Origin of the sequence: Klebsiella sp. MPUS7 (genome assembly GCF_009905335.1) — a bacterium.
In the GTDB taxonomy this organism is placed as follows: domain Bacteria; phylum Pseudomonadota; class Gammaproteobacteria; order Enterobacterales; family Enterobacteriaceae; genus Klebsiella; species Klebsiella grimontii.
The window spans coordinates 4,420,369-4,478,039 of the sequence record NZ_CP047604.1; the positions used below are offsets into that span (position 1 = coordinate 4,420,369).

Below are 57,671 nucleotides of genomic sequence, written 5' to 3' on the forward strand. Positions count from 1 at the left end.
CTGATGCCGGATTTTCATAATCCTACCGGCCGCTGTATGGATAGCGCCACGCGCCAGCGGGTAGCAGATATCGCCGCGCAAACCCGCACCACGCTGGTGGTAGACGAAACGATGGTGGATTTATGGTACGACGCCCCGCCGCCGCCGCCTTTAGCGGCGTTTAATCCCGATGCCCCGGTAATAACCATCGGATCGGCAGGAAAAAGCTTTTGGGGAGGCCTGCGCATAGGCTGGATCCGCGCCTCTTCACGAACCATTGCCTCGCTAGTTCAGGCGCGCGACTCTCTCGATCTCGGTTCCCCGCTGCTGGAACAGCTGGCCTGCTGCTGGTTGCTTGAGAATGAGAAAAGGCTGCTGCCGTCACGCCGCGCCATGCTGGCGACCCGCCGGGATATGTGCGGGGCGCTGATGGCGGAATATTTTCCCCACTGGCGCTTCACTCCGCCGGAAGGGGGGCTCTCTTTTTGGGTTGAATTACCCGGCATGCTGGCGACGCTCTTTTCCGTTCGCGCTGAAAGCCGCGGAATTCACATCGGGACGGGCACACGTTTTGGTCTGGCCGGCGCGTTTGATCGCTATTTGCGTTTGCCCTTTACCCTTTCGGATGAGGAACTACGCAGCGCGTTTACTACATTGCAGCCGCTATGGCATAGTCTTACGGAGCAGAAGGAGAGCTTTCGTCTGAGGAAAATCATCTAATAAAATATCGACGGGCTGGAGCCAGCCCGTCAAAAACCATCATCCGTGATGCATATGAGATGTTTTTATAAAATTGCCGTTCAATTTTGTCTTTCTGACGTGTCAGCCCGATGACAAAATTAAAATAGTTTCATTAATGCTGACGCGGGATCGGAAACCCTTTCAGAGAAATAATAAAGCCGTCTTCATCTTTTTTAATTTTTGCACCGGTGTCACACCAATCGGAGGCAATGCGAAAAAACTCATCGCTACCGATATTCCAGTTCAGGCGTACGTGCTTGACGTAGCCGGAACGCAGCATGTCGCAGGCTTCGCTATAGTTGCTGGCTGTAGAGAGTTGTTGTTTCATTTTCTCTTCTTCAGAATTTTACGTAATGCTTTGATTTCTTTAGGGGTTAATGGAGACGCTTCCTCTTCGGTATGCTGGCTATCGATATCTTCTTCCGAAACCCCCGCCTCGTCTGCTGATTCCACTACCTGAAAGGCCAGGAGTAGCAGTTTCTCCGTAGCTGTTCCTAAATTTTCGTTATTTTCTTCCGCATACTGACGCAGCTTTTCTTTTAACTCGCCATCAATTTTTACGTTCAGAACTACCGTGGTCATAGTCACGCTTCCCGTGAAATAAAATCATCATATAATTAATACACGAAGTTAACATGCTGATCCAGAGATATATTTTTAGCTTATATCTAACAACATTTTCCCATGAATAATCTGCACGTTATATATGACATAAAGATGACATTAATATTTCAGTTAAATTTCAATTTTATGACGTAGAGAATTTTTGGCATAAAAAAGATATGTTTTAGAAACGAGAAAAAATACACACTTTATTTGTGGATATTAAAAATGAGGGGATGAGCGAAGCCGCTTATTAGATGCACAGAGCGCTGGGGCACGCTGAAATGGGTGGGGGCCCTGCCAGCTACATCCCGGCACACACGTCGTCTGCTCTGGCTGCTTCCTTCCGGACCTGACCTGGTAAACAGAGTAGCGTTGCGGGAGAACCAACAGAGCCCCCATTGAGAGCGCTAGTTACCTAACGCGCTGGCGCATTATCCCTGCTGAACCCCTGAATTGCAAGCCGCCGCCGATTGGGTGCTGGTTTATTGCGCAAAGTCGCGTAATCAGAGCGATATCGCGGCTTTGTAGCGTAAAATTTCCGTCCCTGGCAGGAGATTGCGAGCGCACTCTCAGCACAAACGCCCCTCAACATCCATAATGTTCACTATGAATTGTATGTTTTTTATCATGGTATCTGAATGAGTGAATCACCGCGTTTAATCACTACCCTGGCGATGCCGCCAATCGATGAAGTCACCGTTCCCTTCCGCGGTTTAAACTTTCTGCGCCCGGAGCTGCTTCTTGATTTTGTGACCATTAGCCAAAATCCGCTACTCGCCGTCACCCCGGTCGCGCTGCTCTACTCTAGCGTCGGCGTCCTTCAGCACATTGAATTACGTAAACTCCCTATCGAAGTCAGCGGTCGGGTGGTCTATCCAATATCAACGCTTAAGCTTCCGGCCATGCGCGCAAAACTGGTGATTAACGCTCAGTCAAAACGCCTGAAGTTTCTTGAAACCCTGCTGACCAATATACCGAATGAGAATGTCCATGGCATGCAGGTGCTTGGCCTGGCGCTGGAATTTACCGTTGTTAAAACGGCTTAAGCCGCTATCTGTACAGCCCGTCGTACAACGATTATCCTGAGCCTTTCCCGGCAGCAGGACGTACCATGGATTCTCACGATACTTTTCCGCAGCGAGTCTGGCAGATAGTCGCCTCGATCCCAGAGGGGTACGTTGCTACCTACGGCGACGTTGCTCAGTTGGCCGGTTCACCGCGTGCGGCGCGTCAGGTCGGCGGGGTTTTAAAGCGTCTGCCTGAAGGGTCCCTGCTTCCCTGGCATCGGGTCGTCAACCGCCACGGCGATATCTCGCTTACCGGGCCAGATCTACAGCGCCAACGCCAGGCGCTCCTGGCGGAGGGAGTTCAGGTCTCAGGCAGCGGTCATATTGACCTGCAGCATTACCGCTGGATTTATTAAAGGCAAAAAAATGCCCCTGAAAGGGGCATTGTCGGGGTTATTGCGCGGCGGGAACGTTCGTATTTGCCACCGGCACCGCCGTTTGCTGGACCGGTACCAGCAGCAGATCGGCGCGATTGCCGCCCTGATTAATCACCGTCTGCACGGTATCGGTAATAAACATCAGCTGACCGTTAACGGTAATCGCCGAACTTAACAGGATGCGTGCATTAGGCTTAATGTCCGCCTGGTTGTAGGGCAGAACAAAGTTAAACGGCGCCTGCTTCCCTTCGGTCCTTACCGCTTTTTGCGACAGCACGTGCGCTGGCGCATCGGCCAGGGACGCATCCGACAGAGTTACGGTTAATACCGCATCCGGCGGTAACGCCACGCGCTGTCGAATATTGATGGTCCCGGAAACGTTAGGCTGCTGCTGCGAGGAGCTTAGTGAGGCAATGCCGTAAGGATCGGGCGCAGCCTGGTTCGCTGCATTACTGCTGTGGTTGTTCGCACAGGCAGACAACGTAGCCGCGACGGCTAAGGCACTTAACATATAGGCAAATTTCATTCTTTTCTCCTTTTCATCCCTTCTTTAACAGGAGTACATCCAGCCACAATCGGGGACAGGACATTAGTATCGTAAATAAGTGTGGCACAGATCTCAGTTCTCTTCCTGGAAAAGAGCCCATATTCAGATTATTGCACCCATCGGACCACTTGCGATTCCAGGTTATACTTTGCCTCAATAACGCGCTGCGCAAAGCAGTCATCATTGATTGAGGGTTACTATGAGTCAGGCATTAACCAATCTGCTGGCATTGTTAAATCTGGAAAAAATTGAAGAGGGATTGTTCCGCGGTCAGAGCGAGGATCTGGGCTTGCGTCAGGTTTTTGGTGGTCAAGTGGTTGGCCAGGCGCTATACGCAGCAAAAGAGACGGTCCCCGCAGAACGCCTGATTCACTCGTTTCACAGCTACTTCCTGCGTCCCGGCGACAGCCAGAAACCCATCATCTATGACGTTGAAGTCCTGCGCGACGGCAATAGCTTCAGCGCCCGCAGGGTGGCGGCGGTTCAAAACGGGAAGCCGATTTTCTATATGACCGCCTCTTTCCAGGCGCCAGAACCCGGCTATGAACATCAAAAAACCATGCCCGCGGCGCCCGCCCCGGACGCCCTCCCCTCCGAAACGGATATCGCCCGCAAGCTGGCCCATCTGCTGCCGCCGCAGGTTAAAGAAAAATTTCTCTGCGATAAACCGCTGGAGATTCGCCCGGTCGAATTTCATAACCCCCTGAAAGGCCACGTTGCAGAACCGACGCGTCAGGTGTGGATCCGCGCCAACGGCGCCGTTCCGGAAGATCTCCGCATCCATCAGTATCTGTTAGGCTACGCTTCGGATTTTAACTTCCTGCCCGTCGCCCTGCAGCCGCACGGCGTCGGTTTTCTGGAGCCCGGAATGCAGGTCGCCACCATCGATCACTCAATGTGGTTCCACCGTCCGTTCAACATCAACGACTGGCTGCTGTACAGCGTTGAGAGCACCTCCGCCTCCAGCGCGCGCGGTTTTGTGCGCGGCGAGTTCTATACTCAGGACGGCACGCTGGTAGCTTCCACGGTGCAGGAAGGCGTCATGCGCAACCGGAACCTCTTCCCGGGCAAATAGACGCTTCCGTTCGTTCAAAGATCGTCAGACCGTTGGGCTGCCACGCTTTGAGTCGCCCTGTGGTGCTGACGGTCGGTGAGCTCCCGGGTGTAGTTTATAAAATCGCGCAGGATGTTATTTTTAGTATGCCGCCGCCAGCACAGAGTGAGCGTGGTAGTGGCAAATGTTTCCTCCAGCAGGCAGTAGCTTACATCGGACATCAGCATCGAACTCTGCGTTTCTGGCACCAGAGCAACACCCATTCCCATTGAAACCAGGCCAATAGCCACCGATACATCACGGGTATACTGAATTTTCTGCGGGGTAAACCCGGCCTGCTGGCAGGCGTTAATTGCCGACCAGCCGAGGCCCACGCCGTAAGGGTCCTTTTGCATAAAAAATTGTTCTTTCGCCAGTAACGCCAGGGAGATTTTCCGCCGGTTACCCAGTTCATGGTTACGCGGCAGGACGGCAATAAGCGAACGCGTGGCAATATTCATATATTCCAGCTGTTCATATTGCGGTATTGGCGAACGAACAAAAGCCAGATCGATCCGTTTATCCAGTAACAATGTTAATAAATTATGAGCGTTATGTTCTTCTATTATCAAATCGGTCTCTGATTTCTTATGCCGATAGTTTTTTATTAACAATGTCAATGCCGGATCGAGAATAGATGACCCAACATAGCCGACTTTTAACTGTCCTTTATACCCCAGACGCAGGCTGTTTACATTTTCGAGGAACTTATCGCAGTGACCAAGAATAACTCGCGCCTCGTCAATCAAAAATAGCCCCTCTGTGGTCAATGAAACATTGCGCCGATCGCGAACAAACAGCATCAGGCCCAACGTATTCTCAAGGTTTTTAATCTGCTGCGTGAGCGCAGGCTGGGTAACGTTAAGCCTCTGCGCCGCCCGTCCGAAATGCAGCTCTTGCGCCAGTACCACAAAAGCATGTAATTGCCGATAATCCATAACGACCTCCAGGAAGACGCTAATAATAAATCCTTATTAAAATCCGGGGCAATGTTATTGGACTCTTATTTGTATTTATCGAAAATTAACCCCATCGCGATGATTAAAAATCAGGGTCGGCGCTATATGCCCATCGGGTCATCGTTTAATGAAATAAAAAGGAGAGTTCAATGCCCATGGAACAACCAAAAGTGACGGATCTGCGCTCCGCATTGGCTGTATTAAGCCATTACGATGATGAATTGATCTATACCGATGAACCTGTTGATCCTATTGCCGAATTATCTGGCGTATACCGCTACGTCGGGGCGCACGGCACCGTCCAGCGCCCTACTCGCGTGGGCCCAGCCATGATTTTTAACAAAATCAAAGGGTACGACGACGTAAAGGTGCTCATCGGTCTACTTTGCTCACGCAAGCGCGTCGCCCACCTGTTTGGCACCACGCCTGAAAACCTGGCGTTTATGCTAAAAGACTCCGTTGCCAACCCTATTGCGCCGATAGTCATCCCACGCGACAAGGCCGCGTGTCAGGAAGTCGTTCACCTGGCGACCGATCCTGATTTCGATATCCTGAAAATATTGCCTGCGCCCACCAATACTCCGGAAGATGCCGGCCCCTACTTTACTCTCGGTATGTGCTACGCCGCCGACCCGCAAACCGGTGAACGTGACGTCACCATTCATCGTTTATGCGTCCAGAGTAAAGATGAAATATCAATGTATTTTGTTCCAGGCCGCCACCTTGATACTTTCCGCCAGAAAGCCGAAGCCGCCGGAAAAGCGCTGCCTATCTCTATCAGTATTGGCGTCGATCCGGCAATTGAGATCGGCGCCTGCTTCGAGCCCCCGACAACGCCTTTAGGTTTTGACGAACTGTCAATTGCCGGTAGTTTGCGCAACCAGCCTGTAGAGCTTACCGAGTGCGTGAGCGTTAATGCGCTTGCTATCGCTAACGCTGAAGTCGTTATCGAAGGCGAACTCTTACCGAACGTGAGAGTGCGTGAAGATCAGAACACCGATACCGGTAAGGCTATGCCGGAGTTTCCAGGCTACACCGGCAGCGCTCAGGCTCAGGTTCCGGTAATCAAAGTTAAAGCTATTACTCACCGCCGCCATCCAATCCTGCAAACCTGTATTGGAGCAAGCGATGAGCACACCAATCTGGCCGGGATCCCAACAGAAGCCAGTATCTTGCAAATGGTTGAAAAGGCATTGCCTGGTTTCGTTCAGAACGTGCATTGCCCATCGCCGGGCACAGGCAAATATCTGGCCGTGCTACAGGTTAAAAAACGCACGCCAGCGGATGAGGGCAGGCAGCGCCAGGCCGCGCTTCTCGCGTTTTCGGCTTTCTCAGAATTGAAACATGTCATGTTGATTGATGAGGATGTTGATGTTTTTGATATTAACGATGTGATGTGGGCGATGACAACGCGCTACCAGGGGGATGTCAGTACTATCTTTATACCGGGTGTACGCTGCCATCCGCTCGATCCGTCATCCGATCCCGCATTCAGCCCATCAATACTCGGCCACGGGATTGCCTGTAAAACGATTTTTGACTGCACCGTTCCATGGAACCTGAAAGCGAATTTTCAGCGCAGCAAATTCCTTGAGGTGGATGTTAATCGTTTCATTCCGGGCTTCAAAAAATAGCCGTTCACTATCGGCAGGCTCATTATCCGCAGAGCCCGCCGAATAGCGGGTCCGTTCGTGGACTCATAACAAAAATAGATACTTTGAAAATATCAATAAGGTAAAACAATGATTGGGCCAATCATTAACTCCACTTCAACGCTTATCGGCGGGATCGTCGGCGGCTTAATTGGCGATCGCTTAAGTGAAAAATTCCGTACTGCGCTACCTCTGACTTTTGGTGCGGCCTCCATGGGAATGGGAATAACGGTCATCATTAAATTACACGCGCTGCCCGTAGTCGTCGCGTCATTACTCTTCGGCGCTATTATCGGTGAAATATTTTCTATCGAGAAAAATATTGGCCGCGGCGCATCTAAATTACGTTTTATTATCGATAAAATTGCCCCGCAAAAAAGCGGCAGCACATTATCACAAGAGGAGTATCTCGATAAATTCGTGGGGATTCTGGTGCTGTTCGTGGCCTCGGGAACGGGCATATTTGGCGCCATGCAGGAAGGGATAACCGGAGACATATCCATCCTGTTAACCAAATCATTCCTCGATATCCTGACCGCCGGTATTTTTGCCACCCTGCTTGGCCTTTCGGTCGCGACTATCGCGATCCCGCAATTTATCGTCCAGATGATTCTGCTATTCATCGGGCAATCAATCATGCCAATGCTAACGCCAGAAATGGTTGCTGATTTCTCCGGGCTTGGCGGTTTTATTATGTTTGTGACGGGATTGCGGATCTGCGGTATTAAATCCTTCCCGGTAGCGAATCTACTTCCGGGACTGATCATCGTCATGCCTCTCTCATGGCTGTGGGTCTCAACGCTATTGCCGTGGATCCAGTCGATTAGCTAACCATAGAAAAGCGGAGCCAGGCTCCGCTTTTTGTCGATTAAAGATAACGATTAATCAGGCGTTGTAGGCGTTTTCGCCGTGGCTGTTTACGTCCAGCCCTTCACGCTCTTGATCTTCCGGTACGCGCAGGCCAACGGTCATATCGGCAACTTTGTAACCAATGAAGGCGACGACGCCGGACCAGACGATGGTGATACCGATGCTTTCCAGCTGTACCAGAACCTGATGGCCCATGGTGACGCCTTCCGCGTAACCGACGCCGCCCAGAGACGTCGCGGCGAAGATACCGGTCAGGATGCAGCCTACGATACCGCAGACGCCGTGGACGCCAAACACATCGCATGGGTCATCAACGCGCAGCCAGCGTTTCAGTACGGTGACGCCCCACAGTCCCGCCAGGCCCGCAGCGATACCGACAATCAGAGAGCCGCCGACGCCGATGTAGCCGCACGCCGGAGTGATGCCGACCAGCCCGGCAATCGCACCTGAACAGGCGCCCAGCAGAGATGGTTTACCGCGGGTTGCCCACTCGCCGAAGGTCCACGCCAGAATAGCTGCCGCCGTTGCCACCACGGTATTAACGAACGCCAGACCGGCAATTTCGTTCGCCGCGCTGGCTGAACCGGCGTTAAAGCCGAACCAGCCAACGTAGAGGATCGCGGTGCCGGTGAATACCATCGGCAGGTTATGCGGTTTGAACGCTTCTTTACCAAAGCCAACGCGTTTGCCCATCATATAGGCACCCACCAGCCCCGCTACCGCGGCGTTGATGTGAACCACCGTACCGCCGGCGAAATCAAGCGCGCCGTGCGTGGCCAACAGACCGCCGCCCCATACCATGTGCGCAATCGGCACATAAGAGAGCGTCATCCATACCACGACGAAAATCAGTACCGCCGAGAAGCGAATGCGTTCCGCCAGCGCACCGACGATCAGACCAACGGTAATACAGGCGAAGGAGCCCTGGAAGGCAACGTGGATGTACTGATAGAAGCTTCCCATCAGCGCTTTCAGTTCAATGTTTTTCAGCAGTACCCAGTCGAAGTTGCCGAAGAAGCTGCCGCCAGCGCCGAAGGCCAGCGTGTAGCCATAAACCACCCACAGCACGCAGACCAACGCAAAAGTCACGATCACCTGAGTCAGCATGGAGAGAACGTTTTTACCGCGGATCAGCCCGCCGTAGAACAGCGCGATGCCAGGAATCGACATAAACAGCACCAGCGCGGTGCAAATCATCATAAAAGCGTTGTCGGCTTTATCCGCTACCGCCGGTGCGGCCATCGCCAGTCCCGGAAGAAGAGCCAACGCTCCCAGACCTGTTTTCATTGTTGCTATCTTCATTGTTTCGTTCCCCATCACTGTGTGGTCTGAAAGTTACAGTGCCGCTTCGTCAGATTCGCCGGTACGGATGCGAATCACGCGCTGCAGCTCGGCGACAAAGATTTTGCCGTCGCCAATCTTTCCGGTGTACGCCGCTTTACTGATGACATCGACGACTTCGTCCAGCTGATCGTCGGCAATCGCGACATCAATCTTCACTTTCGGTAGAAAATTGACGCTGTATTCGGCGCCGCGATAGAGCTCCGCGTGGCCTTTCTGACGGCCGAACCCTTTAACTTCAGTGACCGTCAGGCCCTGAATACCCATTGAAGATAATGCTTCACGCACATCTTCCAGTTTGAATGGTTTGATTACCACGGTAACCAGCTTCATAAGTCCCCTCCAGTCAGAATTCGGTAATGGCCGCAGCTAACACGTATCTACTAAAGCAAGGGCTATGCCAGAAATGAAAAAGGACCGCCAGGCGGCCCTTTTTGAGGGAGAAGGTGAAGAATTCGCCGGAAACGAAGCGGCAAACTGGCTCTTTCGGCTAAAACCGCACCATTTCAGTGCGCGATATGTGACTTTTTTGCACCACCTCAGGCCGCGGGATCGCGACTGCCTGATTATGGTGCATCAGGCGATCAGCGACTCTTCCTGCGTGCTGGCCGCCAGCTCTTCGCCAACCAGCTGCAGCTGATACATCTGCCAGTAGCGGCCTTTGGCCGCCAGCAGCTGCTGATGGTTTCCGCGCTCTACGGCCTGACCGCGGTGCAGCACCAGGATCGTATCGGCCTCGACGATGGTCGATAGGCGATGCGCAATCACCACCAGCGTCGTGTGCTCGCGCACCCGGGCCAGAGCCTGCTGAATCGCCTGCTCGGTACCGGAATCAATATTGGCCGTCGCCTCATCAAGAATCAGCACCTGCGGCGTATCGACCAGTACCCGCGCCAGCGCCAGCAGCTGTTTCTGGCCAACGGAGAGGTTATTCCCCTGCTCGCCCAGCTGCGTATAAATCCCGTTTTCCATTTCACGGGCCAGATCTGCCAGCTGGACCGCTTCCAGCGCCTCCCAGACCTGCTCTTCGCTGATGTCGCGACCGAGAGTAACGTTGGCATAGAAGGTATCAGCCAGCACCACCGGATCCTGCTGCACCATCGCAATCCCCTGACGCAGCGCGCTGTGGCTTAAGGAAGAAAGCGGACGACCATCGATGCGAATCTCTCCCTGAGTTAACGGGTAGTAGCCCATCATCAGGCTGGCCAGGGTGCTTTTACCGCTCCCGGTATGGCCAACCAGCGCCACAAAGCTGCGGGACGGGATATCGAGATTAATATCCTGCAACACCAGGCTATCGTCGCGGTAGGCAAAAGAGAGATGATCGATGCTAATTGCTCCGCTGCGCAGCGGCTCGCTATCTTCACCCCACGCCTGACGCGGTTTATCCATCAGCTCGAAGACGCGCTCGCCCGCGACGACCGCCTGCTGCAGCATTGACTGCTGGGTGGTCAGCTCGATCAGCGGCTCGTTCAGTCGCCCAAGGTAGCTAATAAAGGCGTAGAGCACCCCGACTTCGATCGTTCCGCTGCTGCTGAAACCAAACAGCATCAGCAGGCCGCAGAGAATTAATGAAGAGAACAGGCTCAGCAGCGGACGCAGCAGGAAGCCATCAAGACGCAGAGTTTGCATACGCGCCAGATAGTGGGCGTAGCTGGCCTCGCGCATCCGCTCGCCGAACCGCGCCTGCTGGCGGAACTGCTGGATAACGCCCATGCCGTTAATCACTTCATTAAAACCATCGTTGATATCCGCCAGCCAGGCGCGGACCCGCCTGACGATGGGCGTGCTGTAGCGCTGATAAATCATCATCACGATCAGCACCGCCGGGAAAATAGCGATAGCCACCAGCGCCATCCGCCAGTCAAGGCTGAACATCGCCACCAGCATCGCGCCAATCAAAGCGGCGCTACGCAGTACGGTGGCCACCACGGTCACGTACAGGTCACGAATGACTTCGGTATCGTTGGTCACCCGAGAGATGAGCTGCCCGACCGGCTGCGTATCAAACTCGCTGAGCGGCTGGCGCAGCGCGGCATCCATTACATCGCTGCGCAGCTGCTGCACCACGCCGACCGCCGCGCGATTAAACAGCAGCGCCTGGCAGTAATGCAGGCCAGCGGCAAGGAGTTGCAGGCCGATATAGGCCACGGCGAGGCCGCAGACCAGTTTCAACGGCAGCGAGTTCTTCGCCACCATATTGTCGATGAAATAGCTGATCAGCAGCGGGCCGCTGACTTCAGCCACCGCCGCAACCCACATGATGGCAACGGCAATCATCAGCGGTTTACGCCACGGGGAGCCGTAGGCCAGCAGGCGCTTTAACGTCGGCCAGAGTTCAGTGAAACTACGCACCGGCGACCTCCTCATCTTCCTGCGGGGCATCATCCAGCGCCGCTTCCAGCTGCTGATAACGGTACATGTCCCGATACCATCCCGGCTGCGCCGCCAGAGCCTCATGGCGACCGCGCTGGGCAATGTGCCCGTGCTGCATCACCAGAATTTCGCTGGCCTCGGTCAACGCCGACAGGCGATGGGCGCTAATGATCACCGTCCGCCCTTCTCCCCACTGCCGCAGGTTATGCAAAATCTGGTGCTCCGTTCTGCCATCTACCGCCGACAGGGCATCATCAAGGATCAGAATCTCCGCCTCCAGCAGCAGCGCGCGGGCGATGGAAATTCGCTGCTTTTGCCCGCCGGAAAGCATCACGCCGCGCTCGCCGACTTCGGTGTTATATCCCTGCGGCAGGCGCAGGATATCCTCATGAACGCTGGCAAGCCGCGCAACGTGTTCGATTTGCTCCTGCGTAGCATCCGGTTTACCAAGGGCGATGTTGCTGGCGACGGTATCGGAGAACAGGAACGGTGTCTGATTAACCACCGCCAGACGGGCGCGCCAGCTATCGAGCTGTAGCCGGGTCAGGGGAACGTCATGGAAGCGGATATCGCCTTCAGTCACGTCAAAGTGGCGCTGAATCAGCGCCAGAATGGTGCTCTTGCCGGAGCCGGTCGGCCCGCAAATCCCCAGCATCTGCCCGGGCTGTAGCGTAAAATTGACCTTTTCCAGCGAAGCCTTATTCGCCTGCGGATAGATAAACTCGCGCACGGCGACGCTGAGCGTACCGCGGCCTTCCGGCGTCGGCTCGCTGCCGTCGTTCACCACCGGCGCCTCTTCCAGCATGGTGCGAATGCGCGCATAGGCCGCGCTACCGCGCTCAACGATGTTAAACATCCACGCCAGCGCCAGCATCGGCCAAATCATCAGGCCGAGGTACATCACAAAGCTGGTGAGCTGCCCCAGGGTCAGACTGCCCTGGATCACCATCCAGCTGCCGCCGCCGATGGCCAGCAGGTTAGCAGTACCGATGGCGATATAAATCGTCGGGTCGAAGCGCGCGTCGATGCGCGCCACGCGCATATTTTTTGCGCCGGTATCCGCGGCATCGGCGGCAAAAAGCGCCGACTGTCGATCTTCGAGACCAAAGGCTTTGATCATGCGGATGCTGGTGAGGCTCTCCTGGGTGCGGTCGTTGAGGCTGGAGAACGCCGCCTGAGCGACGCGAAAACGCTCATGTAATGCATCGCCGTTACGCTTGATCGCCAGCGCCATCAGCGGCATCGGCAGCAGCGCCAGCAGGGTTAACTGCCAGCTGATTTGCGTCGACATAACAATCAGCACCGCGCAGCCCATCACCAGGGAGTCCACCAGCGTTAACACCCCTTCGCCAGCGGCGAACACCACCCGATCCACGTCGTTGGTCGCCCGCGCGATCAGATCGCCGGTACGGTGGCGCAGGTAAAAGGCCGGATGCTGGCGGCTGAGCTGGCGATAGAAATCCTCACGCAGTTCGACGGCTAGCTGATAAGAGGCGCCGAAAAGCAGCACGCGCCAGACATAGCGCAGCAGATAGACCATCACCGCAATAACGACCAGCAGGCCAATCCACATCCACACCTTTTCCGCGGTGTAATGTTGTTTTGTGACGCCATCAACCACGATGCCCACCACCTTTGGCGGCACCAGTTGCAGGATGGCAATGACAATCAGCAGAGCAATAGCGCCGAGGTAACGGCGCCACTCCCGGCGGAAATACCAGCTAAGTTGAGCAAATAATCGCAAGCAGTTAAATCCTGAGTGTGTAATTCGTAGCGGCTGATGCCGTTAATCAATCGGCAAGGCTGTCGTGTATTTTATCTGTTCCATGGCAAAACTCGAAGTGACATCCGAGAGCCCCGGTACGCTGTTTACCAGGCGTTTATAAAAATCATCGTAGTTTTTCATATCCGCAACCTGGACCCGCAGCAGGTAGTCATACTCCCCCGCCATACGCCAGAAACCGAGAACCTCCGCCATCTGGGTGACCTCGCTGACGAAGCGGCAATACCAGTCGCTACTGTGGTGCTGAGTCTTAATCAGCACAAACGCCGTCAGCCCAAGTCCGACCTTTTCCGCATCCAGCAGAGCGACTCGCCCGCGCAGGATACCTTCGTCTTCCAGACGCTTCAGGCGCTTCCAGCAGGGCGTGGTGGTCAGATTAACGGCATCAGCCAGCGCCTGCAAAGAGAGGGTACAGTCGGTTTGCAGTAAAGAAAGCAGCTTACGGTCAATTTTATCTAACATTACTCACCTCAGGAGAAAAATTTACTCCATTCATTGTAATTGAAAGGCTAAATGGCAACAATTTTTCCTTCGAATTCCGCTAAGCTGGGCACAAAATGACAAACAGGAAACAGAGATGAACAGCGCCTGGATAAAACACGCGATTAGTGAAATTAATGCCGATTATCAGCGTTCCGCCGATACGCACCTGATTCGTCTGGCGCTGCCGGAGTTCCCTGGGATCCAGCTCTATCTGAAAGATGAAAGCACCCATCCAACCGGTAGCCTGAAGCATCGCCTGGCCCGCTCGCTGTTCCTCTATGGTCTGTGCAACGGCTGGATTAAAGAAGGGACGACGATTATTGAATCTTCTTCGGGTTCAACCGCCGTCTCTGAAGCCTACTTCGCCCGTCTGTTAGGTCTGCCGTTTATCGCCGTGATGCCTTCCTGTACGGCAAAACGTAAAATTGAACAAATTGAGTTCTACGGCGGCCGCTGTCATTTTGTCGATAGCGCCTGCGAAATCTATGCCGCCTCCGAAACCCTGGCGCGCGAGCTGAACGGGCATTATATGGATCAGTTTACCTTTGCCGAACGGGCGACCGACTGGCGGGGAAACAATAATATCGCCGACAGTATCTTCCGCCAGATGAGCCATGAGCCGCACCCGCAGCCGTCGCATATCGTGATGAGCGCGGGCACCGGCGGTACCTCAGCAACCATCGGCCGCTATATTCGCAGTCAGGGTTACGATACGCAGCTGCTGGTGGTTGACCCACAAAACTCAGTATTTTTGGACTACTGGCAAAGCCGCGACGCCAGCCTGCGCAGCCCGGTCGGTAGCAAAATTGAGGGCATTGGCCGCCCGCGCGTCGAACCTTCATTTATTCCCGATGTGGTCGATGAGATGCTGCGGGTACCGGATGCCGCCAGCGTCGCCACCGCCCTATGGCTGGAAACGCTGCTCGGGCGTAAGGTCGGCGCATCAACCGGCACCAATATGTGGGGCGTACTGCAGCTGGCCGTGCGGATGCGCGAAGAGGGGCGCTCCGGCTCTATTGTCACGCTGCTGTGCGACAGCGGTGAACGTTATCTGGAGACCTACTACAACCCGCAGTGGGTTGCGGCCAATATCGGCGATATTTCCCCGTGGCAGGCGCAGATCGCCGAAATGCTGCGCGCAAAATAAAAAAAGCCAGAATATCACGGGATATCTGGCTTGCTGGCAGGGTCTCTTTATTCGGGGGAATAAGGAAGATCAGGATTATCCAGCCAATGAGTCAAAAAGTGGGAAACGGCCTGATGACGGCAGTCGCCAATAACCGGTAGATGCGGAAGTTCAATTTTCAGCTGAGGCATCGCATTGCCCATAATCACCCCACGGCCAACGCTGCCGAGCATTTCCCGGTCGTTCATGGCGTCACCGAACGCCATGCAATCCTGTAACGTCAGGCCAAGATGCTGGCTTAGTACCGCCAGCGCCGCGCCTTTGTTACAGCCGCCGGGCAAAACTTCGAGACAATCCATCGCTGAAAAACAGAGATCCGCCCGGCCGCCGAGCGCTTCATTCAGCTGGATCCGCAGCCGCCGCAGATCGTCATGATCGCCGCAGAAGCAGATTTTCGTAACCTGATGCGCCGGCATCCGCTTAGGATCGTACAACTGGTAGCGAAAACCGCTAAAAACGTGCGCTTTCAATATTTCGGGAATCTCCTGCCCGGTGTACCAGCCGCCGTCGTTGAAAAAATGCATACTGGCTGAGGTTTCCCAGGCGCTGTGCAGCACCTCTTCCGCCACATCGGGGGCCAGATCGCGGCGATACAGCTCTTCGCCTTCCAGAGAGTGAATGCGCGTCCCGTTGCCGGTAATTAAAAACGCGTCCAGAGAAAACTCGCCAATAACGTGGCGCATCTCCAGAGCATGGCGACCGGTGGCGAAAGTCAGGGTGATATCGCGATCGCGCAGACGTTTTAGCGTCGACAGCGTTTTTTCTCCCAGACGATGGTCCGGCATCAGTAGCGTACCGTCCATATCAAATGCAGCCAGTCTTGCCATCTCCTGCTCCCCAGTGGTGGTGGATTTTGCTTGTGTTGCAGTATTGCCTGAGATATACGGAAGTAATAGTGAATAGATGAATTTTATTGTTCCGGGTTTACGGATATAGCGCAGGATTAAACAGATATGAGGCTATTAAACCGTCTCCATCAGTACCAGCGGCTCTGGGAACCCTCCTCGGGCGAGCCGCAGCAGGTTACCGTCGGCGAGCTGGCGGAGCGCTGCTTTTGCAGCGAACGCCATATCCGTACCCTGCTGCGCCAGGCGCAAGAATCCGGCTGGCTACGCTGGCAGGCCAGCTCCGGTCGCGGAAAGCGCGGGCTACTCCAGTTTTACAAAGCACCGGAAACGCTGCGCAATGAAATGATGGAGCAGGCGCTAAGTAAAGGACAGCAGCAGAACGCCCTCGAACTGGCGCAGCTGGCGCCTGTAGAGCTTAAAGCGCTGCTTTCCCCCTTTCTCGGCGGCCAATGGCAGAACGATACGCCTACCCTGCGTATTCCTTACTACCGTCCGCTGGAGCCGCTGCGCCCGGGTTTTATGCCGGGACGCGCGGAGCAGCACCTGGCCGGGGAGATATTTTCCGGCCTGACCCGATTCGATGCGCACAGTACCTGTCCGATAGGCGATTTAGCCCATCACTGGGAAGTATCGCCGGACGGTCTGCGCTGGCATTTTTATATTCGTTCAACCCTGTTCTGGCATAACGGCGATCCAATTAAGACCTCACAGCTGCAGCAGCGGCTTTTGATGCTGCTGCAGCTACCCGCGCTGCGTACGCTGTTCGCCAGTATTAGCGAGATTAACGTCACCCACTCGCAATGTCTGACCATCACCCTGCACCGCGCGGATTACTGGCTACCGTTCCGCCTTGCCAGCTACTGCAGCGTGCTGGCGCATCCGGACGATCCGGCGATCGGTAGCGGACCCTTTCGGCTAAAGTTATTTACCCCGGAACTGGTGCGGCTGGAAAACCATCAGCGCTATCATCTCACTCACCCGCTGCTGCAGGCCGTGGAATACTGGATAACGCCGCAGCTGTTCGAGCAGGATCTGGGCACCAGCTGTCGTCATCCGGTACAGATAACCATTGGCGATCCTGACGAGCTGACCAGGCTACGTCAGGTCAGCAACAGTATTAGCCTCGGTTTTTGCTATCTGACGCTGCGCCAGAGCCCTCGTCTTAACAAAGCGCAGGCGCAAAGGCTGGTCTCGCTGATTCATCGCTCCACCCTGTTAGAAACCCTGCCGCTGGATGAGGATCTGATCGCGCCAAGCAATGAAATATTGCCGGGCTGGTCTATTCCGCAGGGGCCTGAAAATTATGATACCCCTCTGCCTGAACGGCTTACCCTGCTCTATCACCTTCCCGTAGAGCTACACGCCATGGCGGAGCAGCTTCGGCAACGGCTGGCAGAGCTGGGCTGCGAGCTGACGATTATTTTTCATGATGCAAAAAACTGGGATGGCTGCGGGCACTTTGCGAAGGCAGACCTGATGATGGGTGACCGCCTGATCGGCGAAGCGCCGGTCTATGCTCTGGAGCAGTGGCTACGCTGCGACGCACTGTGGCCTAATTTGTTGACCGGGGCGCAATATGCGCATCTTCAGGCGACGCTGGATGCCGTTCAGGCCCTACCGGACGAACGCAGCCGCAGCGAAGCTTTGCGCAACGTCTTTAACAGACTGATGGATGATGCCATCATGACGCCGCTGTTCAATTATAATTATCGCATCAGCGCGCCGCCGGGGGTTAACGGGCTACGCCTCAACGCTCGAGGCTGGTTTGACTTCGCCAGCGCCTGGCTACCGGCCTCAGCGCCGTGACAGAGCTGGTGGTCGCGCCCATCAGGCGCTACCATATGCGCTTCACTTCGATTGTCAGGAATTATCATGAAACGCGCCGTAGTTGTCTTCAGCGGAGGACAAGATTCGACGACCTGCCTGGTGCAGGCTCTGCAACAGTATGATGAAGTGCATTGCGTCACTTTTGATTATGGCCAACGCCACCGCGCGGAGATTGACGTTGCTCGCGAACTGGCGCTGAAGCTGGGGGCCGTCGCCCATAAGGTCCTTGATGTCACGCTGCTTAACGAACTGGCGGTCAGCAGCCTGACCCGCGATAGCATTCCGGTTCCGGATTACGAGCCAGACGCCAGCGGTATCCCCAATACTTTTGTCCCCGGCCGCAACATTCTGTTTTTAACCCTGACGGCGATTTACGCGTATCAGGTTAAGGCGGAAGCGATTATCACCGGCGTTTGCGAGACCGATTTTTCGGGCTACCCGGACTGCCGCGACGAGTTCGTGCAAGCGCTGCACCATGCCGTCAGCCTCGGAATGGCGAAAGATATTCGCTTCGAGACGCCGCTGATGTGGCTTAACAAAGCCGAGACCTGGGCCTTAGCCGATTACTGGGGCCAGTTAGCGCTGGTGCGCCATGAAACCCTGACCTGCTATAACGGCATTAAAGGCGACGGCTGCGGGCAGTGCGCCGCCTGTAATCTACGCGCCAACGGCCTGAACCACTATCTTGGCGATAAGGTTGGCGTGATGACGGTGATGAAGCAGAAAACCGGGCTCCAGTAAGCGGTTATTTCCCGGCATCGCGGGCGGCAGAAGGCGCTTAGCCCGGTCAGATACGCAGCAGCGCCTTCGGGGAAATTGTGCAACTTTCTGCGCCCTCGCCCCGGGGGCGGCGCGATGCGCCTGCCCGGGCTACCGGAGCGCAGGCTACTGGGGACGTGTAGCCCGGACAGGTGCGCAGCACCGCCTCCGGGACATCCCCCTCCGGCTGGCCGGTTAACGAGGCTCAAGCTGCTCCAGCTTCTCCCGCAGTTCGCCCTCCAGCGGCAGCGCTTTCTGCGTTTTTAGATCGATACAGACAAACGTGATAAGCGCATCGGCGACCACTTCGCCGTTAGGATTGAGGGTGACCACCTGGCTTAACGTCCCGCTTTTTCCATTGAGCTTTTCGAGCTTGCTGGTGACGGTTAACACATCGCCCAGAACCGCCGGTCGGCGATAGTTGATATTGATATTCACCACCACAAAGGCGATGTTGCGCGCGGTCATCCACTGGAAAGCCGGGCTGCTTTCCAGACCATCCCAGCGCGCCTCTTCGAGAAACTCCAGATAACGCGCATTGTTGACGTGCTGATATACATCCAGATGATAGCCGCGAACTTTGATTTGAGTCTGCATAGCGCGAATGCCTTATCATTAATTGTTGTTTTGAGGTCAGAGGTCACACCACTTGTGTGACCTCTTCATTCTGGCAAATAATAACGACTGTGCAAACTTCCGCTGAAAATTTACAGCTTCAGATGTGACAGGTTTCTCTCTACCAGCGAGTTGCCCATACCGGGGACCTGCTTAAGGTCGTCAACGGTTTTAAACGGCCCGTACTCTTCGCGATAGCTCACGATAGCCTGCGCTTTCTTCAGACCGACGCCATTCAACGCCTTAGCCAACTCCTCCGCGCTGGCGTGATTAATACTCACCCTGGTGCCTTCACTATCGGCCGCGTTTAACCCATCCGGCGCTTTTGCCTGCGGCGACTGCACGCTCTCCTTTACCGTCGCCGACGCTTTATCCGCAGAGGGCGCCGCCTGCGCTATCTGACTCCCCGCCGCGCAAACCAGTACCGCGGCAATAAGCGATTTCATTCCTCGTTTCATGCTGTTATCTCCTTGTTTGTTGACAGCAAGAGCACGATAACGACGAGGGAAAAAGAGTACAAAAGACAAAATGCAGAAATGGAAAAGGCCGCGAAAGCGGCCTTTGAGGATTACATTACGTTACTTGCTTTTGCGAAGCAGCGCGAAATTATTGTTGCTGGTCGATGATGTCGCCGACCTTAATTTTGGCCGCTTTACGCAGGTTGCTCATCAGCGCTTCGAAAGCGATCTGGGCGTTATTCTGGGTGATCCCCTGAATCATCGCTTTTTTCTGCTCTTCCGGCATCGTACCCGCTTTCACTTCCTCCAGCGCCAGCAGCACCACGTTGCCCTGCAGATCGGAGCCCACGCCGTAGCTTGGCTTACCCGACTGCGGCAGCGGTAGCGCAAAGACTGACTGGCTCAGCGCTTCCTGACCGGTGCGTGACAGCGTCTGCGGCGCGCCAAAGCTCAGGCCCGCGGCTTTCATCGCTTCATCGCCTTTACCCTCTTTCAGGGCCGTCAGCAGCTTATCGGCGTCCAGCTTCGCCTGCTGTTCCGCTTTGTTGCGCTTAACGATATCGCTCACCTGCGCTTTCACATCCGCCAGTGGCTTAACCGCCTCCGCTTTATGCTCGCTGATGCGCAGAACAAACGCGCGATCGCCGTCAACGGTGATGATATCGGAGTTGCTGCCCGGCGTGCCGTTGTCGCCAACCAGACCGCCGTTGAAGATGGCTTCAGAGACCGGCTTGAAGTTCAGCTCTTGCGGCAGGCTGTCGCGGCCAAACCAGCCGGTTTCAACCACTTTCAGACCGGCAACCTGGGCGGCGCCCGCCAGCGACTCATTATCGTTGCTCGCCGCGTCGCTCACTTTCTGCTGCAGCGCGTAGTACGCATCCAGCGCTTTTTCCTGCTTCACTTTCGCCGCGATATCATCGCGAACCTCAGCCAGCGGTTTAACCTGCGCGGCCTGAACGTCATCCAGACGCGCCACCAGGAAACCGACGGAAGATTTAATTACGCCTGATAGCTGGCCTTTTTCTTTCAGACCGGCCTCTTTCAGCTCCGGCACGGTAGCCGCATCTTCCAGCCAGCCCATATCACCACCGTTGCGGGCAGAGATGATATCGGTTGATTTTTCTTTGGCCAGCGCGGCGAAATCAGCGCCTTTTTTCAGCTCATCAAGCACCGCCTGAGCATCCGCTTCGGTTTTGGTCTGGATGATGCTGTAGCGGTTACGCTGCGGCTGAGTGAACTGATCCTGATGCTGGTCGTACCATGACTGAATTTCTTCGTCAGAGGCGTTTTCCTGCATGCTCGCAGCGTCCATCTTGATATAGCTTACGCGGAACTGCTCCGGGGCCATAAAACGCGCCTGATTCTGCTGGTAGAAGGCGTTGATTTCATCGTCGGTAGCGGTTTGCTTCGCCGCCAGCGCGTTCACGTCGATAGTCGCTTCACGGACGACGCGCTGTTGAGAAACCAGCGCCGCCAGCTGGTCGGATTCGCCCGGCAGCATAAAGTCGGTACCGGCTACGGCGTTGATCAACTGCTGAGTCGTCAGCTGATTACGAAGCGCCTGCGCGTACTGATCCGTCGTCATCCCCATCTGATTAACGATACGGCTGAAGCGCTCGTTATCAAATTTGCCATCCGCCTGGAAAGCCTGGGTCTGGAAGATCGCCTGCTTGACCTGGTCATCGCTGATATTGAGACCGAGCTCACGGGCGTACTGATCGAGCAGCGCTTCGTCAATCAGACGGTTCAGCACCTGCTGACGCATGGTCTTCATGTAATTTTCATTAGCCGCCAGCTCTGAGAACTGGTCGCCAAGCTGCTGCTGCATGCGATTACGCTCGCTGGCAACGGCATTCTCAAACTGTGTGCGACCAATCTCCTGGTCATTAACTTTTGCGGCATAGTTGTTGCCACCGCCAATCAGGTAACCACTCACCCCGGTCAAAATGAACGAGACGATAATGATACCGAAAATAATCTTGAGCACGACGCTGTTGGCGGCCGTGCGTAGGTTGTCCATCATGGTGTAACAACGCTCCGCTGTAGATGACTTTAGCTCGCGCAGCATAGCATGTGATGGCCGCCGCGCGTGAGGACGTATTTTGACAAGAAAACGGGGTGATTGTCAGCCCACAAGTGCGTATAAACTCACATTAAGTCGCATTCTGGCAAATAAAAAAGGCACATCTTGCGATGCGCCCTTGTACTTCGTCACAGACCCCAGTGGGGAAGTCGATCAGTTTACCGCGTCTTTCAGCGCTTTACCTGCGCGGAAACCCGGAACTTTAGCAGCAGCAATGGTGATTTCTTTGCCTGTTTGCGGATTGCGACCAGTACGGGCAGCGCGCTCTTTAACAGCAAAAGTACCAAACCCTACCAGCGCAACGTCATCTCCAGCCTGCAGAGATTCAGTAACAGAAGCGATTAAAGCATCTAACGCACGTCCAGCTGCGGCTTTAGAAATGTCCGCACCGGCAGCAATTTTGTCAATCAGTTGAGATTTATTCACTGTTCTCTTCCTCTCTTTATAATTTATATCGCACCAGAATCCTTCGTGGCGCGACCGCGCAGCAGTTATATCAGGACTGTCATGCCCTTACAACAGAGTTGTAATTGACCCCCCTGCCAGCGATCTAAGTTAGCTACACAAAAAAAGGCTGGCAAGTACGAATTTACTTACCAGCCCTATTTTTCTTAGCGCTATTTGCGCGAAATCACTATTTTGCCGTGACGACTTCCATTCCAAACGGTTCGTTCTGCAGCGCAAGTGCCAGAACTTCCTCGATTCGTTTCACCGGATGGATATCTAAATCGGCGATAACGTTATCCGGAATTTCTTCAAGGTCGCGTTTATTTTCATCAGGAATCAGAACAGTCTTAATGCCGCCGCGATGCGCGGCCAACAGTTTTTCCTTCAGACCACCAATCGGCAATACCTGGCCACGGAGGGTAATCTCACCGGTCATCGCCACGTCGGCGCGTACCGGATTACCCGTCAGGCAGGAAACCAGCGCGGTGCACATCGCGATACCGGCGCTTGGACCATCCTTCGGCGTAGCGCCTTCCGGCACGTGAACGTGAATATCACGTTTTTCGTAAAAGTCTGAGTTAATACCCAGCTTATCCGCACGTGAACGAACCACCGTCAGCGCCGCCTGGATGGATTCCTGCATGACTTCACCCAGTGAACCGGTGTAGGTCAGTTTGCCTTTACCCGGAACGCAGGCGGTTTCAATGGTCAGCAGATCGCCGCCCACTTCCGTCCACGCCAGTCCGGTCACCTGACCTACGCGGTTTTCGCTATCCGCACGACCAAAGTCGTAGCGCTGCACGCCAAGGAAATCGTGCAGGTTGTCGCCGTTAATCTCGATGTGTTTCAGCGACTTATCCAGCAGCAGCTGTTTCACCGCTTTGCGGCACAGTTTCGAGATTTCACGCTCCAGACCACGCACGCCCGCTTCACGGGTGTAGTAGCGAATGATGCCGATAATCGCGCTGTCATCCACCGTCAGCTCGCCTTTCTTGAGCGCGTTACGCTCAATCTGTTTTGACAGCAGATGGCGTTTGGCGATGTTTAGCTTCTCATCTTCGGTATAGCCGGAGAGGCGGATCACTTCCATACGATCCAGCAGCGGCGCCGGAATGTTCATGGAGTTAGAGGTCGCAACGAACATCACGTCGCTGAGATCGTAATCCACTTCCAGATAGTGGTCGTTAAAGGCCACGTTCTGTTCCGGATCCAACACCTCCAGCAGCGCCGAGGCCGGATCGCCGCGCATGTCAGAAGACATCTTGTCGATCTCATCCAGCAAGAACAGCGGGTTTTTAACGCCCACTTTAGCCATTTTCTGGATCAGTTTGCCCGGCATTGAGCCAATATAGGTACGGCGGTGACCGCGGATTTCCGCTTCATCACGCACGCCGCCCAGCGCCATACGCACATATTTGCGTCCAGTTGCTTTGGCGATGGATTGGCCGAGAGAGGTTTTACCTACCCCCGGAGGCCCAACCAGGCACAGGATCGGCCCTTTGAGCTTGTTAACACGGCTCTGCACCGCGAGGTACTCAAGAATGCGATCCTTCACGCGCTCAAGGCCGTAGTGATCGGTATCGAGGATCTCCTGAGCCTGACGCAGGTCTTTTTTAACCTTGCTGCGAGCGTTCCACGGTACCTGCACCATCCAGTCGATGTAGCCGCGAACGACGGTAGCTTCCGCCGACATCGGGGACATCATTTTCAGTTTTTGCAGTTCCGCTTCGGTTTTCTCTTTTGCCTCTTTCGGCATTTTCGCCGCGTCGATCTTACGCTTCAGCGCTTCGTTCTCGTCCGGGGCGTCGTCCATCTCGCCGAGCTCTTTTTGAATGGCTTTCATTTGCTCATTCAGATAGTACTCGCGCTGAGATTTCTCCATCTGCTTTTTCACGCGGTTGCGAATACGCTTCTCCACCTGCAGCAGATCGATTTCCGACTCCATCATCGCCATCAGATATTCCAGACGCTCGTTCACGTCGGACATCTCCAGCACGGACTGTTTGTCCGCCAGCTTCAGCGGCATATGCGCAGCGATGGTATCCGCCAGACGCGCCGGATCGTCGATGCTATTGAGCGACGTCAGCACTTCCGGTGGGATTTTCTTGTTCAGCTTGATGTAGCCTTCAAACTGGCTGATGGCGGTACGAACCAGCACTTCCTGCTCGCGTTCATCAATCGCCGGCGATTCAAGATATTCCGCTTTCGCCGAAAAATGCTCGCCGTTATCAGACAGCGCAGAGATGCGCGCGCGCTGCAAACCTTCGACCAGCACTTTAACAGTACCGTCCGGTAGCTTCAGCATTTGCAAAATAGACGCCACGGTCCCGACGGTGAAAAGATCGTTTACACCCGGCTCATCCGTCGAGGCTTCTTTCTGCGCAACCAGCATGATTTTTTTATCATGGTCCATGGCTGCTTCGAGACAACGGATAGATTTTTCCCGCCCTACAAACAGGGGTATGACCATGTGCGGATAAACCACCACATCGCGCAACGGCAATACGGGGATTTCAATGCGTTCAGAACGCTCAGGATTCATAGAGCTCTCTCTTAGTTTAAAGTCCGCCAGGTAGCCGACGACGCAACTCAACGACGCGTCGCCGTTAATATGTAAACCAGTATATGGGGATGTATTCCATACATTCAACGGCGGGAATGCAGGAAAAATAAAAGGGGAGATAAAATCCCCCCTTTTTGTTAACTGCTTGAGCAAACTGGTTAATTATTCACCAGACGCCTGCTGCGCTTCCGGTTTGCCGTAAATCAGCAGCGGCTTGCTCTGACCATCGATAACCGAAGCGTCGATGACCACTTTTTCCACGTCTTCCATTGACGGAAGATCGTACATGGTATCGAGCAGCGCGGCTTCAACGATAGAACGCAGGCCACGAGCGCCGGTTTTACGCGCCATCGCTTTCTTCGCGATAGCGTCCAGCGCTTCGTCGCGGAACTCCAGCTCAGCGCCTTCAAGGCTGAACAACGCCTGATACTGCTTAGTCAGGGCGTTTTTCGGCTCTTTGAGGATCTGAATCAGTGCTTCTTCGCTCAGCTCGCTCAGGGTCGCCACGACCGGCAGACGGCCAATGAACTCAGGAATCAGACCAAACTTGATCAGATCTTCCGGTTCAACCTGAGACAGCAGTTCACCTTCGCTGGCTTTATCGGACTTCGCCTTCACCGTCGCGCCGAAACCAATGCCGGAGCCGGTTTCTACACGGTGGGAAATGACCTTATCCAGACCGGCAAACGCGCCGCCGCAGATAAACAGGATTTTAGAGGTATCAACCTGCAGGAACTCCTGCTGCGGATGCTTACGCCCGCCCTGCGGCGGAACCGCGGCCACGGTACCTTCAATAAGCTTCAGCAGCGCCTGCTGCACGCCTTCGCCGGAAACATCGCGGGTGATCGACGGGTTATCCGATTTACGGGAAATTTTGTCAATCTCATCAATGTAGACGATACCGCGCTGGGCTTTCTGTACGTCGTAGTCGCACTTCTGCAGCAGTTTCTGGATGATGTTCTCCACGTCCTCACCCACGTAACCGGCTTCGGTCAGGGTGGTGGCATCCGCCATGGTGAAAGGCACATCCAGCAGACGCGCCAGGGTTTCCGCCAGCAGCGTTTTACCGGAGCCGGTCGGCCCGATCAGCAGAATGTTGCTTTTACCCAGTTCAACGCCGTTGCTGGTGTCGCCATTGCGCAGACGTTTGTAGTGATTGTATACCGCCACCGCCAGCACTTTTTTCGCCGGCTCCTGGCCGATAACGTAATCGTCCAGATGGTGGCGAATTTCGTGGGGAGTCGGCAATGCACTGCGCTCGCGATGCGGCGCGACTTCTTTAATTTCTTCGCGAATGATGTCGTTACATAAATCAACGCATTCGTCGCAGATATACACGGACGGCCCGGCGATTAGCTTACGCACTTCATGCTGGCTTTTGCCGCAAAAAGAGCAGTACAACAGTTTGCCCGAACCATCTTTGCGTTTATCTGTCATGAGTCCAAACCTCTTATTAAGTTCTTTGTGCCGCACACGACGACGCAAATGCCATTCTCAGGCGCAAACCGCTGGTAAGCGTTGTGCCGCCCTCTTACAAACAAGTATAGCGGCCCCTTGCGCCCGGGGCATCAATTACGATGAGTCAAAATGGAGTCGACGAGGCCGTATTCCACTGCTTCTGAGGCAGACAGGAAACGATCGCGCTCGGTATCACGCTCGATCTGCTCAAGGGATTGACCCGTATGATGTGCCATCAGTTCATTCATGCGGCCTTTCACTTTCAGGATTTCGCGGGCGTGGATTTCGATATCCGTCGCCTGGCCCTGATAGCCGCCCAGCGGCTGGTGAATCATCACGCGGGAGTTCGGCAGGCAGAAACGCTTACCTTTAGCCCCTGCGGTCAGCAGGAAGGCGCCCATCGAAGCCGCCTGCCCCATACAAATGGTGCTGACGTCCGGTTTGATGAACTGCATCGTGTCGTAAATCGACATCCCGGCGGTAATCACGCCGCCCGGAGAGTTAATGTACAGATAGATATCTTTTTCCGGGTTTTCCGCTTCCAGAAACAGCATCTGCGCCACGATCAGGTTAGCCATGTGATCTTCTACCTGGCCGGTCAGAAAAATGACGCGCTCCTTGAGCAGACGGGAGTAAATATCAAATGAACGTTCGCCGCGTGAGGTCTGTTCAATGACCATCGGCACCAGGGCCATATGGGGTGCAAAGTTGTCTCGTTCGCCACTGTATGACATTTCCGTCTCCTGGATTAATTTGAAAAAAACCGCTGCACTGATTGTAACCTTACGGACGGATTATCAGCCAGAATTTCTGCCGTTGGGCAGAAGTGCATAGATGCACGCTTCATTACGGCGCATGGTTATGCCACTGCAGTTACGTCTCCCGGTTATGGGGATGACGTTGCCTTAATTCAAGCATAACAATCTTTTGTCGTAACGCTATCACTGAAATCGCCTTTTCGCACGTATCCTAAGGCTATCATTGCAATAAAAAAAACCCGCGGCCTTTCGGCAACGGGTTTTTACTCAAACCTTAAACCTTGGGGCGAAATTACGCCTGCTGGTTCATCAGTTCGCTGAAGGAAGTGGCTTTTTCAGACACTTTCGCTTTCGCCAGCACGGCTTCAACAGCCTGCTCTTCCAGCGCGACGTTGCGCATGTTGTCCATCAGCTCTTTGTTTTTGCTGTAGAACTCAACCACTTCTTTCGGATCTTCGTAAGCAGAAGCCATCTCTTCGATCAGGCCTTTCACGCGATCTTCGTCAGCTTTCAGCTCGTTGGTGCGAATCACTTCGCCCAGCAGCAGGCCAACAACAACGCGGCGTTTAGCCTGCTCTTCGAACAGCTCACGCGGCAGTTCCAGAGCCTGTTGTTCGTTACCGCCGAAACGCTGAGCAGCCTGGCGGCGCAGAACGTCGATTTCGCTGTCAATCAGCGCGGCTGGAACGTCGATATCGTTCGCTTTAACCAGACCTTCGATAGCCTGAGATTTCACGCGGTTACGCACGGCGCCTTTCAGCTCGCGCTCCATGTTTTTACGCACTTCAGCGCGCAGACCGGCGACGGAACCATCTTCAACGCCGAAACGCTTGATGAATTCTTCAGTCAGCTCCGGCAGTTCACGTTCTTCAACTTTCTTCAGGTTGATAACGAACTTAGCCGCTTTACCTTTCAGGTTTTCAGCGTGGTACTCTTCCGGGAAGGTTACGTCGATGGTGAACTCTTCGCCAGCTTTGTGACCTTTGATACCGTCTTCAAAGCCCGGGATCATACGACCCTGGCCCATCGCCAGTACGAAGTCAGAAGCTTTGCCGCCTTCGAACTCTTCGCCGTCAACGGAACCGGTGAAATCAACGGTAACGCGATCTTCGGCATCAACAGCGCCGTCTTTATCTTTCCAGTTAGCCTGCTGCTTGCGCAGAGTATCCAGCATGGTGTCAACGTCAGCGTCGGTCACTTCAACAACCGGTTTTTCAACTTCGATCGCTTCCAGACCCTGCAGTTCAACTTCCGGATAAACTTCGAACTCGACCGCGTAGGTGAAATCTTCACCCAGCTTGTATTCGCCCGGAACATAGTTCGGCGCGCCGGCCGGATTAATTTTTTCTTTGATGATCGCGTCAACGAAGTTACGGCTCATCAGGTCACCCAGCACGTCCTGGCGAACAGATGCGCCATAACGCTGAGCAACAACATTCATCGGCACTTTGCCTTTACGGAAGCCGTCAATGCGAACTTTTTTCGCTACGTTGACCAGCTCGCTTTTGACAGCATTCTCGATGCTGTCAGCGGCGATAGTAATCGTTACACGGCGCCCAAGGCCCTGAGTGGTTTCAACTGAAACTTGCATCTTGTTACCTCAAAAAAATCACAGTGCTCGGTCAACTCTGGAAGCGCGAACAGGTTGCTTCGCAGAACCGGGATGCCCTCTTCAAATCAGAAACACATTCCCTGTCGTCAGAATCATCCCGAAGACATTCATAATAAAAGACGCGGCATTATAGCGGCATCACTTTTGTGAGTCGAGAACGGTTGTCGCCCACTGCTGCGGCTTTTTTCACATTTCCCGAGCAAATTTGCCTGTAAAAAGGCGCAAACTGCACATTTTCCAGGCAAAACAAAACGGCCCGCAGGCCGTTTTCTCATAAATCTTCACGCAACATACTGGAAAAGCTCCAGCGGTTGCAAATGCGATTTCTACGCGATACTTCCAGCCCCGCGACAAGGAGGAGAAGCAAAGACGGTATCCTGTAGCCCTTCCCACTCTTTGATTGTGTAGGTATGCAACGCCAGAGCGTGCACGGTGCTTGATAGTTCCTCAGTCAACGTTCCGTAAATCATACGGTGACGATTAAGAAAACGCTCGCCAAGGAAGCGATCGCTCACCAACACCACTTTAAAATGACTTTCAGAGCCCGCAGGAACGTTGTGGCGATAGCTTTCATCCACGACTTCAAGATACACCGGGTCGAACGCTGCCCTAAGTTTTGCTTCGATCTGTTCACGTATCATCATGAATTTTCTCCTCCGACAACGCTGTATTGCCGCCATTCCCTTTAAATGTTAGCCGCTTTTACCGCTTCCATTGGGCGAAAACAACAAAAAATTGGCATTCCTCTGATATTTTCACGCAAAAGTATCGGCTTTACTGGTTCGGTATCCTGAAAGCCCCGCCTGAGTTGCGATATGCGATGCCGCAAGGACAGAAAACGCACAAGACGATGAATTTACATGCGTTGCCACTTCCCCTTGCCGTTGGCGATGTTATGATGGCGGGAATTGTCCTCATTACTACTCCCATGCGTTGAGACCCTGAACATGTTTAAGAAAATTCTTTTGCCTTTGGTCGCGCTGTTTATGCTGGCCGGATGCGCCACTCCGCCGACCACTATTGATGTATCACCGAAAATCACCCTGCCGCAGCAGGATCCCAGCCTGATGGGCGTGACCGTCAGCATTAACGGCGCCGATCAGCGCCCGGATCAGGCGCTGGCGAAAGTCACTCGCGATAACCAACAGGTTACGCTGACCGCTTCCCGCGACCTGCGTTTCTTACTGCAGGAAGTCCTTGAAAAACAGATGACCTCGCGTGGCTATATGATTGGTCCGAACGGCGCCGTTGACCTGCAAATCATCGTCAATAAACTGTACGCCGACGTTTCTCAGGGTAACGTGCGTTACAACATCGCCACCAAAGCCGATATCGCCATTATCGCCACCGCCGCCAACGGCAACAAGATGACCAAAAACTATCGTGCCAGCTACTCTGTTGAAGGCGCATTTCAGGCCTCGAACAAGAATATCGCCGATGCGGTTAATAGCGTGATGACCGATACCATTAGCGATATGGCGCAGGACACCAGCATTCACGATTTCATCAAGCAAAACGCTCGTTAATTTAAGCGGCAGACCCGGCCCCGCGTCGGGTCTGCACGACAAGACATGTCCAATCATTACTTACGCATTTTTACGCAGCCAAAATCAGCGATCCTGCTGATTCTTGGTTTTGCGTCTGGATTACCGCTCGCCCTGACCTCAGGCACGCTGCAGGCGTGGATGACCGTTGAAAATATCGATCTGAAAACCATCGGTTTTTTCTCTCTCGTCGGCCAGGCCTACGTCTTTAAGTTCCTCTGGTCGCCGCTGATGGACCGCTACACGCCGCCGTTTCTTGGCCGTCGTCGCGGCTGGCTGCTGGCTACCCAATTTCTGTTACTGATTGCCATTGCGGCGATGGGATTCCTTGAACCCTCCACGCAGCTGCGCTGGATGGCGGCGCTGGCGGTCGTCATCGCCTTTTGCTCCGCGTCTCAGGATATCGTGTTTGACGCGTGGAAAACTGACGTGCTGGCCGCGGAAGAGCGAGGCACCGGCGCGGCAATCAGCGTGCTGGGCTATCGTCTGGGGATGCTGGTCTCCGGCGGACTGGCGCTATGGCTGGCCGACCGCTGGCTAGGATGGCAGGGAATGTACTGGCTGATGGCCGCGCTGCTGATCCCCTGCATTATCGCCACGCTGCTGGCCCCGGATCCCAGCGACGTCATTCCTGTGCCGAAAACGCTGGAACAGGCGGTTGCCGCACCGCTTCGCGACTTCTTCGGTCGCAATAACGCCTGGCTAATCCTGCTGCTTATCGTCCTTTATAAGCTTGGCGATGCGTTTGCCATGAGCCTGACCACCACATTCCTGATTCGCGGCGTCGGTTTCGATGCTGGCGAAGTGGGGATGGTCAATAAAACGCTCGGCCTGTTCGCCACGATTGTCGGCGCCCTGTACGGCGGCGTGCTTATGCAGCGCCTGACCTTATTCCGCGCGCTACTGATTTTCGGCGTGCTGCAAGGAGTATCCAACGCCGGATATTGGCTGCTATCTATTACCGATAAACACCTTTTCTCCATGGCGACGGCGGTATTTTTCGAAAACCTGTGCGGCGGGATGGGCACCGCGGCGTTCGTCGCGCTGCTGATGACGCTGTGCAACAAATCCTTTTCAGCCACCCAGTTTGCCCTGCTCTCGGCGCTTTCCGCCGTCGGGCGCGTTTACGTCGGCCCTATCGCCGGCTGGTTCGTCGAGGCTCACGGCTGGCCTGCCTTCTATCTTTTTTCCGTCGTTGCCGCTGTGCCGGGTATTTTGCTGCTGTTAATTTGTCGGCGTACCCTGGAACACACCCAGCGGTCAGAGAGTTTTATGCCGCGTACGTTCTTTCCTCAGATCTACGGGCTGGCTTTAATGATTCTGGCGGTTGGCTGCCTGATGCTGGCGGTATGGCTGGTGCTGCTGGTGTTCAACGCGCTGGATTACACCAATTTCTCCTTCCTCGCGGGCCTGCTGGAGATCGCCGTACTCACCGCCGTTGCGGGTATTTTACTCGGCGCTTTCCTTGACTACCTGGCATTACGCAAAACCGAGCTGATTTAATCGTTACAGAAACGTTAGTGGACGTTGTAATTACCAAGCGTAATTATAACGTCTTATTAACGATTTTATATTCATGGCGCTGAGTTTGTTGTTTTGTGCGTTTTAGATTTCTGGAAATTATTGACAATTTTTATGCGAATCTTTAAATAATTTAAACGATTCAGCTTTACTGTTTTTATTTTCCGCTTTTATGATGTCTTTTATTTGATAATTAATTGTTAATTATTTGTGTTGTTTTGCAGGTGGTTATGCTCATTCTCTTATAAACCCCTTGGTTCTTATCCCTTTCGTTATCAATCCCGCGTAAATCAAGGTTTGCAAGGGATAATGTCACACTCCGTAACATATGTGACAAGGCAAGCAGAAGCCACTAACATAGAACAGACACAGCTCCAACTATGTTTACAGTAATGCAACCTTCCCGTAAAATGCCCGTACACTTTAAGCGCCACCAGATTCCGTGGAATTGAGGTCGTTCAATGAGACTTAGGAAATACAATAAAAGTTTGGGATGGATGTCATTAATCGCAGGCACTGTATTACTCAGTGGTTGTGATTCTGCACTCCTCGACCCAAAAGGACAGATTGGACTGGAGCAACGCTCTCTGATTCTGACGGCCTTCGGCCTGATGATGATCGTCGTTATTCCAGCCGTCTTGATGGCAGTAGGATTTGCCTGGAAGTATCGTGCGAGCAATAAAGATGCGAAGTATAGCCCGAACTGGTCACACTCCAACAAAGTTGAAGCTGTGGTCTGGACGGTTCCTATCCTGATCATCCTGTTCCTGGCCGTTCTGACCTGGAAAACAACTCACGCATTAGAGCCGAGCAAACCGCTTGCTCACGATGAAAAACCTATCACTATCGAAGTCGTTTCGATGGACTGGAAATGGTTCTTCATCTATCCGGAACAAGGTATTGCTACCGTCAACGAAATCGCCTTCCCGGCGAACGTACCGGTACACTTCAAAGTGACCTCCAATTCCGTGATGAACTCGTTCTTTATCCCACGTTTAGGTAGCCAGATTTACGCAATGGCCGGGATGCAGACTCAGCTGCACCTCATCGCGAATGAAGCTGGTACTTACGACGGTATCTCCGCCAGCTATAGCGGCCCGGGCTTCTCTGGAATGAAGTTCAAAGCTATCGCCACGCCGGATCGTGCAACCTTCGATCAGTGGGTAGCGAAAGCCAAACAGTCTGCGAATACCATGGATTCCATGGAAACATTCGACAAACTGGCTGCGCCTAGCGAATACAACAAAGTGGAATACTTCTCTAACGTGAAACCGGATTTGTTTAAAGATGTTGTTAACAAATTTATGTCTCACGGTAAGAGCATGGATATGACCCAACCCGAGGGCGAGCACGCAGCGCACGAAGGAATGGAAGGCATGGACATGAGCCACGCGGAAACCGCTCACTAAGGGGCCGAGGAAGAAAACGATGTTCGGAAAACTTACACTGGATGCAGTGCCCTACCATGAACCCATTATTGTGGTTACGGTGGCTGCAATTATCATTGGGGGACTGGCGCTTCTGGCAGCCATCACTTACTTCGGTAAGTGGTCCTACCTTTGGAACGAGTGGCTGACTTCGGTTGACCACAAACGTCTCGGTATCATGTACGTTATCGTAGCAATCGTTATGTTGCTGCGTGGCTTTGCTGACGCCGTTATGATGCGTAGCCAGCAGGTGCTGGCCTCGGCCGGGGAAGCAGGTTTCCTGCCGCCTCACCACTACGATCAGATCTTTACCGCCCACGGCGTTATCATGATCTTCTTCGTAGCGATGCCGTTTGTTATCGGTCTGATGAACCTGGTGGTTCCGCTGCAGATCGGCGCACGCGACGTTGCTTTCCCCTTCCTTAACAACCTGAGCTTCTGGTTCACCGTTGTGGGCGTGATTCTGGTTAACCTCTCTCTAGGCGTCGGTGAATTCGCGCAGACCGGTTGGCTGGCCTATCCGCCGCTGTCGGGAATCGAGTACAGTCCGGGCGTCGGGGTCGATTACTGGATCTGGGCTCTCCAGCTATCCGGTATTGGTACAACGCTTACCGGTATTAACTTCTTCGTAACGATTATCAAGATGCGTGCCCCTGGCATGACCATGTTCAAGATGCCGGTGTTTAGCTGGGCATCTCTGTGCGCCAACATCCTGATTATCGCCTCCTTCCCAATTCTGACCGTCACCGTCGCGCTGCTGACCCTGGACCGCTACCTGGGCACCCATTTCTTTACCAACGATATGGGTGGCAACATGATGATGTACATCAACCTGATTTGGGCCTGGGGTCACCCGGAAGTGTACATTCTGGTTCTGCCGGTATTCGGCGTCTTCTCCGAAATCGCCGCGACCTTCTCGCGTAAGCGTCTGTTTGGCTACACCTCGCTGGTATGGGCAACAGTGTGTATTACCGTTCTGTCGTTTATCGTTTGGCTGCACCACTTCTTTACTATGGGTGCGGGCGCGAACGTAAACGCCTTCTTCGGTATTACGACCATGATCATCGCTATCCCGACCGGGGTTAAGATCTTCAACTGGCTGTTTACCATGTACCAGGGCCGCATCGTCTTCAACTCAGCGATGCTGTGGACGATTGGCTTTATCGTGACCTTCTCCGTAGGTGGTATGACCGGCGTTCTGCTGGCGGTACCGGGCGCAGACTTCGTGCTGCACAACAGCCTGTTCCTGATCGCGCACTTCCATAACGTCATCATCGGCGGCGTGGTGTTCGGTTGCTTCGCAGGTCTGACCTACTGGTGGCCGAAAGCCTTTGGCTTCACCCTGAACGAAACCTGGGGCAAACGCGCTTTCTGGTTCTGGATCATCGGCTTCTTCGTCGCGTTTATGCCGCTGTACGTGCTGGGCTTCATGGGTATGACCCGTCGCCTGAGCCAGCAGATTGACCCGCAGTTCCACCCGATGCTGGTTGTTGCAGCCTGCGGCGCGGCGCTGATCGCCTGCGGTATCCTCTGCCAGCTGATTCAGTTCTACGTGTCTATCCGCGATCGCGAGCAGAACCGTGACCTGACCGGCGACCCGTGGGGCGGCCGTACGCTGGAGTGGGCAACCTCTTCTCCTCCGCCGTTCTACAACTTCGCTATCGTTCCTGTGGTTCACGAGCGTGACGCGTTCTGGGAAATGAAAGAGAAAGGCGACGCGTACAAGAAACCGGCTGGCTATGAAGAGATTCATATGCCGAAAAACAGCGGCGCGGGCATCGTTATTGCTGCTTTCGCAACGGTGTTTGGTTTCGCAATGATCTGGCACATCTGGTGGCTGGCGATTGCAAGCTTCGTCGGTATCCTGGCGACCTGGATTATTAAGAGCTTTGACGAGGACGTGGATTACTACGTGCCGGTTGCAGTAGTCGAAAAACTGGAAAATCAGCATTTCGATGAGATTAACAAAGCAGGGCTGAAAAATGGCAACTGATACTCTTGCGCATAACGCCCACGCGCACGAACACGGGCACCATGATACAGGACCGATGAAGGTATTCGGTTTCTGGATCTACCTGATGAGCGACTGCATTATCTTCGCCACTCTGTTCGCGACCTATGCCGTTCTGGTGAACGGCACGGCGGGCGGACCGACCGGTAAAGATATTTTCGAACTGCCGTTCGTTCTGGTTGAAACCGCGCTGCTGCTGTTCAGCTCCATCACCTACGGCATGGCGGCTATCGCCATGTACAAAAACAACAAGAGCCAGGTGGTTTCCTGGCTTGCGCTGACCTTCCTCTTCGGGGCAGGTTTCATCGCGATGGAACTCTATGAATTCCATCATTTGATTGTTGAAGGTATGGGTCCGGATCGCAGCGGCTTCCTGTCAGCGTTCTTCGCGCTGGTCGGTACCCACGGTCTGCACGTGACCTCTGGTCTGATCTGGATGGCGGTGCTGATGGTACAGGTTTCTCGTCGCGGCCTGACCAACACTAACCGCACCCGTATCATGTGCCTGAGTCTGTTCTGGCACTTCCTGGACGTCGTGTGGATCTGCGTGTTCTCTGTTGTTTATCTGATGGGGGCGATGTAATGAGTCATTCTACCGATCATAGCGGCGCTTCTCACGGCAGCGTGAAGAGCTACATGACAGGTTTCATCCTGTCGATCATTCTGACGGTTATCCCGTTTGCAATGGTGATGAGTGGCTCCGCATCGCATGCGGCTATTCTGGGAACCATCCTGGTCACTGCAGTTGTGCAGATTGTCGTACACCTCGTGTACTTCCTGCACATGAACAGTAAATCGGACGAAGGTTGGAACCTGACCGCATTTATCTTCACCGTAATCATCATTGCTATCGTAGTTGTTGGTTCCATCTGGATTATGTGGAACCTGAACTACAACATGATGATGCACTAAGAGCGGCGAGTATGTTTAAGCAATACCTGCAAGTAACGAAACCAGGCATTATTTTTGGCAACCTGATCTCCGTGATTGGCGGTTTCCTGCTGGCCTCAAAGGGCCACATAGACTATCCGCTTTTCATCTGGACGCTCCTCGGAGTATCCCTGGTGGTCGCCTCGGGTTGTGTTTTCAACAACTATATCGACCGTGATATCGATCGTAAGATGGAACGGACGAAAAACCGGGTGCTGGTCAAAGGGCTGATCTCGCCAGAAGCTTCGCTGGTATACGCCACCCTGCTGGGTATTGCTGGCTTCATGCTGCTGTGGTTTGGCGCTAATCCCCTCGCCTGCTGGCTGGGGGTGATGGGGTTTGTGGTTTATGTCGGCGTTTACAGCCTGTACATGAAGCGCCACTCCGTCTACGGCACGCTGATTGGTTCTCTCTCCGGCGCTGCGCCGCCGGTGATTGGCTACTGTGCGGTGACCGGTGATTTTGACAGCGGCGCCGCTATTCTGCTGGCTATTTTTAGCCTGTGGCAGATGCCTCACTCTTACGCTATCGCGATTTTCCGCTTCAAGGATTATCAGGCGGCGAACATTCCGGTACTGCCGGTAGTGAAAGGTATTTCAGTGGCTAAAAACCATATTACCGTCTACATCATCGCCTTTACCGTTGCGACGCTGATGCTCTCTCTGGGCGGCTACGCCGGATATAAATATCTGGTTGTCGCTGCGGCAGTGAGCGTCTGGTGGCTGGGGATGGCGCTGCGCGGATACAAAGTGGCGGATGATAAAGTTTGGGCGCGTAAGCTGTTCGTCTTTTCCATTGTCGCCATTACCGCGCTGTCGGTGATGATGTCCGTCGACTTTATGGTGCCGGATTCACATAACCTGCTGACGATGGTCAGATAAGACCACCTTCTGCAAACGCTCAGCAGCCTCCGCTCGCAAGACCGGGGGCTGTTTTTTTATCACGCAACCTATTGTCCCTCCCCTCCCCCAGGTTCTCTTCAGATAAAAATCATCTTTATCGGTTCATCTCCAGTCCAGCGTTATCAATCATTCAATGATGATGTTCATATAAAAATGATAAAGAAATCAGCATCCGGGGGAGGTTGCCATCTGGTTTACCTCTATTTAGCGGTGTTAGCCTTTCGCGGTGAGTACGGTGCTCACTGATGACAATCCGTTGAATAAAGGAATAAAAATGAAAGAGTTAACTTTTAATGAAATGGAATATATTTCCGGTGGTTTTAATCTGCTGAATGCGGCTACTGGCTTTACCAGCTTTGTCGTCAACTCCGGGCTTGGCTTCGGATCTTTTGTCGCCACCTCAGGAGCCTCTTTCGCGAATTTTGTGATTGATAGCGCCGTAGAATTTGGCAAGTTCGTTATCGGTCAGTCGAACTGGAACACCTTTGTGTCTGCGGGGTTGGATAACTGGAATGGCTTTGTGAACACTGCCGCCAATAGCTGGTCAACCTTCGTGAACAACGCTGGAGCGGACTGGAATAGCTTTATCGACGGCGCGAAAGCCTGATATATCGGGCAGGTTCCGTTCAGAACCTGCCTGCCTCTTCCGCGGCTATCCAACCAACATCGCCTGGGCGCTATAGAGCAAATCCAGATGCTCGCGGCACAGGGCTTCAATCGAGGTTCTTGACTGATGGCTGGTTAAGCTCAGCGCTCCCCAGTAGATCCCTTCCCGGTCTGACAGCGGTACGGCCAGTACCAGCATGCCAATTTCAAACTCTTGCTCAATTGCGGCATATCCCTGGCGGCGCACCTGGGCGATCTTCTCCATCAGGGCCGTAACGTCGGTTACCGTATAGGGCGTGCGCTGTTCGCGTTTGATCCGTTGCAAAACGGTTTCGCACTCGGCTTCCGCTAATGACGCCAGCCAGAGCCGCCCGCCGGCGGTACAGTAAATCGGCACCCTCTCACCCAGACGCACTGAGGTCGAATTAAACGGCGTGTGCTTACTGCGCGCGATATACACCAGCTCATCATCATCTATCACCCCCACCGAAGCGTGCTCTTCCGTCCGGCTGGCGATGTACTCAACGATCGGCCGTACCATGCGCGGGAACTGCGCCGAGTCAACATACGCCTGCCCCAGCCTTAACGCTTTGGGCGTCAGCCAGTAGTAGCGTCCGTCGGTTTGCAGGTAGCGCTCGTGCAGCAGAGTAAGGAAAAACCGCCGCGCGGCGCTTTGCGTCAGGCCGCTCATTTTCGCCGCCTGCGGCACGGTGAGTCGCGGGTGCTCTTTTGAAAATAGCTGGATCAGCGCCAGCCCCTTTTGCAGGCCGACGATCAGATCGCGGGGATGAATCTGGTTTTGCATACTTGTTCACACTTTCGCAACAATAAGATCGGTTTAGCGCGATTATCGCAGTGGTGGTGCGATTAACAACCAGTATGGCCGAATTCTGCGTTGTCGCTCTCAGCTTCCGCTGAAATACTTTCACAACATTAATTTAACAAAATGAGGTTTGAAATGGTCAGTGGATTCACTCAGGTCGTCGCCGTCATCGGTCACCCGATTACCCAGGTTAAATCGCCGGAGAATTTCAACCGCTACTTTGCCGACCAGCAGATGGACAGCGTCATGATCCCGGTGGATATCGCCCCGCAAGCCGTTGCTGACTATCTGCAGGCGCTACGCGGCTGGCATAACATGAGCGGCGTGCTGGTCACCGTTCCGCACAAACAGCGCGCCGCCGCCCTGGTCGATGAGTTAACCCCGCGAGCGCAGCATCTCAATGCCGTCAACGTCATCCGTAAGCTGGCCGATGGCCGTTTACAGGGCGACATGCTCGACGGCGTCGGCTTCCAGCTTGCCGCAGAGGCGCACGGCTTTAACGCCGCAGGTAAAAAAGCGCTGCTCTCAGGCTGCGGCGGCGTCGGCAGCGCCATCGCGTGGGGGCTTTGCGAAGCGGGCCTCCGTCAACTGGCGCTTTATGACCCGAATCCCGCCACGCTTCAGCTGCTGCATAACCGGCTGGCCACCCATTTTCCGCACGTTCACCTAACCGATCTGCCCGCGACGCTCAACGGTCTGGATGTGCTGGTGAACGGTTCTCCGGCGGGAATGGCCGGTTTCGATCCATTACCGCTGCCGCAAACGCTGCTGGAAACGCTGCCGGTATCAGCGCATGTCGCGGACGTGGTAACCGCCCCGGTTATCACCCCGCTTCTGGCCTTCGCCCGGGATCGCGGCTGCGCGATTCAGACCGGGCCGGAAATGGCGCTGGCGCAGATGAAATTAATGGGGCAGTTCATTGGCGCCATTGCGCAGGAACAGGGAGCGGCGGCATGAAAAGCTGGGACGTCATCGTTATCGGCAGCGGCGCCGCAGGCTTTGCCGCGGCGGTGACCGCCTGCTGTAAGGGGCTGTCGGTGCTGATGCTGGAAAAAGCCCCGCAGTTCGGCGGCACCTCCGCCATTTCCGGCGGCGCGGTGTGGATCCACGATAGCGATCAGGCGCGGAAAATGGCCGCAGGCGGCAGCCCGCAGGAAATCGAAACCTATCTGCGGACCATCATCGGTGAGCCCAACTATCGTCAGGATCTGATCGAAGCCTTTATCGCTTCGGGACGCGAGGCGCTAGCGTTTCTGGAAAAAGAGGAGGCGGTGAAATATAGCCTGCGTCCGCTTTCTCCGGATTATTACCCGGATGAACCCGGTGCCGTCGACGTCGGGCGGGCGCTGGAGGTGGTGGAGTTTGACGGGCGAGAACTGGGTGAGCATTTTCGCGACCTCCGCTCTCCTCCACCGGGGATGCTGCTGTTTGGCGGGATGATGGTCAATCGCATCGATATCCAACACTTTCTTGATATGCGCCGCTCCCTTAGCTCGTTCGCGCACTGCGGCAGACTGCTGCTGCGCTATGGTCGCGATCGTCTCCGGCACCATCGGGGCACTCGCCTGGCGATGGGCAACGCGCTGATCGCCCGCATGGCGACGCTCGCTTTCCGCAAAGGCATGCAGCTCAGACTCAACGTCAACGTGCTTTCACTGAGCGAACGCAATGGCGAGGTGACCGGCGTAGAAATTGAGCACGAGGGTCAAAAGCAGGCTCTTGAAGCCCGCTGCGGCGTGGTGCTGGCAGCCGGAGGTTTTGCCGCAGGCAAGCTGGCTGAACGCTATCGCCCCCAGACCCGCGAGCACTATACCATGTCCCCCGCTGCCAACGACGGCGCCGCGCTGCGCCTTGCCGCCGCGCTCAATGCCCGCGAAGGCGCTGACCTGCCGTCTAACTTTTTCTGGGCGCCGGTCTCCGTTTTACACCATGCCGATGGCACGCAGGAGCGCTTCCCTCACCTGGTCACCGATCGCGCCAAACCCGGCGTGATTGCCGTCAACCAGCGCGCGGTGCGCTTCGTAAATGAATCCAACTCTTATCACCACTTCGCCAGCGCCATGCAAAGCCGGGCAGAAAACGCCCCCTGCTTTCTGATTTGCGACGCCCTTGCCATGAAGCGCTACGGCCTCGGCCTGGCGCGCCCTGCCCCGGTAAATAATGACGCGCTGGTGAAAGCGGGCTATCTGCACAAGGCCGATACGCTGTCAGAGCTGGCGCAGCGCCTCGGACTCGATCCGCAAACCCTCGGGGAAACGGTGGCGCGCTATAACCGCGACGCCGCTCAGGGCCAGGATGCGGAATTCGCTAAAGGCGGCAACAGCTATAACCGCGCGATGGGCGACCCCGGCCACCGGCCAAACGCCTGTAACGCCCCGCTGACCCGCGCGCCGTTTTATGCCGTCACCCTCTATACCGGCGATCTCGGTACCTCGCGCGGTCTGGTGACTACCGCCGATGCTCAGGTGATTAACCAGCAGGGTGAACCGATTAAAGGCCTCTACGCCGTGGGTAACGATATGAATTCGATGATGGCCGGAACCTATCCCGGCCCCGGCATTACGCTCGGCCCGGCGCTGACCTTCGGCTATCTCTCAGCCAGCCATATGGCGCAACAACACGCACTGTAAACAGGAGAAAATCATGATCTATGAAAAACGCACCTACACCATCAATCCGCTGAAAATGGCCGACTGGCTGGCGCTGTACAAAAGCGATGCTTACGCCGTGCAAACCGAGCATCTCGGTAAGCTCATCGGCTTCTTCTTTACCGAAATTGGCGTGGTCAATCAGGTGGTGCACATCTGGGCCTACGAGAGCCTCGACGATCGCCTGGCGCGTCGGGCGCGTATGGCGCAGGACGAACGCTGGCTGACGTTCTCGCGCAAAAACCGCGAGCTGGCTGCCGTCGAGCGCCTGGAGTCGGTTCTTCTGCGTCCCACTGATTTTTCACCTCTGCAATAAGGAGTCGGTCATGGGCGGGCAGATAAACGTGGATGTTCTGGTGGTCGGCTCCGGCGCGGCGGGGCTCTCTGCCGCCGTCACCGCCGCGCTCGGCGGCGCCAGCGTGCTGGTTGCGGAGAAGGAGTCGGTTATTGGCGGCACCAGCGCCTGGTCCGGCGGCTGGCTATGGATCCCGCGTAATCCGCTGGCGCGAGAGGAGGGTATTGAAGAAGAACCCGGCTCACCGCTCACTTATTTACGCCATGAAATGGACGGCGAGCCTGCCGATGCGCGTCTGCTCGCCTACTTACAGTACGGACCGGAGATGATCGACTTTTTCCGCCGCCGCACCGCCGTGCAGTTTCTTTCCGGCAGCAAAATGCCCGATTTTCACGCTTCACCGGGCGCTGCGCTGGGCGGCCGCTCGGTCACGGCGCAGCCTTTTGACGGACGGCTGTTGGGCGACTGGCTGCATCGCCTGCGGCCTCCGCTGGAGACCATCAGCCTCGCGGGGATGGGCATTGCCGGCGGCACGGATATGGCGCACTTTTTTAACGCCACCCGCTCATCGCGCTCGGCGCTGTACGCCACCTGTCGCCTGCTTCGCCACGGCTGGCAGCGGCTGCGCGCCGGTCGCGGACAGCATCTGGTTAACGGCAACGCGCTGGTCGCCCGCCTCCTGCGTTCGGCGCTGGATGCGGGGGTGAATTTTCAGCTTAACGCGCCGGTAGAACGTCTGCTCGCCGACAACAACGGCGTGACGGGCGCGATATTACGTAGCGACAGCGGCGCGCTGGAGGTTCGCGCCGGCGCGGTGATCCTCGCCTGCGGAGGCTTTCCCCACGACAGACAGCGTCTGGCCGAACAGGTTCCGCACGCCGCCAGCGGCTACGGCCACTTTTCCGCCGCGCCTCCGGGGAACCAGGGTGATGGCATTCGGCTCGGCGAAACGGTCGGCGGTCAGTTTGATCATTCGCTCAGGCACCCGATGGCCTGGGCGCCGGTGTCGCGCGTTACCCTCGCCAGCGGAGTGCAGCTCCCCTTTCCGCATCTGGTTGAACGCGCGAAGCCTGGCTTTATTGCCGTTTTGCCCAACGGCAAACGCTTCACCAATGAGGCCGACTCTTATCATGATTTTATTGCCGCGCTGCTGGACTCGACGCCGCCGGGCGAAACGCCGCAGGGGTGGCTGATTGCCGACAGCCGGGCGCTGCGGCGCTACGGATTGGGCCATGCTCGCCCCTTCCCGTTTACCCCAGAGGCCTGGCGCAGGACCGGATATCTGCAGACGGGCGAAACGCCGGAAGCGCTGGCAAAAGCCTGCGCCATTAATCCGCAGCAGCTAACGGAAACAATCACCAGGTTTAACGACTTTGTAGACCAGGGCGAGGATAAGGATTTTCAGCGCGGCGCGTCGGCATACAACCGCGCGCAGGGCGATGCCAGCCGCTCTCCGCACCCAACGCTTGGGAAACTCAGCCATGCGCCTTTTTATGCGGTACGCATTTTGCCCGGCTCGCTGGGCTCCTTCAGCGGATTAATCACCGATGAAAATGCGCGGGTTCTCAACGCGCAGCAGCAGCCGATTCAGGGGCTTTTCGCCATCGGCAACGACATGTCGAGCGTGATGCGGGGATTCTATCCCAGCGGCGGTATCACGCTGGGTCCGGCGATGACCTTTGGTTATCTGGTCGGAAAAAACCTGGCAGCAAATATAAATAAAACAACGCAGTAAAAGCATTTCACCAGGGACGGCAATACGCATAACAACAACAACCTGCAACTGTACTGGAGTCCTTTATGAACATGCGAACCCTGTCACTCGCCGCGCTTACCCTACTTGATGTCCCACCACCGGAACAGGTACGCATTGCGGCCCAGGCCGGCTTCACTCACGTAGGCCTGCGCCTGCTTCCCGCAACCCCGTCGGATCCAGATTACGCTATGCTCGGCGATACCCCCGCCGTTCGCGATACCCTGGCGGCGCTGATGGCAACCGGCGTTCGCGTCTCGGACGTTGAGATTGTCCGCCTGACGCCGGATTTTGCACTGAACGCCCGATTGCGGCTGTTCCTTGATACCGCCGCGCGCCTTGGTGCGAAGCAGGTTTTAGTCGCCGGCAACGATGATAACCGGGCCCGCAGCGCGGAAAATCTCGCTCGGCTGGCCGAAGCCGGCCAGGAGTATGGTTTAACCATGAACCTGGAGCCTATGCCATGGACCCACCTGCGCACCATCGCCGAAGCCCAGGCGCTGATCGCCGCCAGCGGCCGCAGCGATATCGGTATTTTAATTGATGCCATTCACTTCTGGCGGGCAGGCGAATCCCTTTCGACCCTCGCCACGCTCCCGCAAAATTACCTCAACTATATGCAGCTTTGCGACGCTTCGCCGCAAGCCCCCGCTGACGAGCAGGAGCTGATTTACCAGGCCCGCGCCGCGCGCCAGGTGCCCGGCGAAGGCGGACTCGACCTGCACGGCCTGATGGCGGCGCTTCCGGCCACGCTGCCGGTCTCTGTCGAGGTTCCGCTCAGCGGCGCCCGGGGCGCTCTGCCTGCGCTCGCTCGCGCTCAGCTGCTGTTTAACGCCGCGCAGTCCTACCTGCGCCCTTGCGCATAAGGAGAGCCCCATGACTCAGACTCAACGCCTGGACGTCAGGGAGTTAATCAACGCCAATCCGCTCAGCCGCTTTCAGAAGCTGGTGGTATTATTGGGCTTCTGCGTTATCGCGCTCGACGGTTTTGATATCGCCATCATGGGATTTATCGCCCCAACGCTGAAGCAGGAATGGGGAGTAAGCAACCACGAGCTCGGTTTCGTCATTAGCGCCGCGCTGATAGGCCTGGCGCTGGGCGCTATTTTCTCCGGCCCCCTCGCCGACTGGCTGGGACGGAAGAAAATTATTATCAATAGCGTCTTCTTCTTCGGCTTCTGGACCATCGCCACCGCCCTGTCACAAAACATTGAGCAGATGATGGTCTTTCGTTTTCTGACCGGACTGGGGTTAGGCGCCGCGATGCCGAATATCGGCACCCTGGTGTCCGAGTACGCGCCGGAGCGCCAGCGCTCGTTTCTGATTACGATTATTTTTTGCGGCTTCACCTTTGGCGCGGCAGCGGGCGGTTTCTCCGCCTCCTGGCTGATCCCGCAGTTTGGCTGGCATTCGCTGATGCTGCTTGGCGGGATCCTCCCGCTGCTGTTCGCGCCGGTCCTGATCTGGCTGTTACCGGAATCAGTGCGTTTTCTGGTGGTTAAGCGCGCGCCAGCCGAACGTATTCGGCGAATTTTGCAGCGCCTTTATCCGGGACAAATCCCCGATGAGGCCGAGTTCAGCCTGCCGACGCAGCCCGTCCAGGCAAATGCCATGCGCATCGTCCTCTCCCGCCAGTATCGCTTCGGCTCAATAATGCTCTGGCTGGTCTACTTTATGGGGCTTTTTTTGGTCTACCTCCTCGGCAGCTGGCTACCGACGCTGGTAAAAGAGGTGGGCTTAACGGTCAGCCAGGCGGCGGTGATGACCGCCATGTACCAGGCGGGAGGAACCCTCGGCTCGCTGTTTGCGGGCTGGCTAATGGACCGGATCAACCCCCATCGGGCGCTCGGGCTGATATACGCGGTTGGCGGCCTGTTTACGATGGCGATGGGCTATGCCGCGGCAAGCTTTGCGCTCATCTGCCTGCTGGCGTTTATCAGCGGAGCCTGCTTAAACGGCGCCAATACCGGCATGAACGCGCTCTCCGCCCGCTACTATCCTACCGAGGCGCGGGCCACCGGCTCCAGCTGGATGCACGGCGTTGGCCGCCTGGGCGCCATCCTCAGCGCCTTCGCCGGGGCGGAAATGCTGGCGCTGAATATCAGCTTCGAAAGCGTATTCCTGATCCTTGGCATTCCGGCGGCGATTACCGTCGCCGGGCTGGCGGCCAAAGGTGTTTTTGCGGCTGACCCGGAGCCAAAACCCACCGCTTCAACCGCGCCCGTCAGAAGTACATTTTAAAACGTTGACGTTAAGGCGGGCGTGCTTCAAAAAAACGCCCGCCCAAAAAAGAAAAATTAATTTCATTTAAATGAATAATGAAAAATAAAAAATGCCGTGAAGTATCGATTCACCTCAAAAGTCACAGCGAAAAATCATCAAATTCATACAAAAAACAAATGAAATATCGTTCATAAAAACAATTAATAACCTTATCAATCAGAATATCTTGATAGCTGTAGCCAGGAAATTACGGCTCAATTTTTACGATTTTTCGATCCACCTCGCATATACAGAAATTAAATTCCAAACAACCATTGAAACGAAATAAACATTTCCTTATGTTCTGGCTGATATTCAGGATAAGGTCGTGCCGGTGGAACTGGCGCAGAGGTCCTGACTTGTCCTCCCAGACAAAGGAATTGACCATGAGTGAACAGCAGATTCTTCTCTCTCCGGCTGCGGCACGCGGCGATAAGCTAAGCTGGGCCACCCGAATCGCTTACGGCGGCGGCGATACCGCCTGTAACGTCGTTTTCGGCATGATCGGCACGGTTTTAACCCTGTTTTATACCGACTATGTCGGCATCAGCATCGCCACCGTTGGCCTGGTAATGCTGATCTCCCGTCTGTTTGACGGCGTTTCCGATGTCATCATGGGCCTGATGGTGGAACGCACGAACTCTCGCTGGGGGAAATCACGCCCCTGGCTGCTATGGATGAGCGTGCCCTACGCCGTATCGGCGATTTTACTGTTCACCGTCCCGCAGACCACCGGCACGCTGCAGTTTCTCTATCTGCTGGTGGCCTATAACTTCTGCACCACCGTGTGCTATACCGCCATCAACCTCCCCTACGGCAGCCTTTCTGCGATGATGACCCGCGCCTCCTGGGAAAGGGATATGCTCAGCATCACCCGCATGTCGATGTCGCCTTTTGGTCGTATCCTCGCCGTTGCCTGCACGCTGCCGCTGGTGAAGTACTTTGGCGACGATCAGGCGGCGTGGATTAAAACCATGTCGATTTGGGCTTTTCTGGCGCTGCTGTTGCTGCTGTTTTGCTTTTATAAATGCGAAGAGAAGGTCGTCATCAAAGCGCGAGAGAAACAGGGAAACGTACCGGTAAAGACCCAGCTTTCCGCGCTTTTTCGTAACCAGTACTTCTGGGCCAGCGCAATCCTGTGGGCCGCGCAAAGCGTGTACTACACCGTGGTGGGGATCGCGCTGCCTTACTACTGCCGCTACGTGCTCGGCGACGATACCTTCTATAGCTCCATTTTCGTTGCCGAAACCGCCTGCATTATTATTTTCACCTTCCTGAGCTCGGTGCCCATTCGAAAATACGGTAAACGCAACGTTGCCCTCTGCGGCATCGTGCTGGCGACCATCGGCCAAGTGCTGTTTATGTTTAACTCTGATGATTATCACTGGGCGCTGGCAAACGCGATTATTCGCGGTATTGGCTTCGCCCCGCTGAACGCCGTGCTGTTTGGCTTCTGCGGTGATGCCGTCGAATTCGGCCAGTGGAAAACGCGCGTCAGGCAGGAAGGGATGATCTTCTCCGCCGGTTCCGTTGGGACGAAACTCGGCGCAGGTATTGCCGCCGCAGTTATCTCCGGCCTGCTGAGCATGGCGGGTTACGTCAGCTCCAGCAGCGGATCCGGCGTTCAGCCGCAAAGCGCTATCGACATGATTAACCACGTTTATCTCTACGGCTCTTTCTTCCTGTGGATCGTTGTCATTATCACCCTGCTGTTTTACCGGCTGGATAAGCAATACCCGCAGATTATGCATGAACTGAAAGAACGCGAAGCGCGTGGAGAGATGTAAAACCCGGCTGCCACATCCGCGCTCGGCGAGCGCGGGTATACAGAACAACATCTGAAATCCGTAGTATCTCTATCATTGAGGAGAGCACCATCATGTTAAACGGCATGAAACCCTTATCCCGCTCCCTGCGCTGGGGCATGGTCGGCGGCGGCGGTACCAGCCAGATTGGCTACAGCCACCGTTGCGCGGCGCTGCGTGATAACGTCTTTACTTTGCTGGCCGGCGCGCTTGATATCGATGCCGAGCGCGGCCGTCAATTCGGCGAGCAGCTCGGCATCGCTCCTGAGCGCTGCTACGCCGATTATAAAACGCTGTTCGCGGAGGAGGCCAAACGCCCCGACGGGATTGAAGCCGTATCGGTGACGACGCCGAATAATACTCACTTCGCTATCACTAAAGCGGCGCTGGAAGCCGGGCTGCACGTTATCTGCGAAAAACCGCTGTGCTTTACCGCCGACGAAGCGCGCGAACTGCTCGCGCTGAGTAAAAAGCAGAATAAAATTATCGGCGTCACCTACGGTTATGCCGGGCACCAGATGATCCAGCAGGCACGGCAGATGATAGCCGAGGGGATGCTCGGCGAGATCCGCATTATCAATATGCAGTTTGCCCACGGTTTTCATAATGAAGCCGTTGAGCTGCAAGCGGAATCCACCCGCTGGCGGGTCACACCCAAATATGCTGGCCCTAGCTATGTGCTGGGGGATCTGGCGACCCACCCGCTATTTATTGCCGAGACGATGGTGCCGAATCTGAACATCACCCGCCTGATGTGCGCACGTCAAAGCTTCGTCAAATCCCGCGCGCCGCTGGAAGATAACGCCTTTGTGCTGATGGAATATAACAACGGCGCCGTCGGTTCACTGTGGACCAGCGCGGTCAACAGCGGCGCGATGCATTCACAAAAAGTCCGCGTCATTGGCGAAAAAGCCAGCATCGAATGGTGGGATGAACGCCCAAATCAGCTGAGCTACGAGGTGCAGGGCGAACCGGCGCGCGTACTGGAGCGCGGGATGCCCTATCTCAGCCAGCAGGCGCTGGCGGATGACCGCATTGGCGGCGGTCACCCTGAAGGGCTGTTCGAAGCGTGGGCCAACCTCTATCGCCGCTACGCCATCGCCATCGACGCCATGGATCGCGGTGACCGGGCATTCCTCGAGACCTTCTGGTATCCGGACGTGGAAGCCGGGCTGCACGGCGTTTACTGGGTTGAGCAGTGCGTTAAATCCGCCGACGCGGGCGGCCAGTGGGTTGACTTTAACTGCCATTAATCTCTGCACTCCAGTGGAGGCTCCTCCACTGGTTTTTTTTGCCTACCGTACTCACCTCATCATGCAACACAGTCGTAATATCTGTTAAACAAACATTTATTTACGCTTCTGTTTCCCCCCACTACACTAGGCGCAGTTTTTATATTGAGGTGGTAATGAACGATAATAAAATGACGCCAGGCGAACTGCGCGCGACCTGGGGTTTGGGGACCGTATTCTCTTTGCGCATGCTCGGCATGTTTATGGTCCTGCCGGTTCTGACCACTTACGGCATGGCGTTACAGGGCGCAAGCGAGGCCCTTATCGGCCTGGCAATCGGCATTTACGGGCTGGCCCAGGCGATATTCCAGATTCCTTTCGGACTGCTTTCCGACCGCATTGGGCGTAAACCGCTGATCGTCGGCGGCCTGTTAATCTTCGTCATCGGCAGCGTTATCGCGGCGCTTTCCGACTCGATCTGGGGAATTATTCTTGGCCGCGCGCTGCAGGGTTCCGGGGCGATTGCCGCTGCGGTGATGGCGCTGCTTTCCGATTTAACCCGCGAGCAGAACCGCACTAAAGCCATGGCGTTTATCGGCGTAAGCTTTGGCGTCACCTTTGCTATTGCAATGGTTCTCGGGCCTATCGTTACCCATCAGTTAGGCCTGCACGCCCTGTTCTGGATGATCGCCTTCCTGGCGACGCTCGGGATTCTGCTGACGCTGTGGGTAGTGCCAAACAGCCAGAATCACGTGCTGAACCGCGAGTCCGGTATGGTGAAGGGCTGCTTCAGCAAAGTCCTTGCTGAGCCAAAACTACTGAAGCTCAATTTCGGTATTATGTGCCTGCATATCATGCTGATGTCGACTTTTGTCGCCCTGCCGGGCCAGCTGGAAGCCGCCGGTTTCCCCGCCGCCGAGCACTGGAAAATCTATCTGGTCACCATGCTGGTCTCATTTGTTGCGGTGGTACCATTTATTATCTACGCCGAAGTGAAGCGCAAAATGAAACGCGTCTTCCTGCTGTGCGTCGCCATCCTGCTGATCGCTGAGATCGTACTTTGGGGCGCCGGGGGCTATTTCTGGGAACTGGTTGCCGGCGTTCAGCTATTTTTCCTCGCGTTTAACCTGTTGGAAGCTCTACTTCCGTCGTTAATCAGCAAAGAATCACCGGCCGGCTATAAAGGCACCGCGATGGGAATTTATTCCACCAGCCAGTTCCTCGGCGTGGCCATCGGCGGAGCGCTCGGCGGCTGGGTGGACGGCTTTTTTGACTCGCAAACCGTCTTCCTGCTCGGCGCCCTGCTGGCGATGCTGTGGCTACTGGTGGCCAGCACCATGAGCGAACCGCCGTACGTCAGCAGCCTGCGGGTCGAGATCCCGGAGGATATCGCGGCGGATAAAATGCTAGAGGAACGTTTACAGGCTAAAGAGGGCGTAAAAGAAGCTCTGGTGATCGCCGAAGAGCGTTCGGTGTATATCAAAATCGACAGCAAGATCACCAACCGCTTCGAGATTGAGCAGGCGATCAAAGGAATCTAAACGCGAAATAACCTGCTTTACGCAGGCCAAAAAAACGTTTTAAGCGATGAGTTTGTCTTCTGCCGGGCGGCGGTTAACGCCTTACCCGGCAGACAAAAACAGCGATAGCGCTATTTTAATCGCGGAAGTTTTTGAACTGGAACGGCTGACCTAAATCACCGCCGCGCACCAGCGCCATAACCGCCTGCAGGTCGTCGCGAGACTTACCGGTAACGCGAATCTCTTCGCCCTGAATCTGCGCCTGTACCTTCAGCTTGCTGTCCTTAATAAGCTTGACGATTTTTTTCTGCGTCGCGCTCTCAATGCCCTGCTTCAGCTTGGCATCGACGAACCAGGTCTTACCACTGTGCACGAACTCATCCGGCACCTCGATAGAACTGCCTTCGATTCCGCGTTTCAGCAGCTTCGCGCGCAGAATATCCAGCAACTGGTTAATCTGGAAATCAGACTCGCTGAGGACCTTGATGGTCTCGTTTTTTTCGTTCAGCTCAAAGCTCGCTTCGACGTTACGAAAATCAAAACGCGATTCAACTTCACGGGTCGCGTTCTCTACGGCGTTTCGAACTTCCTGAAGATCGACTTCAGAGACAATATCGAAAGATGGCATCTTTTCCTCTCCTTCCGTTTCTTTTGCGTTGCATAATACCCGCAACGCGACATAACTCAACTTGTTATCCCGAAAGGATAACTGATAACGCTATACTTTAGCCATGAGCACCTGATGCAGCACTCACAGGTGAGGAGGAATAATGAAAGTAACCGTACTCGGATGCGGTGCGCTGGGACAGTTATGGCTAACTGCGCTGTACAAACAGGGACATGAAGTCCAGGGCTGGTTACGCGTCCCCCAGCCGTTCTGTAGCGTCAATGTCATTGATACCGACGGCAGCGTGTTTAATGAATCATTTACCGCTAACGATCCTGACTTTCTTGCCAGCAGCGACCTGCTGCTGGTCACCCTAAAAGCCTGGCAAGTCTCGAACGCGGTGAAAAACCTGAGCGCCATCCTGCCCTCGTCAGTACCTGTTCTGCTCATGCACAACGGCATGGGTACCATTGACGAGCTGAAGACCCTCAAACAGCCGCTGCTGCTGGCTTCGACAACGCAGGCGGCCCGCCGCGACGGCAACGTTATCGTCCACGTCGCCAACGGCACCAGTCATATTGGCCCGGCGAAGGATTACCCACAGGATTATAGCTATCTTGCCGATGTGCTGCAGGGCGTGCTGCCCGACGTCGCCTGGCATAACAATATCTACCCCGCGATCTGGAGCAAGCTGGCGGTCAACTGTGTGATTAACCCGCTGACGGCGCTGAAAAACTGTCAGAATGGCGACTTGCGCGAATACCCGCAGGAGGTTGCCGCTATTTGTTATGAAGTTGCGGCGGTGATGGATCGCGAGGGGATGCATACCTCGCCGGAAAACCTGTTATTCTATGTGCATCAGGTTATTGAAAGTACGGCAGAAAATACCTCCTCAATGCTGCAGGACATTCTCGCCCAGCGCCATACGGAAATCGACTATATCACCGGTTTTCTGTTAAAACGCGCCCGAGCCCACGGTATCGCCGTACCCGAGAATACCCGCCTGTTTGAACTGGTCAAGCGTAAGGAGAATGAATATGAGCGCGTCGGCACTGATTTGCCTCGCCCCTGGTAGCGAAGAGACCGAAGCGGTCACCACCATTGATTTACTCGTTCGCGGCGGCATAAAGGTCACCACCGCCAGCGTCGCCGGCGATGGCAGCCTGACCATCGTCTGCTCGCGCGGCGTTAAGCTGCTGGCCGATGCGCCGCTGGTGGAAGTGGCCGACGGAGATTTCGATATCCTTGTTCTGCCCGGCGGCATTAAAGGCGCGGAGTACTTTCGCGACAGCCCGCTGCTGGTTGAAACGGTACGCCAGTTTCATCTTTCCGGGCGCATCGTTGCGGCGATTTGCGCCGCGGCGGCGACCGTGCTGGTACCGCACAACCTTTTCCCCATCGGCAATATGACCGGATTTCCGGCGCTGAAAGAGCAGATCCCCGCCGAGCAGTGGCAGGATAAGCGCGTCGTCTGGGATGCTCGCGTCAAGCTGCTCACCAGTCAGGGGCCGGGAACCTCTATTGATTTCGCCTTGAAGATGATCGATCTGCTGGTTGGACGCGAAAAAGCGCACGAAGTCGCTTCCCAACTGGTGATGGCGGCAGGAATTTATAACTACTACGAATAAACGCAAAACGGCAACCCAGGGTTGCCGTTTTTAATGATTGCGCCTTGCTCCTGAGGAACTAGGGGCGATAAACCTTCACGTTTTCAAAGCCCTGCTCGCGCAGATACAGCGCCTGCAGGCGGCTCATCACCCCGCGTTCACACCACAGCAGCCAGGTTTTATTCTGGTCGAGATCGCCAAATTTGGTGCTCAGCTTATAGAAAGGTAGCGAAACCACGTCCACGCCCTCCACCTTCAGCGGCTTATCGTCCTGCTCGTCGATAGAGCGGATATCGAGGATAACGTCGTTAGGGCCAAAACCGCTGACGGTTTCCACTTCCACCACGTCCTGCTCGGTCTGCTGAGCGATATCGCGGATATCAATATTGCTCGCTTCCGCTACCACTTTCTCAAGGATGCTAAAATCGAAGTGCTCTTCTTCCGCCTCGATCTTCGCCTTCACCGCTTTCACGGTCGGGCTCTTCGAGATAACGCCGCAGTATTCCGGCATGGTGCGGGCAAAATCTTCGGTGCCGATTTCACGCGCGAGGTCAATAATGTGCTCTTTATCGTGCGAAATCAGCGGACGCAGAATCAGGGTATCAGAGACGTTGTCAATCAGGCGCAGGTTGGTCAGCGTCTGGCTGGACACCTGGCCTAACGCTTCGCCGGTGACCAGCGCCTGAACGCCGTAGCGCTCGGCGACTTTTGACGCTGCGCGCACCATCATGCGCTTGAGCACCACGCCCATCTGGCCGTCGTCGACTTTCTCAAGAATCTCGCCCACCACCGGCTCGAAGTTGATCGCCACGAAGCGCACGCGGTGCGAGCTGCCGAAGCGATTCCACAGATAGTGCGCAACCTGACGCACGCCGATTTCATGGGCCGCGCCGCCAAGGTTAAAGAAGCAGTAATGCACGCGGCAGCCGCGGCGCATCAGCATATAGCTGGAGACGCCGGAGTCGAACCCGCCGGAAATCAGCGACAGCACGTCTTCCTGGGTACCGATCGGGAAACCACCGATACCTTCGTAGCGCCCTTTCACCAGCAGCAGACGATCGTTTTCAATCTCGAGGTTAACCGTCACATCGGGGTCGGTCAGCTTTACGCGCGCCGTTTCAATATGCTGGTTCAAGCCGCCGCCGACGTAGCGCTCCACTTCGATTGAGGTAAACTCATGCTTACCGCGACGCTTAACGCGCACGCAGAAGGTTTTACCTTCCAGCGCTTCACGCCACAGCGGCAGCGTCTGCTCGAAAATATCGTGCAGGGAGGTATAAGGAACGTCTTCGACTTCCAGAATATGGTGGATACCCGGGATACGGGTCAGGGCGTCACGAATGGCCGGGCGCTGATTTTCATCCTTCGCCCGGACCTCGATATGATCCCAGTGACGAACGACGGCAAGCGTCTCATCATAGTTTTTGAGAACGTTACGAATGTTCCCGGTTAAAATTTTAATGAAGCGCAATCGCACAGATTGGCTTTTGATGGTGATTTCCGGGAACAATTTAATGATAAACTTCATGGCGACACTATTCGTTGGCAAGCCCGACGGGGCTTTAAGCATAAAAAGTTGTACAGGCGCAACCGGCGTCTGCATCCAGGGCGCGGAGTATACCACTATTGGGCGCTTTTCACCTGGCATTGCGCGTTATTTGATTAACCGCGCGACTTCGTTACCATATTGATAGCCATCGAGACATTAAAAGAGTCTATATTCACTATGCCAAAGAAAAATGAGGCCCCGGCCAGCTTCGAAACCGCCCTGGGCGAGCTGGAGCAAATTGTTAATCGTCTGGAAAGCGGCGCGCTGCCGTTAGAAGAAGCGCTCGGCGAATTTGAGCGCGGGATCCAGCTGGCGCGCCAGGGGCAGGCAAAGCTGCAGCAGGCCGAGCAGCGCGTACAAATTCTGCTGGCGGATAGCGAAGACGCGCCGCTTACGCCTTTCACGCCGGACGCTGAATAAATGGACTTCCCGCAACAGCTACAGGCGTGCGTTGAGCAGGCTAACGCAGCGCTGCGCCGTTTTATCGCCCCGCAGCCTTTTCAGAACACTCCGCTGGTTGAAGCCATGCAGTATGGCGCATTATTAGGCGGCAAACGCCTGCGCCCGTTCCTGGTTTACGCCACCGGCGACATGTTTGGCGTCAGCCGCGCTACGCTGGACGCCCCTGCCGCCGCCGTTGAATGCATTCATGCTTATTCGCTGATGCACGACGACCTCCCGGCGATGGACGATGACGATTTACGCCGCGGCCAGCCGACCTGCCATATAAAATTCGGCGAAGCGAACGCAATTCTTGCCGGAGACGCTCTACAAACGCTGGCGTTTTCTATACTAAGCGATGCGCCCATGGCTGAAGTGCCGGATCGCGATCGCCTGGCGATGATTTCCGAACTGGCGCAGGCCAGCGGCATCGCCGGCATGTGCGGCGGTCAGGCGCTGGATCTGGAAGCGGAAGGCCATCAGGTTGACCTGGCGTCGCTGGAGCGTATTCATCGCCATAAAACCGGCGCGTTGATTCGCGCCGCGGTACGGATGGGCGCGCTGAGCGCAGGTGAAGCCGGGCGCAGGGCGCTACCCGCTCTCGATCGATACGCTGAGAATATCGGTCTCGCCTTCCAGGTCCAGGATGACATTCTCGACGTGGTAGGGGATACTGCCACCCTTGGCAAACGTCAGGGAGCCGACCAGCAGCTGGGCAAAAGTACCTACCCCGCCCTTCTGGGACTTGAGCAAGCCCGGAAAAAGGCCCATGACCTGATTACCGACGCCCGCCGGTCGTTAACTGAGCTGGCCGCGCAATCTCTGGATACCACGGCACTGGAAGCGCTCGCGAATTACATAATTCAGCGTGATAAATAAACAATAAATGAGTCTCTGATGAGTTTTGATATTGCCAAATACCCGACCCTGGCGCTGGTGGATTCCACCCAGGAGTTGCGTTTGTTGCCGAAAGATAGCCTGCCGAAACTGTGCGACGAACTGCGGCGTTACCTGCTGGACAGCGTCAGCCGTTCCAGCGGGCACTTTGCCTCCGGCCTCGGCACGGTAGAACTGACCGTGGCGCTGCACTACGTCTATAACACGCCTTTCGATCGCCTAATCTGGGACGTCGGCCACCAGGCTTACCCACATAAAATTCTGACCGGACGCCGCGATCGGATCGGCACTATCCGCCAGAAAGGCGGTCTGCACCCCTTCCCGTGGCGCGGAGAAAGCGAGTATGACGTCCTGAGCGTCGGCCACTCGTCTACCTCCATCTCCGCCGGCATCGGGATAGCCATCGCCGCTGCCAAAGAAGATAAGCAGCGCCGCGCGGTCTGCGTGATCGGCGACGGGGCGATAACCGCGGGAATGGCGTTTGAAGCGATGAACCACGCTGGCGATATCAAACCCGATCTGCTGGTAGTGCTCAACGACAACGAAATGTCGATCTCCGAGAACGTCGGCGCGCTAAACAATCACCTGGCACAGCTGCTTTCCGGAAAACTCTACTCCACGCTGCGCGAAGGCGGCAAAAAGGTCTTCTCCGGCGTGCCGCCGATTAAAGAGCTGCTCAAACGCACCGAGGAACATATCAAAGGGATGGTGGTTCCGGGGACGCTGTTTGAAGAGCTGGGCTTTAACTACATTGGGCCGGTGGACGGCCACGACGTTATCGGTCTGGTTAATACGCTGAAGAACATGCGCGACCTCAAAGGGCCGCAGTTCCTGCATATTATGACTAAAAAAGGCCGCGGCTATGAGCCCGCCGAAAAAGACCCGATCACCTTCCACGCGGTGCCGAAATTCGATCATACCAGCGGCGTGCTGCCGAAAAGCAGCGGCGGCCTGCCCTCTTACTCGAAAATCTTCGGCGACTGGCTGTGCGAAACCGCCGCGAAAGATAACAAGCTGATGGCCGTTACGCCAGCGATGCGCGAAGGCTCGGGGATGGTCGAGTTCTCAAAAAAATATCCCGACCAGTATTTCGACGTGGCCATTGCCGAGCAGCACGCGGTAACCTTTGCCGCCGGGCTGGCGATTGGCGGCTATAAGCCGGTGGTGGCGATTTACTCCACCTTCCTGCAGCGCGCCTATGACCAGGTGATTCACGATGTCGCCATCCAGAAGCTGCCGGTGCTGTTCGCTATCGACCGCGCGGGTATCGTCGGCGCCGATGGGCAAACTCACCAGGGCGCGTTTGATATCTCCTTCCTGCGCTGCATCCCGGATATGGTTATCATGACCCCGAGCGACGAGAACGAATGCCGCCAGATGCTGTATACCGGTTATCACTATAACGACGGCCCGTGCGCGGTGCGCTATCCGCGCGGCTCCGGTACCGGCGCGCCGTTTGAACCGCTGGCTTCGCTGCCTATCGGTAAAGGCGTGGTGAAGCGCGAAGGTGAAAAAATCGCGATTCTGAATTTCGGTACGCTGCTGCCGCAGGCCGCAAAAGTCGCGGAAAAGCTTAACGCCACCCTGGTGGATATGCGCTTTGCCAAACCGCTGGATGAGGCGCTGGTACTACAGCTGGCCGCAGAACACGAGGTGCTGGTCACCCTGGAAGAGAACGCCATCATGGGCGGTGCCGGCAGCGGCGTAAACGAGCTGCTGATGTCGCGCCGCCGCGCGGTTCCGGTACTGAATCTCGGCCTGCCTGATTTCTTCATCCCGCAGGGAACCCAGGAAGAAGCGCATGCCGACCTCGGCCTGGACGCCGCCGGCATCGAAGCCAAAATCCACGCCTGGCTGGCATAATTGCCGCCACCGCTCCTGCTATGGTTAAAGGATACCCTTTATTCGTAGCAGGAGCGCACTATGCACTACATCCCTCTTGGCGATACCGATCTCCGCGTTTCCCGTCTCTGTCTGGGCTGCATGACCTTTGGCGAACCGGACCGCGGTAACCATGCCTGGACCTTACCGGAAGAGAGCAGCCGCCCGCTGATAAAATACGCTCTCGAAGGCGGCATTAACTTCTTCGACACCTCGAATAACTACTCTGACGGCAGCAGCGAAGAGATCCTCGGGCGCGCGCTGCGCGAGTACGCCCGCCGCGATTCCGTGATCGTCGCCACCAAGGTTTACCATCAGGTGGGCGATCTGCCGCAGGGGCTGTCGCGCGCGCAGATCCTGCGTTCCATCGACGACAGCCTGCGTCGCCTCGGCATGGAGTATGTCGATCTGCTGCAGATCCATCGTTGGGATTACGCCACGCCCATTGAAGAAACCCTCGAAGCGCTCAACGATGTCGTCAAGGCGGGTAAAGCCCGCTATATCGGCGCATCGTCGATGCACGCCCGCCAGTTTGCCCAGGCGTTAGCGCTGCAGACGCAGAATAACTGGGCCCGCTTCGTCACCATGCAGGATCATTACAATCTGATTTATCGCGAAGAAGAAAATGAGATGCTGCCGCTGTGCAGCCGGGAAGGCGTCGCGGTGATGCCGTGGAGCCCGCTGGCGCGTGGCCGCCTGACTCGCCCGTGGGGGGAAACTACCGCCCGTCTGGTATCAGATGAAGTCGGTAAATCGCTCTACAACGCCATGGATGAGAATGATGAACAGATTGCGACAAACCTGGCCGAAGTCGCGGAAGAGCTTGATGCCAACCGCGCCCAGGTGGCGCTGGCCTGGTTATTGAGCAAACCCGGCGTGGCCGCGCCGATTATCGGCGCCTCACGGCAGGATCAGCTGGATG

General features: G+C 55.4%; 54 protein-coding genes and 1 other RNA gene (2 of these 55 only partly in view). 32 read left to right on the forward strand and 23 right to left on the reverse strand.

All coding sequences use genetic code 11. The features are described from left to right. Positions 1-699: the final stretch of a PLP-dependent aminotransferase family protein gene (locus tag GUC22_RS20635; RefSeq protein ID WP_024359032.1), read on the forward strand. Its footprint begins 729 nt before the window's first position; 699 of the gene's 1,428 nt are visible here — the last part of the coding sequence; the start codon falls outside the window, past its left edge; its stop codon occupies positions 697-699. 133 nt (positions 700-832) lie between these two features. Here GUC22_RS20635 and GUC22_RS20640 read toward each other — a convergent pair whose 3' ends face one another. The 3 genes from GUC22_RS20640 to ffs form a co-directional block, all read right to left on the reverse strand. Continuing rightward, positions 833-1,048: a hypothetical protein gene (locus GUC22_RS20640; protein WP_004129860.1), complete on the reverse strand. Its 216-nt coding sequence runs from the start codon at positions 1,046-1,048 to the stop codon at positions 833-835. Then, the gene (locus tag GUC22_RS20645) at positions 1,045-1,302 is read right to left on the reverse strand and encodes a hypothetical protein (RefSeq protein ID WP_024359033.1); all 258 of its coding nucleotides are present in this window, start codon (positions 1,300-1,302) and stop codon (positions 1,045-1,047) included. Before GUC22_RS20645 ends, GUC22_RS20640 begins: the two co-directional genes overlap by 4 nt. Positions 1,303-1,618: 316 nt before the next feature. Further along, positions 1,619-1,715: signal recognition particle sRNA small type (gene ffs / locus GUC22_RS20650), an RNA gene on the reverse strand. A gap of 249 nt (positions 1,716-1,964) precedes the next feature. Here ffs and GUC22_RS20655 point away from each other — a divergent pair. After that, positions 1,965-2,372, forward strand: coding sequence for a hypothetical protein (locus GUC22_RS20655; RefSeq protein WP_004136017.1), 408 nt, complete (start codon positions 1,965-1,967; stop codon positions 2,370-2,372). 65 nt (positions 2,373-2,437) lie between these two features. Continuing rightward, positions 2,438-2,749, forward strand: a complete 312-nt coding sequence (locus GUC22_RS20660; RefSeq protein ID WP_082237528.1) for an MGMT family protein — start codon at positions 2,438-2,440, stop codon at positions 2,747-2,749. A gap of 37 nt (positions 2,750-2,786) precedes the next feature. Here GUC22_RS20660 and GUC22_RS20665 read toward each other — a convergent pair whose 3' ends face one another. Continuing rightward, a complete protein-coding gene (locus GUC22_RS20665) occupies positions 2,787-3,296 on the reverse strand; it encodes a YbaY family lipoprotein (RefSeq protein ID WP_004129852.1) in 510 nt (169 codons plus the stop codon). Between the two features lie 220 nt (positions 3,297-3,516). On the opposite strand from GUC22_RS20665, the gene tesB reads away from it, so the two are divergent. Further along, positions 3,517-4,392, forward strand: a complete 876-nt coding sequence (gene tesB / locus GUC22_RS20670; RefSeq protein WP_004136012.1) for an acyl-CoA thioesterase II — start codon at positions 3,517-3,519, stop codon at positions 4,390-4,392. 14 nt (positions 4,393-4,406) lie between these two features. Here the strand turns inward: tesB and GUC22_RS20675 are convergent, their stop codons facing one another. Beyond that, positions 4,407-5,348 carry a LysR substrate-binding domain-containing protein gene (locus GUC22_RS20675; RefSeq protein WP_004136010.1) on the reverse strand — a complete coding sequence of 314 codons (942 nt, stop codon included), beginning with the start codon at positions 5,346-5,348 and terminating at the stop codon, positions 4,407-4,409. Positions 5,349-5,518: 170 nt separating this feature from the next. Between GUC22_RS20675 and GUC22_RS20680 the strand changes: the two genes are divergently transcribed. Beyond that, positions 5,519-7,003 (forward strand): UbiD family decarboxylase, encoded by a 1,485-nt coding sequence (locus tag GUC22_RS20680; protein ID WP_049099533.1) that lies wholly within the window; start codon positions 5,519-5,521, stop codon positions 7,001-7,003. Positions 7,004-7,111: 108 nt separating this feature from the next. Beyond that, positions 7,112-7,852 carry a DUF554 domain-containing protein gene (locus GUC22_RS20685; protein ID WP_004136002.1) on the forward strand — a complete coding sequence of 247 codons (741 nt, stop codon included), beginning with the start codon at positions 7,112-7,114 and terminating at the stop codon, positions 7,850-7,852. A gap of 54 nt (positions 7,853-7,906) precedes the next feature. Here the strand turns inward: GUC22_RS20685 and amtB are convergent, their stop codons facing one another. From amtB to GUC22_RS20710, 5 genes are all read right to left on the reverse strand, one after another. After that, positions 7,907-9,193, reverse strand: a complete 1,287-nt coding sequence (amtB, locus tag GUC22_RS20690) for an ammonium transporter AmtB (RefSeq protein WP_004129846.1) — start codon at positions 9,191-9,193, stop codon at positions 7,907-7,909. 33 nt (positions 9,194-9,226) lie between these two features. Beyond that, the gene (gene glnK, locus GUC22_RS20695) at positions 9,227-9,565 is read right to left on the reverse strand and encodes a P-II family nitrogen regulator (RefSeq protein ID WP_004099573.1); all 339 of its coding nucleotides are present in this window, start codon (positions 9,563-9,565) and stop codon (positions 9,227-9,229) included. 243 nt (positions 9,566-9,808) lie between these two features. Then, entirely contained in the window at positions 9,809-11,587 is a 1,779-nt protein-coding gene (locus tag GUC22_RS20700; protein WP_004135998.1) for a SmdB family multidrug efflux ABC transporter permease/ATP-binding protein, read from the reverse strand. After that, positions 11,580-13,352 carry a SmdA family multidrug ABC transporter permease/ATP-binding protein gene (locus GUC22_RS20705; protein ID WP_098140397.1) on the reverse strand — a complete coding sequence of 591 codons (1,773 nt, stop codon included), beginning with the start codon at positions 13,350-13,352 and terminating at the stop codon, positions 11,580-11,582. The genes GUC22_RS20700 and GUC22_RS20705 overlap by 8 nt, the downstream gene beginning before the upstream one ends. 42 nt (positions 13,353-13,394) lie before the next feature. Next, the gene (locus GUC22_RS20710; RefSeq protein ID WP_004135994.1) at positions 13,395-13,853 is read right to left on the reverse strand and encodes an Lrp/AsnC family transcriptional regulator; all 459 of its coding nucleotides are present in this window, start codon (positions 13,851-13,853) and stop codon (positions 13,395-13,397) included. Between the two features lie 115 nt (positions 13,854-13,968). On the opposite strand from GUC22_RS20710, the gene GUC22_RS20715 reads away from it, so the two are divergent. Further along, positions 13,969-15,021 carry a PLP-dependent cysteine synthase family protein gene (locus GUC22_RS20715; protein ID WP_024359039.1) on the forward strand — a complete coding sequence of 351 codons (1,053 nt, stop codon included), beginning with the start codon at positions 13,969-13,971 and terminating at the stop codon, positions 15,019-15,021. A gap of 47 nt (positions 15,022-15,068) precedes the next feature. On the opposite strand, the gene cof is transcribed toward GUC22_RS20715, so the two are convergent. Then, complete coding sequence (cof, locus tag GUC22_RS20720; protein ID WP_024359040.1) at positions 15,069-15,887, reverse strand: HMP-PP phosphatase; 819 nt, start codon at positions 15,885-15,887, stop codon at positions 15,069-15,071. A gap of 126 nt (positions 15,888-16,013) precedes the next feature. Here cof and GUC22_RS20725 point away from each other — a divergent pair, with 126 nt between their 5' ends. Continuing rightward, complete coding sequence (locus GUC22_RS20725) at positions 16,014-17,714, forward strand: SgrR family transcriptional regulator (protein WP_024359041.1); 1,701 nt, start codon at positions 16,014-16,016, stop codon at positions 17,712-17,714. Between the two features lie 66 nt (positions 17,715-17,780). Then, a complete protein-coding gene (gene queC / locus GUC22_RS20730) occupies positions 17,781-18,476 on the forward strand; it encodes a 7-cyano-7-deazaguanine synthase QueC (RefSeq protein WP_049088798.1) in 696 nt (231 codons plus the stop codon). Positions 18,477-18,689: 213 nt separating this feature from the next. Here queC and GUC22_RS20735 read toward each other — a convergent pair whose 3' ends face one another. The 9 genes from GUC22_RS20735 to bolA all read right to left on the reverse strand — a co-directional run bounded on the left by GUC22_RS20735 (position 18,690) and on the right by bolA (position 29,132). Next, entirely contained in the window at positions 18,690-19,091 is a 402-nt protein-coding gene (locus tag GUC22_RS20735) for a YbgC/FadM family acyl-CoA thioesterase (RefSeq protein WP_004135982.1), read from the reverse strand. A gap of 110 nt (positions 19,092-19,201) precedes the next feature. Continuing rightward, complete coding sequence (locus GUC22_RS20740; RefSeq protein WP_160183746.1) at positions 19,202-19,567, reverse strand: helix-hairpin-helix domain-containing protein; 366 nt, start codon at positions 19,565-19,567, stop codon at positions 19,202-19,204. Positions 19,568-19,715: 148 nt separating this feature from the next. Next, a complete protein-coding gene (gene ppiD, locus GUC22_RS20750; protein WP_049088797.1) occupies positions 19,716-21,590 on the reverse strand; it encodes a peptidylprolyl isomerase in 1,875 nt (624 codons plus the stop codon). A gap of 213 nt (positions 21,591-21,803) precedes the next feature. Continuing rightward, complete coding sequence (gene hupB / locus GUC22_RS20755) at positions 21,804-22,076, reverse strand: nucleoid-associated protein HU-beta (protein WP_002444653.1); 273 nt, start codon at positions 22,074-22,076, stop codon at positions 21,804-21,806. Positions 22,077-22,284: 208 nt separating this feature from the next. Continuing rightward, entirely contained in the window at positions 22,285-24,639 is a 2,355-nt protein-coding gene (gene lon, locus GUC22_RS20760) for an endopeptidase La (protein ID WP_160183747.1), read from the reverse strand. 183 nt (positions 24,640-24,822) lie between these two features. Further along, a complete protein-coding gene (gene clpX / locus GUC22_RS20765) occupies positions 24,823-26,097 on the reverse strand; it encodes an ATP-dependent protease ATP-binding subunit ClpX (RefSeq protein WP_004099538.1) in 1,275 nt (424 codons plus the stop codon). Between the two features lie 131 nt (positions 26,098-26,228). After that, entirely contained in the window at positions 26,229-26,852 is a 624-nt protein-coding gene (gene clpP, locus GUC22_RS20770) for an ATP-dependent Clp endopeptidase proteolytic subunit ClpP (RefSeq protein ID WP_003021624.1), read from the reverse strand. A 316-nt stretch (positions 26,853-27,168) separates the two neighbouring features. After that, positions 27,169-28,467, reverse strand: coding sequence for a trigger factor (tig, locus tag GUC22_RS20775; protein ID WP_004129807.1), 1,299 nt, complete (start codon positions 28,465-28,467; stop codon positions 27,169-27,171). A 347-nt stretch (positions 28,468-28,814) separates the two neighbouring features. After that, the gene (gene bolA, locus GUC22_RS20780) at positions 28,815-29,132 is read right to left on the reverse strand and encodes a transcriptional regulator BolA (protein ID WP_004133447.1); all 318 of its coding nucleotides are present in this window, start codon (positions 29,130-29,132) and stop codon (positions 28,815-28,817) included. A gap of 303 nt (positions 29,133-29,435) precedes the next feature. Here bolA and GUC22_RS20785 point away from each other — a divergent pair, with 303 nt between their 5' ends. The 8 genes from GUC22_RS20785 to GUC22_RS20820 all read left to right on the forward strand — a co-directional run bounded on the left by GUC22_RS20785 (position 29,436) and on the right by GUC22_RS20820 (position 37,430). Continuing rightward, on the forward strand, positions 29,436-30,014 hold the full coding sequence (locus tag GUC22_RS20785) for a lipoprotein (RefSeq protein ID WP_004129805.1): 579 nt from the start codon (positions 29,436-29,438) through the stop codon (positions 30,012-30,014). Positions 30,015-30,059: 45 nt separating this feature from the next. After that, entirely contained in the window at positions 30,060-31,535 is a 1,476-nt protein-coding gene (gene ampG / locus GUC22_RS20790; protein WP_049088796.1) for a muropeptide MFS transporter AmpG, read from the forward strand. Positions 31,536-32,014: 479 nt separating this feature from the next. Further along, positions 32,015-32,962 carry a cytochrome o ubiquinol oxidase subunit II gene (gene cyoA, locus GUC22_RS20795; RefSeq protein WP_004129799.1) on the forward strand — a complete coding sequence of 316 codons (948 nt, stop codon included), beginning with the start codon at positions 32,015-32,017 and terminating at the stop codon, positions 32,960-32,962. 19 nt (positions 32,963-32,981) lie between these two features. Then, a complete protein-coding gene (gene cyoB, locus GUC22_RS20800) occupies positions 32,982-34,973 on the forward strand; it encodes a cytochrome o ubiquinol oxidase subunit I (RefSeq protein ID WP_004133450.1) in 1,992 nt (663 codons plus the stop codon). Beyond that, a complete protein-coding gene (locus GUC22_RS20805; protein WP_004129790.1) occupies positions 34,963-35,574 on the forward strand; it encodes a cytochrome o ubiquinol oxidase subunit III in 612 nt (203 codons plus the stop codon). Before cyoB ends, GUC22_RS20805 begins: the two co-directional genes overlap by 11 nt. Then, entirely contained in the window at positions 35,574-35,903 is a 330-nt protein-coding gene (locus GUC22_RS20810; protein WP_004099523.1) for a cytochrome o ubiquinol oxidase subunit IV, read from the forward strand. The genes GUC22_RS20805 and GUC22_RS20810 overlap by 1 nt, the downstream gene beginning before the upstream one ends. A gap of 11 nt (positions 35,904-35,914) precedes the next feature. Beyond that, on the forward strand, positions 35,915-36,802 hold the full coding sequence (gene cyoE / locus GUC22_RS20815; protein WP_004133451.1) for a heme o synthase: 888 nt from the start codon (positions 35,915-35,917) through the stop codon (positions 36,800-36,802). Between the two features lie 295 nt (positions 36,803-37,097). Continuing rightward, positions 37,098-37,430 (forward strand): hypothetical protein, encoded by a 333-nt coding sequence (locus GUC22_RS20820; RefSeq protein ID WP_004133452.1) that lies wholly within the window; start codon positions 37,098-37,100, stop codon positions 37,428-37,430. A 45-nt stretch (positions 37,431-37,475) separates the two neighbouring features. Here the strand turns inward: GUC22_RS20820 and GUC22_RS20825 are convergent, their stop codons facing one another. Continuing rightward, entirely contained in the window at positions 37,476-38,234 is a 759-nt protein-coding gene (locus GUC22_RS20825) for an IclR family transcriptional regulator C-terminal domain-containing protein (protein WP_004133453.1), read from the reverse strand. Positions 38,235-38,387: 153 nt separating this feature from the next. Between GUC22_RS20825 and GUC22_RS20830 the strand changes: the two genes are divergently transcribed. From GUC22_RS20830 to GUC22_RS20870, 9 genes are all read left to right on the forward strand, one after another. Continuing rightward, entirely contained in the window at positions 38,388-39,209 is an 822-nt protein-coding gene (locus GUC22_RS20830) for a shikimate dehydrogenase family protein (protein ID WP_024359047.1), read from the forward strand. After that, positions 39,206-40,882 (forward strand): FAD-dependent oxidoreductase, encoded by a 1,677-nt coding sequence (locus GUC22_RS20835; RefSeq protein WP_049087386.1) that lies wholly within the window; start codon positions 39,206-39,208, stop codon positions 40,880-40,882. The genes GUC22_RS20830 and GUC22_RS20835 overlap by 4 nt, the downstream gene beginning before the upstream one ends. 13 nt (positions 40,883-40,895) lie before the next feature. Beyond that, entirely contained in the window at positions 40,896-41,216 is a 321-nt protein-coding gene (locus GUC22_RS20840; RefSeq protein WP_004133454.1) for an NIPSNAP family protein, read from the forward strand. A 10-nt stretch (positions 41,217-41,226) separates the two neighbouring features. Beyond that, positions 41,227-42,930: an FAD-dependent oxidoreductase gene (locus GUC22_RS20845; protein WP_049087385.1), complete on the forward strand. Its 1,704-nt coding sequence runs from the start codon at positions 41,227-41,229 to the stop codon at positions 42,928-42,930. Between the two features lie 65 nt (positions 42,931-42,995). Further along, positions 42,996-43,814: a sugar phosphate isomerase/epimerase family protein gene (locus GUC22_RS20850; protein ID WP_049087384.1), complete on the forward strand. Its 819-nt coding sequence runs from the start codon at positions 42,996-42,998 to the stop codon at positions 43,812-43,814. Positions 43,815-43,824: 10 nt separating this feature from the next. Further along, a complete protein-coding gene (locus tag GUC22_RS20855; protein WP_049131441.1) occupies positions 43,825-45,189 on the forward strand; it encodes an MFS transporter in 1,365 nt (454 codons plus the stop codon). A 407-nt stretch (positions 45,190-45,596) separates the two neighbouring features. Then, a complete protein-coding gene (locus tag GUC22_RS20860) occupies positions 45,597-46,997 on the forward strand; it encodes an MFS transporter (protein ID WP_004133459.1) in 1,401 nt (466 codons plus the stop codon). Between the two features lie 92 nt (positions 46,998-47,089). After that, on the forward strand, positions 47,090-48,268 hold the full coding sequence (locus GUC22_RS20865; protein WP_004133460.1) for a Gfo/Idh/MocA family protein: 1,179 nt from the start codon (positions 47,090-47,092) through the stop codon (positions 48,266-48,268). A gap of 155 nt (positions 48,269-48,423) precedes the next feature. Then, on the forward strand, positions 48,424-49,788 hold the full coding sequence (locus GUC22_RS20870; RefSeq protein WP_024359053.1) for an MFS transporter: 1,365 nt from the start codon (positions 48,424-48,426) through the stop codon (positions 49,786-49,788). A gap of 115 nt (positions 49,789-49,903) precedes the next feature. On the opposite strand, the gene GUC22_RS20875 is transcribed toward GUC22_RS20870, so the two are convergent. After that, positions 49,904-50,395: a YajQ family cyclic di-GMP-binding protein gene (locus GUC22_RS20875; RefSeq protein WP_004129715.1), complete on the reverse strand. Its 492-nt coding sequence runs from the start codon at positions 50,393-50,395 to the stop codon at positions 49,904-49,906. A gap of 142 nt (positions 50,396-50,537) precedes the next feature. On the opposite strand from GUC22_RS20875, the gene panE reads away from it, so the two are divergent. Together panE and yajL are read left to right on the forward strand one after the other, a co-directional pair. Then, positions 50,538-51,449: a 2-dehydropantoate 2-reductase gene (gene panE / locus GUC22_RS20880; RefSeq protein WP_024359054.1), complete on the forward strand. Its 912-nt coding sequence runs from the start codon at positions 50,538-50,540 to the stop codon at positions 51,447-51,449. Then, on the forward strand, positions 51,412-52,002 hold the full coding sequence (yajL, locus tag GUC22_RS20885) for a protein deglycase YajL (protein WP_004129704.1): 591 nt from the start codon (positions 51,412-51,414) through the stop codon (positions 52,000-52,002). The genes panE and yajL overlap by 38 nt, the downstream gene beginning before the upstream one ends. Before the next feature lie 58 nt (positions 52,003-52,060). On the opposite strand, the gene thiI is transcribed toward yajL, so the two are convergent. Beyond that, positions 52,061-53,509: a tRNA uracil 4-sulfurtransferase ThiI gene (thiI, locus tag GUC22_RS20890; protein ID WP_004139920.1), complete on the reverse strand. Its 1,449-nt coding sequence runs from the start codon at positions 53,507-53,509 to the stop codon at positions 52,061-52,063. Positions 53,510-53,707: 198 nt separating this feature from the next. Here thiI and xseB point away from each other — a divergent pair, with 198 nt between their 5' ends. The 4 genes in view from xseB to GUC22_RS20910 are tightly spaced (at most 60 nt apart) and all read left to right on the forward strand, a layout consistent with a single transcriptional unit that may run on beyond the window. Continuing rightward, positions 53,708-53,950 (forward strand): exodeoxyribonuclease VII small subunit, encoded by a 243-nt coding sequence (xseB, locus tag GUC22_RS20895; protein WP_004129702.1) that lies wholly within the window; start codon positions 53,708-53,710, stop codon positions 53,948-53,950. Beyond that, entirely contained in the window at positions 53,951-54,850 is a 900-nt protein-coding gene (gene ispA / locus GUC22_RS20900) for a (2E,6E)-farnesyl diphosphate synthase (RefSeq protein ID WP_082237539.1), read from the forward strand. It abuts the gene before it with no gap. Between the two features lie 18 nt (positions 54,851-54,868). Then, positions 54,869-56,731 (forward strand): 1-deoxy-D-xylulose-5-phosphate synthase, encoded by a 1,863-nt coding sequence (gene dxs / locus GUC22_RS20905; RefSeq protein WP_160183748.1) that lies wholly within the window; start codon positions 54,869-54,871, stop codon positions 56,729-56,731. Between the two features lie 60 nt (positions 56,732-56,791). After that, positions 56,792-57,671 carry the 5' portion of an aldo/keto reductase gene (locus GUC22_RS20910; RefSeq protein WP_049088791.1) on the forward strand. Its footprint extends 95 nt past the window's final position, so the window shows 880 of its 975 coding nt (coding positions 1-880); it begins with the start codon at positions 56,792-56,794; its stop codon lies off the right edge, out of view.

Bases quoted from the DNA above. Each gene is read 5' to 3' on its own strand.
- GUC22_RS20715 (WP_024359039.1), top strand. From the start codon at position 13,969: ATGAACAGCGCCTGGATAAAACACGCGATTAGTGAAATTAATGCCGAT.
- GUC22_RS20810 (WP_004099523.1), top strand. From the start codon at position 35,574: ATGAGTCATTCTACCGATCATAGCGGCGCTTCTCACGGCAGCGTGAAG.
- yajL (WP_004129704.1), top strand. From the start codon at position 51,412: ATGAGCGCGTCGGCACTGATTTGCCTCGCCCCTGGTAGCGAAGAGACC.
- GUC22_RS20825 (WP_004133453.1), bottom strand. From the start codon at position 38,234: ATGCAAAACCAGATTCATCCCCGCGATCTGATCGTCGGCCTGCAAAAG.
- lon (WP_160183747.1), bottom strand. From the start codon at position 24,639: ATGAATCCTGAGCGTTCTGAACGCATTGAAATCCCCGTATTGCCGTTG.
- GUC22_RS20685 (WP_004136002.1), top strand. From the start codon at position 7,112: ATGATTGGGCCAATCATTAACTCCACTTCAACGCTTATCGGCGGGATC.
- GUC22_RS20835 (WP_049087386.1), top strand. From the start codon at position 39,206: ATGAAAAGCTGGGACGTCATCGTTATCGGCAGCGGCGCCGCAGGCTTT.
- cyoE (WP_004133451.1), top strand. From the start codon at position 35,915: ATGTTTAAGCAATACCTGCAAGTAACGAAACCAGGCATTATTTTTGGC.
- GUC22_RS20860 (WP_004133459.1), top strand. From the start codon at position 45,597: ATGAGTGAACAGCAGATTCTTCTCTCTCCGGCTGCGGCACGCGGCGAT.
- GUC22_RS20820 (WP_004133452.1), top strand. From the start codon at position 37,098: ATGAAAGAGTTAACTTTTAATGAAATGGAATATATTTCCGGTGGTTTT.
- GUC22_RS20710 (WP_004135994.1), bottom strand. From the start codon at position 13,853: ATGTTAGATAAAATTGACCGTAAGCTGCTTTCTTTACTGCAAACCGAC.
- GUC22_RS20665 (WP_004129852.1), bottom strand. From the start codon at position 3,296: ATGAAATTTGCCTATATGTTAAGTGCCTTAGCCGTCGCGGCTACGTTG.
- GUC22_RS20725 (WP_024359041.1), top strand. From the start codon at position 16,014: ATGAGGCTATTAAACCGTCTCCATCAGTACCAGCGGCTCTGGGAACCC.
- GUC22_RS20830 (WP_024359047.1), top strand. From the start codon at position 38,388: ATGGTCAGTGGATTCACTCAGGTCGTCGCCGTCATCGGTCACCCGATT.
- GUC22_RS20805 (WP_004129790.1), top strand. From the start codon at position 34,963: ATGGCAACTGATACTCTTGCGCATAACGCCCACGCGCACGAACACGGG.
- cof (WP_024359040.1), bottom strand. From the start codon at position 15,887: ATGGCAAGACTGGCTGCATTTGATATGGACGGTACGCTACTGATGCCG.
- clpP (WP_003021624.1), bottom strand. From the start codon at position 26,852: ATGTCATACAGTGGCGAACGAGACAACTTTGCACCCCATATGGCCCTG.
- GUC22_RS20645 (WP_024359033.1), bottom strand. From the start codon at position 1,302: ATGACCACGGTAGTTCTGAACGTAAAAATTGATGGCGAGTTAAAAGAA.
- cyoA (WP_004129799.1), top strand. From the start codon at position 32,015: ATGAGACTTAGGAAATACAATAAAAGTTTGGGATGGATGTCATTAATC.
- cyoB (WP_004133450.1), top strand. From the start codon at position 32,982: ATGTTCGGAAAACTTACACTGGATGCAGTGCCCTACCATGAACCCATT.
- GUC22_RS20875 (WP_004129715.1), bottom strand. From the start codon at position 50,395: ATGCCATCTTTCGATATTGTCTCTGAAGTCGATCTTCAGGAAGTTCGA.
- GUC22_RS20845 (WP_049087385.1), top strand. From the start codon at position 41,227: ATGGGCGGGCAGATAAACGTGGATGTTCTGGTGGTCGGCTCCGGCGCG.
- clpX (WP_004099538.1), bottom strand. From the start codon at position 26,097: ATGACAGATAAACGCAAAGATGGTTCGGGCAAACTGTTGTACTGCTCT.
- GUC22_RS20865 (WP_004133460.1), top strand. From the start codon at position 47,090: ATGTTAAACGGCATGAAACCCTTATCCCGCTCCCTGCGCTGGGGCATG.
- GUC22_RS20870 (WP_024359053.1), top strand. From the start codon at position 48,424: ATGAACGATAATAAAATGACGCCAGGCGAACTGCGCGCGACCTGGGGT.
- xseB (WP_004129702.1), top strand. From the start codon at position 53,708: ATGCCAAAGAAAAATGAGGCCCCGGCCAGCTTCGAAACCGCCCTGGGC.
- GUC22_RS20655 (WP_004136017.1), top strand. From the start codon at position 1,965: ATGAGTGAATCACCGCGTTTAATCACTACCCTGGCGATGCCGCCAATC.
- thiI (WP_004139920.1), bottom strand. From the start codon at position 53,509: ATGAAGTTTATCATTAAATTGTTCCCGGAAATCACCATCAAAAGCCAA.
- GUC22_RS20680 (WP_049099533.1), top strand. From the start codon at position 5,519: ATGCCCATGGAACAACCAAAAGTGACGGATCTGCGCTCCGCATTGGCT.
- GUC22_RS20675 (WP_004136010.1), bottom strand. From the start codon at position 5,348: ATGGATTATCGGCAATTACATGCTTTTGTGGTACTGGCGCAAGAGCTG.
- glnK (WP_004099573.1), bottom strand. From the start codon at position 9,565: ATGAAGCTGGTTACCGTGGTAATCAAACCATTCAAACTGGAAGATGTG.
- ppiD (WP_049088797.1), bottom strand. From the start codon at position 21,590: ATGATGGACAACCTACGCACGGCCGCCAACAGCGTCGTGCTCAAGATT.
- GUC22_RS20850 (WP_049087384.1), top strand. From the start codon at position 42,996: ATGAACATGCGAACCCTGTCACTCGCCGCGCTTACCCTACTTGATGTC.
- amtB (WP_004129846.1), bottom strand. From the start codon at position 9,193: ATGAAGATAGCAACAATGAAAACAGGTCTGGGAGCGTTGGCTCTTCTT.
- bolA (WP_004133447.1), bottom strand. From the start codon at position 29,132: ATGATGATACGTGAACAGATCGAAGCAAAACTTAGGGCAGCGTTCGAC.
- GUC22_RS20740 (WP_160183746.1), bottom strand. From the start codon at position 19,567: ATGAAACGAGGAATGAAATCGCTTATTGCCGCGGTACTGGTTTGCGCG.
- ispA (WP_082237539.1), top strand. From the start codon at position 53,951: ATGGACTTCCCGCAACAGCTACAGGCGTGCGTTGAGCAGGCTAACGCA.
- dxs (WP_160183748.1), top strand. From the start codon at position 54,869: ATGAGTTTTGATATTGCCAAATACCCGACCCTGGCGCTGGTGGATTCC.
- GUC22_RS20855 (WP_049131441.1), top strand. From the start codon at position 43,825: ATGACTCAGACTCAACGCCTGGACGTCAGGGAGTTAATCAACGCCAAT.
- ampG (WP_049088796.1), top strand. From the start codon at position 30,060: ATGTCCAATCATTACTTACGCATTTTTACGCAGCCAAAATCAGCGATC.
- GUC22_RS20640 (WP_004129860.1), bottom strand. From the start codon at position 1,048: ATGAAACAACAACTCTCTACAGCCAGCAACTATAGCGAAGCCTGCGAC.
- panE (WP_024359054.1), top strand. From the start codon at position 50,538: ATGAAAGTAACCGTACTCGGATGCGGTGCGCTGGGACAGTTATGGCTA.
- tesB (WP_004136012.1), top strand. From the start codon at position 3,517: ATGAGTCAGGCATTAACCAATCTGCTGGCATTGTTAAATCTGGAAAAA.
- queC (WP_049088798.1), top strand. From the start codon at position 17,781: ATGAAACGCGCCGTAGTTGTCTTCAGCGGAGGACAAGATTCGACGACC.
- GUC22_RS20660 (WP_082237528.1), top strand. From the start codon at position 2,438: ATGGATTCTCACGATACTTTTCCGCAGCGAGTCTGGCAGATAGTCGCC.
- GUC22_RS20735 (WP_004135982.1), bottom strand. From the start codon at position 19,091: ATGCAGACTCAAATCAAAGTTCGCGGCTATCATCTGGATGTATATCAG.
- GUC22_RS20840 (WP_004133454.1), top strand. From the start codon at position 40,896: ATGATCTATGAAAAACGCACCTACACCATCAATCCGCTGAAAATGGCC.
- GUC22_RS20785 (WP_004129805.1), top strand. From the start codon at position 29,436: ATGTTTAAGAAAATTCTTTTGCCTTTGGTCGCGCTGTTTATGCTGGCC.
- tig (WP_004129807.1), bottom strand. From the start codon at position 28,467: ATGCAAGTTTCAGTTGAAACCACTCAGGGCCTTGGGCGCCGTGTAACG.